Source organism: Lentzea miocenica, assembly GCF_033949945.1.
Taxonomy (GTDB): Bacteria; Actinomycetota; Actinomycetes; order Mycobacteriales; family Pseudonocardiaceae; genus Lentzea; species Lentzea miocenica.
Genome location: NZ_JAXAVW010000020.1, coordinates 1 through 57,671, shown reverse-complemented (window position 1 = coordinate 57,671; position 57,671 = coordinate 1). Strand labels below are relative to the sequence as shown.

Annotated in this window: 48 protein-coding genes and 1 pseudogene (1 of these 49 running past the window's edge); 23 read left to right on the top strand and 26 right to left on the bottom strand. The window is 69.5% G+C overall.

Annotation, left to right across the window (positions count from 1 at the left end; translation table 11 throughout):
- Nucleotides 1–5,988, top strand: the 3' portion of a protein-coding gene (locus SK803_RS24200) for a DNA/RNA non-specific endonuclease (RefSeq protein WP_319968363.1). 3,720 nt of this gene lie to the left of the window's left edge; only the last 5,988 of its 9,708 coding nucleotides appear in the window; the start codon falls outside the window, past its left edge; its stop codon occupies nucleotides 5,986–5,988.
- On the top strand, nucleotides 5,985–6,572 hold the full coding sequence (locus tag SK803_RS24195; RefSeq protein ID WP_319968362.1) for a hypothetical protein: 588 nt from the start codon (nucleotides 5,985–5,987) through the stop codon (nucleotides 6,570–6,572). Before SK803_RS24200 ends, SK803_RS24195 begins: the two co-directional genes overlap by 4 nt.
- A gap of 95 nt (nucleotides 6,573–6,667) precedes the next feature.
- On the opposite strand, the gene SK803_RS24190 is transcribed toward SK803_RS24195, so the two are convergent.
- The 5 genes from SK803_RS24190 to SK803_RS24170 all read right to left on the bottom strand — a co-directional run bounded on the left by SK803_RS24190 (nucleotide 6,668) and on the right by SK803_RS24170 (nucleotide 10,937).
- Entirely contained in the window at nucleotides 6,668–7,528 is an 861-nt protein-coding gene (locus SK803_RS24190) for an NYN domain-containing protein (RefSeq protein ID WP_319968361.1), read from the bottom strand.
- A 63-nt stretch (nucleotides 7,529–7,591) separates the two neighbouring features.
- Nucleotides 7,592–8,107: a hypothetical protein gene (locus SK803_RS24185; RefSeq protein ID WP_319968360.1), complete on the bottom strand. Its 516-nt coding sequence runs from the start codon at nucleotides 8,105–8,107 to the stop codon at nucleotides 7,592–7,594.
- Nucleotides 8,100–9,197 carry a hypothetical protein gene (locus SK803_RS24180; protein ID WP_319968359.1) on the bottom strand — a complete coding sequence of 366 codons (1,098 nt, stop codon included), beginning with the start codon at nucleotides 9,195–9,197 and terminating at the stop codon, nucleotides 8,100–8,102. Before SK803_RS24180 ends, SK803_RS24185 begins: the two co-directional genes overlap by 8 nt.
- 13 nt (nucleotides 9,198–9,210) lie before the next feature.
- Nucleotides 9,211–9,594, bottom strand: a complete 384-nt coding sequence (locus SK803_RS24175) for a FixH family protein (protein WP_319968358.1) — start codon at nucleotides 9,592–9,594, stop codon at nucleotides 9,211–9,213.
- Nucleotides 9,591–10,937 carry a hypothetical protein gene (locus tag SK803_RS24170; protein WP_319968357.1) on the bottom strand — a complete coding sequence of 449 codons (1,347 nt, stop codon included), beginning with the start codon at nucleotides 10,935–10,937 and terminating at the stop codon, nucleotides 9,591–9,593. The genes SK803_RS24175 and SK803_RS24170 overlap by 4 nt, the downstream gene beginning before the upstream one ends.
- 136 nt (nucleotides 10,938–11,073) lie before the next feature.
- Between SK803_RS24170 and SK803_RS24165 the strand changes: the two genes are divergently transcribed.
- Together SK803_RS24165 and SK803_RS24160 are read left to right on the top strand one after the other, a co-directional pair.
- The gene (locus SK803_RS24165; RefSeq protein ID WP_319968356.1) at nucleotides 11,074–12,210 is read left to right on the top strand and encodes a sensor histidine kinase; all 1,137 of its coding nucleotides are present in this window, start codon (nucleotides 11,074–11,076) and stop codon (nucleotides 12,208–12,210) included.
- Nucleotides 12,207–12,869, top strand: a complete 663-nt coding sequence (locus SK803_RS24160; RefSeq protein ID WP_319968355.1) for a response regulator transcription factor — start codon at nucleotides 12,207–12,209, stop codon at nucleotides 12,867–12,869. The genes SK803_RS24165 and SK803_RS24160 overlap by 4 nt, the downstream gene beginning before the upstream one ends.
- A gap of 296 nt (nucleotides 12,870–13,165) precedes the next feature.
- Here SK803_RS24160 and SK803_RS24155 read toward each other — a convergent pair whose 3' ends face one another.
- On the bottom strand, nucleotides 13,166–15,277 hold the full coding sequence (locus tag SK803_RS24155; RefSeq protein ID WP_319968354.1) for a discoidin domain-containing protein: 2,112 nt from the start codon (nucleotides 15,275–15,277) through the stop codon (nucleotides 13,166–13,168).
- Nucleotides 15,278–15,462: 185 nt separating this feature from the next.
- Here SK803_RS24155 and SK803_RS24150 point away from each other — a divergent pair, with 185 nt between their 5' ends.
- Complete coding sequence (locus SK803_RS24150; RefSeq protein WP_319968353.1) at nucleotides 15,463–16,371, top strand: DUF1996 domain-containing protein; 909 nt, start codon at nucleotides 15,463–15,465, stop codon at nucleotides 16,369–16,371.
- 61 nt (nucleotides 16,372–16,432) lie between these two features.
- Here SK803_RS24150 and SK803_RS24145 read toward each other — a convergent pair whose 3' ends face one another.
- The 6 genes from SK803_RS24145 to SK803_RS24120 form a co-directional block, all read right to left on the bottom strand.
- The gene (locus SK803_RS24145; RefSeq protein ID WP_319968352.1) at nucleotides 16,433–18,631 is read right to left on the bottom strand and encodes a discoidin domain-containing protein; all 2,199 of its coding nucleotides are present in this window, start codon (nucleotides 18,629–18,631) and stop codon (nucleotides 16,433–16,435) included.
- 94 nt (nucleotides 18,632–18,725) lie between these two features.
- Nucleotides 18,726–19,739: a LacI family DNA-binding transcriptional regulator gene (locus tag SK803_RS24140; RefSeq protein WP_319968351.1), complete on the bottom strand. Its 1,014-nt coding sequence runs from the start codon at nucleotides 19,737–19,739 to the stop codon at nucleotides 18,726–18,728.
- Nucleotides 19,740–19,778: 39 nt separating this feature from the next.
- Nucleotides 19,779–22,877: a PA14 domain-containing protein gene (locus SK803_RS24135; protein WP_319968350.1), complete on the bottom strand. Its 3,099-nt coding sequence runs from the start codon at nucleotides 22,875–22,877 to the stop codon at nucleotides 19,779–19,781.
- A gap of 238 nt (nucleotides 22,878–23,115) precedes the next feature.
- On the bottom strand, nucleotides 23,116–23,382 hold the full coding sequence (locus SK803_RS24130) for a DUF6510 family protein (RefSeq protein ID WP_319968349.1): 267 nt from the start codon (nucleotides 23,380–23,382) through the stop codon (nucleotides 23,116–23,118).
- 14 nt (nucleotides 23,383–23,396) lie between these two features.
- Complete coding sequence (locus tag SK803_RS24125; RefSeq protein WP_319968348.1) at nucleotides 23,397–24,137, bottom strand: ferredoxin reductase; 741 nt, start codon at nucleotides 24,135–24,137, stop codon at nucleotides 23,397–23,399.
- A complete protein-coding gene (locus SK803_RS24120) occupies nucleotides 24,107–24,706 on the bottom strand; it encodes a sulfite oxidase-like oxidoreductase (RefSeq protein WP_319968347.1) in 600 nt (199 codons plus the stop codon). Before SK803_RS24120 ends, SK803_RS24125 begins: the two co-directional genes overlap by 31 nt.
- Nucleotides 24,707–24,758: 52 nt before the next feature.
- Here SK803_RS24120 and SK803_RS24115 point away from each other — a divergent pair, with 52 nt between their 5' ends.
- Nucleotides 24,759–25,541 carry a crotonase/enoyl-CoA hydratase family protein gene (locus tag SK803_RS24115; RefSeq protein WP_319968346.1) on the top strand — a complete coding sequence of 261 codons (783 nt, stop codon included), beginning with the start codon at nucleotides 24,759–24,761 and terminating at the stop codon, nucleotides 25,539–25,541.
- On the opposite strand, the gene SK803_RS24110 is transcribed toward SK803_RS24115, so the two are convergent.
- The gene (locus SK803_RS24110) at nucleotides 25,536–28,265 is read right to left on the bottom strand and encodes an ATP-binding protein (protein WP_319968345.1); all 2,730 of its coding nucleotides are present in this window, start codon (nucleotides 28,263–28,265) and stop codon (nucleotides 25,536–25,538) included. The two genes, SK803_RS24115 and SK803_RS24110, sit on opposite strands and share 6 nt — an antisense overlap.
- Before the next feature lie 109 nt (nucleotides 28,266–28,374).
- Between SK803_RS24110 and SK803_RS24105 the strand changes: the two genes are divergently transcribed.
- The 8 genes from SK803_RS24105 (at nucleotide 28,375) to SK803_RS24070 (ending at nucleotide 35,809) form a co-directional block, all read left to right on the top strand.
- Nucleotides 28,375–28,695, top strand: a complete 321-nt coding sequence (locus SK803_RS24105; RefSeq protein ID WP_319968344.1) for a hypothetical protein — start codon at nucleotides 28,375–28,377, stop codon at nucleotides 28,693–28,695.
- Nucleotides 28,692–29,198, top strand: coding sequence for a YceI family protein (locus SK803_RS24100; RefSeq protein WP_319968343.1), 507 nt, complete (start codon nucleotides 28,692–28,694; stop codon nucleotides 29,196–29,198). Before SK803_RS24105 ends, SK803_RS24100 begins: the two co-directional genes overlap by 4 nt.
- Before the next feature lie 507 nt (nucleotides 29,199–29,705).
- A complete protein-coding gene (locus tag SK803_RS24095; protein WP_319968342.1) occupies nucleotides 29,706–30,509 on the top strand; it encodes an IclR family transcriptional regulator domain-containing protein in 804 nt (267 codons plus the stop codon).
- A gap of 177 nt (nucleotides 30,510–30,686) precedes the next feature.
- Complete coding sequence (locus SK803_RS24090; RefSeq protein WP_319968341.1) at nucleotides 30,687–32,117, top strand: amidohydrolase family protein; 1,431 nt, start codon at nucleotides 30,687–30,689, stop codon at nucleotides 32,115–32,117.
- Nucleotides 32,117–33,253 carry a CaiB/BaiF CoA transferase family protein gene (locus tag SK803_RS24085; protein WP_319968340.1) on the top strand — a complete coding sequence of 379 codons (1,137 nt, stop codon included), beginning with the start codon at nucleotides 32,117–32,119 and terminating at the stop codon, nucleotides 33,251–33,253. The genes SK803_RS24090 and SK803_RS24085 overlap by 1 nt, the downstream gene beginning before the upstream one ends.
- Nucleotides 33,250–34,029 (top strand): citryl-CoA lyase, encoded by a 780-nt coding sequence (locus SK803_RS24080; RefSeq protein ID WP_319968339.1) that lies wholly within the window; start codon nucleotides 33,250–33,252, stop codon nucleotides 34,027–34,029. The genes SK803_RS24085 and SK803_RS24080 overlap by 4 nt, the downstream gene beginning before the upstream one ends.
- 2 nt (nucleotides 34,030–34,031) lie before the next feature.
- Nucleotides 34,032–34,898, top strand: coding sequence for a dioxygenase family protein (locus SK803_RS24075; RefSeq protein ID WP_319968338.1), 867 nt, complete (start codon nucleotides 34,032–34,034; stop codon nucleotides 34,896–34,898).
- A complete protein-coding gene (locus SK803_RS24070) occupies nucleotides 34,883–35,809 on the top strand; it encodes a quinone oxidoreductase family protein (protein WP_319968337.1) in 927 nt (308 codons plus the stop codon). The genes SK803_RS24075 and SK803_RS24070 overlap by 16 nt, the downstream gene beginning before the upstream one ends.
- Here the strand turns inward: SK803_RS24070 and SK803_RS24065 are convergent.
- Complete coding sequence (locus tag SK803_RS24065) at nucleotides 35,799–36,803, bottom strand: penicillin acylase family protein (RefSeq protein WP_319968336.1); 1,005 nt, start codon at nucleotides 36,801–36,803, stop codon at nucleotides 35,799–35,801. The two genes, SK803_RS24070 and SK803_RS24065, sit on opposite strands and share 11 nt — an antisense overlap.
- Before the next feature lie 37 nt (nucleotides 36,804–36,840).
- Nucleotides 36,841–37,004: pseudogene (locus SK803_RS24060) on the bottom strand (SAM-dependent methyltransferase); the annotation flags it as partial.
- Here SK803_RS24060 and SK803_RS46565 point away from each other — a divergent pair.
- The gene (locus SK803_RS46565) at nucleotides 36,988–37,152 is read left to right on the top strand and encodes a glycoside hydrolase family 2 protein (RefSeq protein ID WP_406601573.1); all 165 of its coding nucleotides are present in this window, start codon (nucleotides 36,988–36,990) and stop codon (nucleotides 37,150–37,152) included. The pseudogene SK803_RS24060 and the gene SK803_RS46565 sit on opposite strands and share 17 nt — an antisense overlap.
- Here the strand turns inward: SK803_RS46565 and lgt are convergent.
- From lgt to SK803_RS24040, 4 genes are all read right to left on the bottom strand, one after another.
- Entirely contained in the window at nucleotides 37,073–38,002 is a 930-nt protein-coding gene (gene lgt / locus SK803_RS24055; RefSeq protein WP_319968335.1) for a prolipoprotein diacylglyceryl transferase, read from the bottom strand. The two genes, SK803_RS46565 and lgt, sit on opposite strands and share 80 nt — an antisense overlap.
- A gap of 67 nt (nucleotides 38,003–38,069) precedes the next feature.
- Nucleotides 38,070–39,845 carry a CocE/NonD family hydrolase gene (locus tag SK803_RS24050; protein WP_319968334.1) on the bottom strand — a complete coding sequence of 592 codons (1,776 nt, stop codon included), beginning with the start codon at nucleotides 39,843–39,845 and terminating at the stop codon, nucleotides 38,070–38,072.
- 120 nt (nucleotides 39,846–39,965) lie between these two features.
- Entirely contained in the window at nucleotides 39,966–41,078 is a 1,113-nt protein-coding gene (locus tag SK803_RS24045) for a fatty acid desaturase family protein (protein WP_319968333.1), read from the bottom strand.
- 74 nt (nucleotides 41,079–41,152) lie between these two features.
- Nucleotides 41,153–42,208, bottom strand: a complete 1,056-nt coding sequence (locus SK803_RS24040; RefSeq protein ID WP_319968332.1) for a ferredoxin reductase — start codon at nucleotides 42,206–42,208, stop codon at nucleotides 41,153–41,155.
- Between the two features lie 86 nt (nucleotides 42,209–42,294).
- On the opposite strand from SK803_RS24040, the gene SK803_RS24035 reads away from it, so the two are divergent.
- Entirely contained in the window at nucleotides 42,295–43,434 is a 1,140-nt protein-coding gene (locus SK803_RS24035) for a PucR family transcriptional regulator (RefSeq protein ID WP_319968331.1), read from the top strand.
- A gap of 118 nt (nucleotides 43,435–43,552) precedes the next feature.
- Here the strand turns inward: SK803_RS24035 and SK803_RS24030 are convergent, their stop codons facing one another.
- Entirely contained in the window at nucleotides 43,553–44,230 is a 678-nt protein-coding gene (locus SK803_RS24030) for a hypothetical protein (RefSeq protein ID WP_319968330.1), read from the bottom strand.
- Between the two features lie 88 nt (nucleotides 44,231–44,318).
- Here SK803_RS24030 and SK803_RS24025 point away from each other — a divergent pair, with 88 nt between their 5' ends.
- Both SK803_RS24025 and SK803_RS24020 read left to right on the top strand, forming a co-directional pair.
- Entirely contained in the window at nucleotides 44,319–45,755 is a 1,437-nt protein-coding gene (locus SK803_RS24025) for an FAD-dependent oxidoreductase (RefSeq protein ID WP_319968329.1), read from the top strand.
- A gap of 32 nt (nucleotides 45,756–45,787) precedes the next feature.
- Nucleotides 45,788–47,083 carry a cation:proton antiporter gene (locus SK803_RS24020; RefSeq protein ID WP_319968328.1) on the top strand — a complete coding sequence of 432 codons (1,296 nt, stop codon included), beginning with the start codon at nucleotides 45,788–45,790 and terminating at the stop codon, nucleotides 47,081–47,083.
- Here SK803_RS24020 and SK803_RS24015 read toward each other — a convergent pair.
- Nucleotides 47,027–47,461 (bottom strand): GNAT family N-acetyltransferase, encoded by a 435-nt coding sequence (locus SK803_RS24015; RefSeq protein ID WP_319968327.1) that lies wholly within the window; start codon nucleotides 47,459–47,461, stop codon nucleotides 47,027–47,029. The two genes, SK803_RS24020 and SK803_RS24015, sit on opposite strands and share 57 nt — an antisense overlap.
- 82 nt (nucleotides 47,462–47,543) lie before the next feature.
- Entirely contained in the window at nucleotides 47,544–49,814 is a 2,271-nt protein-coding gene (locus tag SK803_RS24010; RefSeq protein WP_319968325.1) for a proprotein convertase P-domain-containing protein, read from the bottom strand.
- A gap of 127 nt (nucleotides 49,815–49,941) precedes the next feature.
- On the opposite strand from SK803_RS24010, the gene SK803_RS24005 reads away from it, so the two are divergent.
- Together SK803_RS24005 and SK803_RS24000 are read left to right on the top strand one after the other, a co-directional pair.
- Complete coding sequence (locus SK803_RS24005; RefSeq protein ID WP_319968324.1) at nucleotides 49,942–50,664, top strand: arsenate reductase/protein-tyrosine-phosphatase family protein; 723 nt, start codon at nucleotides 49,942–49,944, stop codon at nucleotides 50,662–50,664.
- A gap of 3 nt (nucleotides 50,665–50,667) precedes the next feature.
- Nucleotides 50,668–51,042 carry a VOC family protein gene (locus tag SK803_RS24000; protein WP_319968323.1) on the top strand — a complete coding sequence of 125 codons (375 nt, stop codon included), beginning with the start codon at nucleotides 50,668–50,670 and terminating at the stop codon, nucleotides 51,040–51,042.
- Nucleotides 51,043–51,045: 3 nt separating this feature from the next.
- Here the strand turns inward: SK803_RS24000 and SK803_RS23995 are convergent, their stop codons facing one another.
- Entirely contained in the window at nucleotides 51,046–52,362 is a 1,317-nt protein-coding gene (locus SK803_RS23995) for an MFS transporter (RefSeq protein ID WP_319968322.1), read from the bottom strand.
- Between the two features lie 276 nt (nucleotides 52,363–52,638).
- Between SK803_RS23995 and SK803_RS23990 the strand changes: the two genes are divergently transcribed.
- Genes SK803_RS23990 through SK803_RS23980 form a run of 3 tightly spaced genes read left to right on the top strand, consistent with a single transcriptional unit; the run spans nucleotide 52,639 to nucleotide 53,889 of the window.
- Nucleotides 52,639–53,019 carry a hypothetical protein gene (locus SK803_RS23990; RefSeq protein ID WP_319968321.1) on the top strand — a complete coding sequence of 127 codons (381 nt, stop codon included), beginning with the start codon at nucleotides 52,639–52,641 and terminating at the stop codon, nucleotides 53,017–53,019.
- Nucleotides 53,012–53,392, top strand: coding sequence for a hypothetical protein (locus SK803_RS23985; RefSeq protein WP_319968320.1), 381 nt, complete (start codon nucleotides 53,012–53,014; stop codon nucleotides 53,390–53,392). The genes SK803_RS23990 and SK803_RS23985 overlap by 8 nt, the downstream gene beginning before the upstream one ends.
- Nucleotides 53,389–53,889: a GNAT family N-acetyltransferase gene (locus SK803_RS23980; protein WP_319968319.1), complete on the top strand. Its 501-nt coding sequence runs from the start codon at nucleotides 53,389–53,391 to the stop codon at nucleotides 53,887–53,889. Before SK803_RS23985 ends, SK803_RS23980 begins: the two co-directional genes overlap by 4 nt.
- A gap of 122 nt (nucleotides 53,890–54,011) precedes the next feature.
- On the opposite strand, the gene SK803_RS23975 is transcribed toward SK803_RS23980, so the two are convergent.
- The 3 genes from SK803_RS23975 to SK803_RS23965 form a co-directional block, all read right to left on the bottom strand.
- Nucleotides 54,012–55,742, bottom strand: coding sequence for a glycoside hydrolase family 6 protein (locus SK803_RS23975; protein ID WP_319968318.1), 1,731 nt, complete (start codon nucleotides 55,740–55,742; stop codon nucleotides 54,012–54,014).
- A 119-nt stretch (nucleotides 55,743–55,861) separates the two neighbouring features.
- A complete protein-coding gene (locus SK803_RS23970; RefSeq protein ID WP_319968317.1) occupies nucleotides 55,862–57,118 on the bottom strand; it encodes a lytic polysaccharide monooxygenase in 1,257 nt (418 codons plus the stop codon).
- 12 nt (nucleotides 57,119–57,130) lie between these two features.
- Nucleotides 57,131–57,671 (bottom strand): glycoside hydrolase family 48 protein (locus tag SK803_RS23965; protein ID WP_319968316.1); only part of this gene is annotated, 541 nt, incomplete at its 5' end.

The following is a 57,671-nucleotide window of genomic DNA, read 5'->3' as shown; positions in this document are numbered from 1 at the left end:
AGCGACGGTGGTCGTTGGCAGCTCGGTGTGCCCACGGTCGGCGGCGACGAGCGCAACATCATCCGCTCGGTCCGGATCGTCGATCCCGGCGGCCGTCCGCAGTACTTCGACTTCGACGGCCTCAAGGGCAGGCTCCTGCGCCAGGTCACGCCGATCGGCGCGGCCGCCAGGCCGGAGGACGTCATCGGCCGCGACTGCACGACGAACGCCGACGGGTTCGTCACCTGCTCCGGTCTCGTGGTGGCACTCGGCGTCCGGCTGTTCGGCTACGACGAGTCGGGCTTCCAGCAGACGATCATCGACGAGAACGGCGAGACGGCCACCCTCGTCCACGACGACCGCGGCAACCTCTCCCGCAAGATCAGCTGCCGGGAGGAGAACAACTGCCAGACGACCTACTACACCTACCAGGCTCCGACGGCGGACCCGACCGACCCGAAGACCGACAAGCTGATCGAGAGCCGGGACGCGCGGTCGTCCGGGCCGACCGACGACACCTACCTGACCCGGTCCGTCTACACCGACTTCGGTGATCTCCAGCAGGAGACGAACCCCGACGGCGGGTCGACGTTCCACACCTACACCGACGGCAGCACGTTCGCGTACGGCAGCACCACGGCGAAGGAGCCCGCGCGGCTGTTGAAGTCGACGTCCGACCCGCGCGGTTCGGCGACGATCAACAAGTACTACGCCAACGGTGACCTCGCGGAGACGACGTCCCCGTCAGGTCTGCGCACGGTCTTCACCTACGACGTGCTGGGCCGCAAGAAGACCGCGACCGAGTTCTCGGACGCGCAGCCGCAGGGCGTTCAGACGTCGTACAAGTACGACAAGCTCGGCCGCGTCACCGAGGTGACCTACCCGTCGACGAAGAACGCGGTCTCGGGCGCCACGCACACCGAGACGGCGAAGACCACGTACGACGACGACGGCAACACCACGGCCGCCGAACTGGTCGACTCGGCCGACCCCGGCAACTCGCGCGCGTCGACGTTCGAGTTCGACGACTTCGGCCGGATGATCAAGACCGTCGGCCCGGTGGGCAACGAGGCCTCATTCGGTTACGACAACTTCGGCAACCGCACGTGGGCGGTCGACGCGAACGGCGTGAAGACCGTCTACACCTACACCGCCCGCAACAAGGTGGCGCAGGTGCGGATGGTCGGCTGGCACGGCAAGGCGATCACGCCGGGCGCCACCGGGTTCGAGCCGCTCGACCCGGACGATCCGCTGCCGGACCTGGTGCTGGAGTCCAACCAGTACGACCACAACGGCAGGCTGCTCATCCAGTCCGACGCGATGGGCAGGCGCACCGAGTACGACTACTACCGCGACGGCCTGGTCAAGGAGATCAAGGCCAGGGCCGACGGCGGGATCGAGACCGACCCGGTCACGATCCAGCAGAACACCTACGACGCCGCGGGCAACCTGGTCCGTCAGGTCGGGCTGGGCGGCAAGGTCGTCACGCACGAGGTCGACGCGACCGGCCGGCTGAAGTCGACCACGCAGGAACCGGACACCCTGCGCAGACGTACCGACTACGCCTACGACCTGAGCGGCAACATCACCCAGGTCACCCGGACCGGCAAGCACTCCAACACCGGGCCGTTCGGCGCGGCGTTCGGCGAGACCGTCGAGTTCGAGTACGACGCGTACGGCAGGCAGGTCAAGGAGACCCTGCGCGGGCCCAACGGCCCGGTCGTCACGCGCAAGACCTACGACCAGCGCGACCTGGTGACGACCGTGACCGCGCCGCGCGGCAACGTGAGCGGCGCGACCGTGGCCGACCACACCACGGACTACCGCTACGACGAGCGCGGGCGGGTCATCTCCGTCATCTCGCCGCCGGTGACGGCGGAGGAGCACGGTTCGGCGCCGTCGGTGCGGAGGCCGACGACCATCACCGGCTACAACGCGTTCGGTGACGTGACGGAGGTGCGCAACCCGGCCGGTGGCGTCATGAAGATGGCGTACGACAAGGCGGGCCGCGCGGTCCGCACCGAGTCGCCCGGTTACAAGGCACCGGGTTCCACCCAGACGACGGTCGCGACAGTGCTCGCCGAGTACGACTCGATGGGTCGCCCCGTCAAGACGACCGACCCGTCCGGTGCGGCCATCTGGATGTACTACGACCAGCGCGGCCGACTGGTGGAGAAGCGCGACCCGAACCCGGACGCGCCGGGCGAGGCCGGTGGCAGCTGGCGTTACAGCTACACCCACAACGGCGAGCTGCTGTCCACAACGGACCCGACGGGTGGCGAGAACCGCCGCACGTACGACCAGTTCAGCAGGCCGATCACCCAGACCGTGCTCGAACTGCGCCCGCAGCCGGCGGCGCACGAGACGAAGCTGGGCTACGACGCGGCGGGCAACCTGTCGACCGTCACGTCACCGAAGAACGAGATCACCCGGATCGGGTACGACCAGCTGGGGCAGAAGACCAGCGTCACCGACCCGGCCGGCGTGACGACGCAGTTCGGCTACGACAGCTTCGGCAACCAGGTGTACACGAAGGACGGCCAGGGCCGTGCCTCGTACCAGATGCTCGACCAGGCGGGCAACAAGACGCTGGACGCCAGCCTGAGCCCGGCCGGTCAGGTTCTCCGCACCGGCAGGTACACCTACGACATCGCCGGAAACCTGCTCACGTCAACGGACGCGCTGGGCAAGGTCACCAAGTTCGCCTACGACGCGCTCGGCCAGCTCACCTCGCTGGAGGAGCCGGTCTCGGCGTCCGAGTCGATCACCACGTCGTACGGCTACGACACGAGCGGCCGACGCACCCGCGTCACCGACGGCCGGGGCAACCCGACGTTCTACACCTACAACTCCCTGGGCAAGCCGGAGTCGGTGATCGAGCCGTCGACCACCGCGCACCCGAACCCGGCCGACCGCACGTGGACCACCGCGTACGACGGCACGGGCAGGCCGACGGTGCTCACCGCACCAGGAGGCGTGACCAGGACCCGGACGTACGACGGTCTCGGCAGGCTGACCAAGGAGGCCGGCGCCGGCGCATCGGTGTCCACAACGGACCGTGAGATCGGGTACGACCTCGTCGGCCGTCCGACGTCGGTCAGCGCGCCGGGTGGGACCAACACCTACGAGTACAACAACCGGGGTCTGATGACCTCGGCGACCGGCCCGTCCGGTGACGCGTCGTTCGGCTACGACGAGGTGGGCAGGCTGACGTCCCGCACGGACGCCGCGGGCACCACGTCGTTCGGCTACGCCCAGGGGCGCCTGGCGTCCGTGGCGGACGGCGTCACCGGTGGCGGGATCGCGTTCGGCTACAACGCTTCCGGCCGCGTCGAGACGATGAACTACGGCGCCGGCCGGGTGCGCACGTTCGGGTACGACGACCTGGGCCGCGAGACCTCGGACGTCACGAAGGACTCCACCGGTGGCGTGCTCGCGTCGGTCGGCTACGAGTACGACCTGGCCGACCGCCTGAAGAAGAAGGTCTCGGCGGGCACCGCGGGTGCCGGCGAGCAGACCTACGGCTACGACGACCTGGGCCGCATGACGTCGTGGACGTCCGGCGGCACCACGACGGCGTACGCGTGGGACAAGTCCGGCAACCGGATTGTCAACGGTGCCAAGACGTCCACGTTCGACGAGCGCAACCGCGTGCTGTCGGACGGCGACTACACCTACAAGTACTCCGCACGCGGCACGCGTGACTCGCGCACCAGCTCTGGCCACGAGGAGAAGTTCGACTTCGACGCGTTCGACCGCCTGACGAAGGTCGGCGCGGCCACCTACGCGTACGACGCGCTGGACCGCCCGGTGACCCGCGGCAGCCAGCAGTTCAAGTACGCGGGCATCGAGATGGACGCCGTCAAGGACTCGGACGCGACCTACGGCCGCGGCGTGTTCGGCGAGCTGCTGTCGCTGGCGTCCGGTGCGGACAAGCGAGTGCTGCTGTCCGACAAGCACGGCGACGTCATCGGTGGCCTGGACGGCGCCCAGGTCAAGGACTCCGCGTCCTACGACCCGTGGGGCAAGGTCACCGCTTCCGCCGGTACCAAGCGGAACGTCGGTTTCCAGGGCGACTGGACGGATCCCGACAGCGGCCACGTGAACATGGGCGCCCGCTGGTACGAGCCGTCGTCCGGTTCGTTCGTGTCCCGTGACTCGGTGGATCAGGGCGGCCCGGGCTCCGGCGGCTTCAACCGCTACGCCTACGGCGTCGGCTCCCCGGTGAACGGTTTCGACCCGGACGGCCACGGCTGGTTCAGCGACGCGGTCTCGTGGGTCGGCGACAACATCTCGACGATCGGCCACACCGCGTTGGACGTGGCGGGCCTGGTGCCCGGCCTGGGTGAGATCGCGGACGGCATCAACGCCGTCTGGTACCTCGCCGAGGGCAACTACACCGACGCGGCCCTGTCGGCGGCGGGCATGATCCCGTTCGGCGGCTGGGGAGCCACCGCGGCGAAGTGGGGCAACCGCGGCTACGACGCCATGCGCGGAGCCGACAACGTCCCGACCCCGCGCACGCCCGACGCCCCGCACCCTCGTCGCCCCGACGGCCCCAACGCCGGCAAGGGCCCGGACGGCATGCCGCTGAAGAAGGGCGACGTCCCCTCCGCCGGCAAGTCACTACCTGACCCGCGCAAACTGGCAGCCGAAGCGGCAGCACGCCAAGCCGCCGCGGCAGCAGCGGCGCTGCAAGCGGCGATCCGCCGGACAGCAGCGGCCAAGGCGGCCGTCGCCAAGGCGGTCAAGTCCAACCCGATCCCGACCCTGAAGGCGGCCCTGAAGCCGCGCATCGCCAACGCCAAGAACATCATCTCGGCGATGCCCAACGCGCCTGCCCGCATCGTGCAGACGGTCGTCACCAACGTGCAGGACCTCAACAAGGTCTACGAGACGATCAAGACCGCGATGCTCGGCGTGGGCAAGGAGGTCGTGAAGGAGGCCGCGCAGGCCCAGGTGTCGGAGACCCTGACCATGATGGGGGCGCCGTATCTCGGCGACATCCTGGATCTGACGGGTGGCGGCAAGAAGAAGAAACGCACCCAGGATCGCGGCAAGAACGCGAAACAGGAGGCGTCAGGCGGCGCGTCGTGCCCCATCTCGTGGGACTCGAACAGCTTCGACCCGTCCACGCCGGTCCTGATGGCCGACGGCACCCGCAAGCCGATCGCGTCCGTCGAGGTCGGCGACGAGGTGAAGGCGACCGATCCGAAGACGGATCAGACCGCCACGAAGAAGGTCACCGACGTCCGGTCACACGTCGCGGACCGGAAGCTGTACAAGATCGTCATCCTGACGGACTCCGGGGTGGGCCAGCTCGTCGCCACCGACGAGCACCCGTTCTGGGTCGAGAGCGTGCAGAAGTGGGTGCACGCCGAGGATCTGAAGCCCGGTTATCGGTTCACCACCGCGGACAACCGTCCGGCGATGGTGCTGGGCACGCGGTCCTTCTCGAAGGTCCAGCTGGTCTACAACCTCACGGTTGACGGGCTGCACACCTACTACGTCGGTGCAGTCGGTGGTGGGAGGAACGCCGCTGCTGACGTACTCACCCACAACAGCGCCGCAGCCTGTGATGACGATGACGAACCCAGCATCTACGGCGAGCCGGACAGCCGTGGGCGGCCGACGGGGATCGACACCGTGCTGACCAAGGACAACATCGGAGGAAACACCGATCCCAAGGTCGATCCGGTGGGCTGGATCCCCGGCGGTGACTACCACCGCTCCCACCTGCTCGGTGCCCAGCTCGGCGGCTCCAACAGCGACCCGCTCAACTTCATCACCCTGCACGCCAGGGCCAACACGCCGGGGATGCGCAAGTTCGAGGGGCAGGTGCGCAAGGTGGTGGAGGACGGTGAGAACGTTCGCTACCGGGTCACACCGATCTACAAGGGATCCAGGTTGATACCCATTGGTGTGACCATGGAGGCCGAGGGCGATCGCGGGTACCACCTATCCTTGAGCATTCGAAACATCAAGGGCTGGAAGAAGAAGAGGCGATGAGCCACACAGTTGATCGTCTGACTGAGATCGTCACACCGCCGCCGTCCACCGGGATCGAGGTGGACTGGGAGGAAACCGCCGGCGCGGTCGGCACGGCCCTGCCCGCCGACTACGTCGAACTGGTCGAGCGGTACGGCGGAGGCCGGTTCGACGAGTACCTCTGGTTGCTGGAGCCCGACGCTCGCAGCTACTACGACCTGATCGAGAAGGTCGACGATCGGGAAGGTGACCTCGAGGACCTGTGGGACGGGGGCGAGGCCAAGCCGGCTCAGCTGGAGGTTCCCGGCGCTCGGGCGATCGCGTGGGCTGCGACGGACAACGGCGAGTACCTCTACTGGCTGGCCCACGAGGGGCGCAGTCCGGAGGAGTGGACCGTGCTCGTCAACGAGGCTCGTGGCGAGAGGTGGGAGCACTTCGAAATGGGGTGTGCGGAGTTCCTGCTCAAATCGCTGATCGGCGAGGTGCGCTCGGAACTGCTCTGGTCGCGGTATCCGGCGGATCCGCACAAGTTCGAGTCGAGCGGCCTGTACCCGCGTCGTGATGACGATGATGACGAATTTGATGAGGACGAAGACGACGAATAGAACGTCCTCAGAGCTTCTGAAAGCGCGTTGAACGACGTGAGGGCCACGTTCCGTTGGAACGTGGCCCTCACTCATGTCCGGCGATCGCGGCTAGGTCAGACCGGCCTCGACGAGTCGTCGAGCCGAACGAGCTGTGCCCGCGGATACTTCCGGCCGGCCATCGGCATCGGCGACCCGGTGAACGACACCGGCGTCCCCGCCAGCAACAACGTCAACCCCTCCGGCAGATCGTCGCGGGAAACGAACCACGACCCACCACGCGTATCCGTGATGAACCCGTGCGACTGCCCCGACTTCCACGTGGTCACGGTCCCCCGCCGACGCCCACGCGGCGCCCCCACCGGCGAAGCGACCGCCTCGGAAGACCGCACGAACGCCCGCCGCAACGGGTAGTCGGCCGCATCGGCCGGAGCGAACAACGAGTCGAACCCCGGCGTGAACGGCGTCGCGGCCCGCAACGGTGCGGCGGTGCGCGGCGTCCACGCAGGTGGCTTGTCGACCGTCCGCACGTCCACAACGGGCACGACCACGTGCACGCCCCGCGCGGTCAGCCGCGTCACGAGCGGGGCGAAGTCGGCGTCACCGGTGAGCAGGACGACCCAGTCCAGCGGCACCGAGATCGCGCGGTCCCAAGCCTCCAGGGCGAGGTGGACGTCGACGCCCTTCTCCTTGCCGCCGACCAGCGGCAGGTCGTGGCGGACGATCCCGGTGGCGGCCAGCACCGCGTCGAAGGAGGCGGCCGGGGTTTCGATGCGGCCACGGGCGTAGTGGGCTTCGGCGATCACGCAGTCGTCGAGCGGGCGGCCCGTTTCGGTGTGGACGTACCAGCGCAGCGCGTCGTGCAGGCCGTCCAGCGAGATCCGGGCCGCGCGCTGGTGTGCGGTGGCGTAGAAGTCGCTGAGGTAGGCGAACCACGTGCCGTCGTAGAACACGCCGATGCGGACGATCTTGCTCACCGAATGGACACTACCTCCGAGGCCAGGAGGGCCACACCTGGAGTGTGGCCCCCGAGAGCCTGCTCACACGGTCGACCGGGTCCGCCTCCACGCGATCACGATGAGCCCGATCAGGCCGAACAACGGGATGGTGCTGATCGCCCACGACAGCCCCATCGGCGGCCCCGGCTGCTCCATCACCTGCAGGTTCTTCAGCTCACCGGTCGCGGGCCCGGCCGGCCCGTCGATGTCGAACCGCAACGTCCACGTCCCCGGCGCCGGCATCGCGTGGATGTCCAGGCCCCACACCTCCCGCTTGCGGGGATGGCGCGCCAGCGGGCCGTCCTCCATCAGCTCGCTGCCCCAGACCATCGTCAGGGTGCCCTGCTTGCCTGTGATGCCGTCCTCGGGCGCGAACGTGAAGTCCAGCGACTGCATGGCTTTCACGGGCCACGTGCTGAACCCGACGGTCAGGTTGTAGGGCCCCGCCTGCACCTTCTCGGTGTGCACGACGTTCACCGGCTCGAAGGCGAGCGCCGGGGACGCCAGGCCGAGCAGCAGGCCCACCGTGCCAAGCAGACCCAGCAGTGTCTTACGCATGGCGAGCTTCCTTTGCTGGTGCGAGGTGGCGCAGCATCTGACCGAACCGCCGGCCTAGCGTCGCGGCTCCGGCAGCGAACGCCGCGGCGAGCACGATGGTGGCGAAGTACCGGGCGTTGACCGGGAAGGGGGCGCCGTACACGAGGACGCGCTGGAGCGGCACGCAGGCCGCGATGATCGCGCCGCCGAGCGCGCCGGGGATCCACGCGGGCACCCTGTGCAGCAGTTCCACCGCGACCGCGACGATCACCAGGCACATCGGGATCATGTTGGGCAGCCCTGGGATGCCGTCGGTGTAGTCACGCAGCGGCAGGCCGGAGGCGTCCGCGTAGACCCTGGCCGCCCACGGCGAGAACCACCAGAACACCGCTTGCAGCACCGCGACCGACACACCGACGGCCAGAGCGCCGCCTCGTCGGTTGAGCGCTCCAGCGGCCATGAACAGGATCATCACCGAGAAGAACGCCGTGCCCACGGAGACCGGGTTGACGAGCCCGCCGGGCAGCGCGCGCAGGCCCAGCACGGTCACCATGCTGAACACGAGCAGCACGGCCGCGGTCCCGATCACGCCGTAGGTTCCCCAACGCTGGTCGCGCGCCACGGCGAAGATCATGACCGCGCCGACCATCGTGATCGAGATCGACAGCAGCAGGCCGATGTGCGGAGGTGAGTCGATCACGGCGTCGAAGCCGTACAGGCCGTGCCACCACTGGTCCCACAGGCCGTACACCAGGAACAGGGCCGCGCCGGTGCCGGAGATCAGGTAGCCGACGGGCGCGGCGAACGTGCGGCCGAAGACGCCCACCGCGCGGCCGCCGACGATCGGGTCGACCGTCCGGGAACGTTTGGCGTTCGCCGTCGTCATCAGCACGACGACGAGGCTCGCGATGCCCGAGAACGCGCTGCCCGCGTACAGGAACAGGTGCGGCATCGTGAAGAACGTGTCCGGTCCGACGTCGGAATGCCATTGGATGTCCCACGTCAGGCCGATGAGCGAGAGCAGCGTTCCGCCGAGCACGAAGCTCGCCGGGGCCAACCCCCGCGGGACAACAAACCGGGCCGACGTCGTAGTCGTCGCCGTGATGTCCACTGATCCTCCCCCTTCAGGTGAGCAGCAACGGGATGACAACCCGTTCCGCACTGAGTGACACGGTGATTTCCCATTGACCGGCCATCGGCAGGCCGACGCCGATCTCGTAGTGGCCGGGTTCCCGCGGCCCCGCGGTGATCGGCGCGATCGCGTGCCCCATCTGCGGCATCGCCGGTTCGACCGTCACCTCGCCCGCCGCGGGGTTGCCGGAGCGGTCGGTGACCCGCAGGTCGAACGAGTTGTCGCCGGACTTCGTGCTCGCGGGTGTGAGCACGAACCGGAGTTGCGCGGTTTCCGCTAGATGTGGCTGTGCCTCAACGCTGCGCGGCCACAACACCACCAGCGCGCCGACCATCGCGATGACCGCCGCCAAGCCGCCCAGCACGTAGCGCTTCACTTCCCCGAAACCCCCTTGGGCACGTCGACGACCGTCGGCACCGTGACGATCGAGTAGTCCCGTTCGACCTGAATCCACACGAGGTACTTGCCCGGCAACGGGAACGAGTAGGTGAACGGCACATCAGGCCCGTATGCGGCGACGCTCTCGTCCGGCTTGTCGGGCATGCCCGGCGTCGGCGGGATCATCGAGTGCACGTGCGCCCAGATCGGTGCCTCCACAGGGCTTTCCGTCACAGGACTTTCTGGCACAGGCCCGACGACGATCATGTGCCCGAGCATCCCCAGCCACGGCTGCAGGTCGCGCTTCCCGAAACCGGCGGTGATCGTGCTCGGCCGGCCCGCTTCCCGGATTTCCGTTGCCAGATCGGCTTTTCCGTCGTTCACCGCAGCAGCGGTCGTGCCGGACACGTCGACGCTCGACCGCAGCAGCTGCACTCCCCCGCCGCGCCGGGCGATCTCCGCGGCGATGGCGTGCGTGCCCTGTTCCGAAGCCTGCAGCCGGGCGCGGTACTCGCCCGGTGCCGTGCGGATCGGGTGCAGGTGACGGAGGTTCCCCGACGGCGACACCACCACGAGGTGGATGAACGCGCTGTCGTGCACCAGCAGATCGTCCACCGGCCGGCCCGACGACCCGTCGGTCAGGCTGAGCACGAGGTCCTTGCCCTCCATTCTGGGCAACAGATTCACCGGCGGTCGCGAGAAGTCCACTATGGACGTTCGCTGGTACGGATCGTTGATGTTGTCGTAGGTCGGATCCAGCTGCGTGCCCGGCGCCGCGATCGGCGGAATGCTCGGCGACAGCAACGCAGCCGTAGCTGCGACAGCGACCGCCGCGACCACACCCGCAGTCGGAACCAGAGCGAGACCGGGACTGCCGAACACCGCGACCAGCAGCGCCACGAACAACAGGACGCCGGCCGCGATGAACCCGCCGTAGGTCGCGTTCTCCCACGGCGACGGCACCAGCGCCGGCACGACGAACGGGATGGTCGCCTCGTCGACCGCCAGCTCCCACGGGCCGGGCCGGTCGACCTGCACGACGCCCGAGTGGAAACCGGGCTTGTCGCCGAGAACGACCTTGGTCGTGCTGGTCGCGGCTCCAGCGGCGCGCGCGGTCAGCGTGAGCTCGCCCGGCGCCGAACCGGCGTGCGTGACCACGTCGACGTGCACCGGACCCGGCACCTCCGCGACCCGCCGGATGATCACCGTGAGATCGCGGTCGCCGAGCGTCTGCGCGACGTGGACGTCCGCACCCGACTGGGCACCGTCGGCGAGCGCGGGGCCCGCGATCCCCAGGATCGCCCCCAGCGTGAGCAGCAAGATCGAGACGCTTCGCTTCATCGTGGCCGAACGTATCGATCATGACGGGTCCGAAGCGTCACTGCAGGGGCTGAAATCGGGTCCCCCGCACGGGGGACGTCCGACCCCTGCGAAGGAGGACGTGCTCAGGGTCGGTATACGGCAGGATTCCTCAGCGATGTACCCGATCAAGCTGTCCCTGAAGTCCCAGTCCTGGCTGGTCGCGGCCACCTGCATGGTCGCCGACGGCGGCTTCGTGCTGCTCTCCCCCGGCTCACCGTGGCAGAAGGCGGGAGCGCTCACCGTGACCCTCGCGGTGAACGCCATGCTCGCCGGCCCCGCCAAGTACTCCGGCTGGGTCGCCGCCGCACAGGCTGCCGTCCCGCTGATCATCCTGTTCACCATCGGCGACCGCGTCCACGCCAACGAGGCCGGCCTGCTGATCGCCGGCTACCGCGCAGGCGCCTGGCTGCGCGGCAAACCGGCGTACGCGTCCCTCGGCGTGCTCGCGGCAAGCGCGTTCATCTGCTCGTTCGCGATGGGCACGGACCTCGTGCGTTCGTTGCTCGTGGTGGCCAAGATCGCCGTCCTGCCGTGGCTGGTCGGCCGCTACACCACGGCCCGCCGCGCCTACCTGGCCGAACTCGAGAAGCGCTCCGCGATGGAGAAGGCCGACGCCCAGGCCGCCGTCGCCAAGGCGGTCACCGAGGAACGCAGCGCGATCGCCCGCGACCTGCACGACGTGATCGTGCACCACGTGAGCGCGATCGGCCTGCACGCCGGCGCCGCCCGCCTGGGACTGCCCAACGGCAACGCCACGCTGGAGAAGTCGCTGCGTTCCGTCGAGACCTCCAGCCGCGCGGCCATGGTCGACCTGCGGCACCTGCTCGACCTGCTGCACGGCGACAAACCGCCAGGCGCACGACAACCCGGCCTCGGCAACGTCGACGAACTGCTCGACAACGTCCGTGCGGCAGGCACTCCCGCGCGCCTGGAGGTCCGCGGACCTTCCCGCGACGTGCCGGAGTCGTTGGACATCACGGTCTACCGGATCATTCAGGAGATGCTGACGAACGCCCTGCGCCACGGCGACGAGTCCGGCGTGACGGTGACACTGGACTACACGCCTGACTCGCTGGTCATCGCCGCCTCCAACAAATCGGGTCCCGGCAACGGCCACTCCGGTTCGGTGCGCCGGGGCCTGGTGGGCATCCGCAACCGCGCGGGCATGTTCGCCGGCACCACCCGGTCCGGTCTGGAACCGGACGGCAGGACCTGGCGCACCACCGTCACCTTCCCGCTGGAGACCTCATGACCCTGACGGTGCTGCTGGCCGACGACCACGCGATGCTCCGCTCGGGCATGCGCGCCATCTTCGACACCCAGCCCGACCTCGACTGCGTGGCGGAGGTGGCCGACGGCAGGGCCGCGGTGACCGAGGTCGCGCGGCTGCGGCCGGACGTGGCGGTGCTGGACATCCGGATGCCGAAGCTGGACGGGCTCGGCGCCACCGAGATGATCCTGGCCGATCCCGCGAACCGCACGAAGGTTCTGTTGCTGACCACCTACGACACCGATGAGTACGTGTATCGGGCGCTCAAGGCCGGGGCCAGCGGGTTTCTGTTGAAGTCGCTGCCGCCCGAGGAGCTGATCTCCGCGGTTCGGGTGGCTGCCCGCGGCGATGCGTTGATCGACCCGTCCGTGACTCAGCGGTTGATCGCACGGTTCGCGGTCAGCCTCGCGCCGCCGCCCACGCCCCCGGAGCTCGCCTCGCTGACGGCTCGGGAGCGGGAGGTTCTGCAGCTGGTGGCGGCGGCCTACAGCAATGCCGAAATCGCCGCCCAGCTCCACGTCGGCGACGAGACCGTGAAGACGCACGTTTCCCGGGTGCTGGCGAAGCTGGGATTGCGGGATCGTGTGCATGCCGTCGCTTACGCGCACATCAACGGGCTTGTGCAGGCGCGACCGCTTTAGCCGACATTTCTGATCTTCGCCACCGCGCAGGCAAAACTCACGCGAGCTCCGAAAGCAGGCCCCCAGGCCTTGTCTATTCCAAGCTGGACCGCAGCGCCCAGGAGATCACCTGCGGCGATGGGGAAACGAAGATCAGTCGTGCTCGCGACGCTGGGCGAGATGCTGCACACGTCGTTGATCACCGTCAGCTGAGAACCGTCACTCCCTTGCAGAAACGAGTGACACGGCTGTTGGGCACGGCGTGCGGGACACCCTCGAACACCCGCACGCCGTCGCAAGCGCAGAGACACTGTTCGTCAGCGGCGGTACACCCCGAACTCGTACAACGAGTAGCCCCAACCGGTTCCGCGCTGGGTGGCATGCATCCGGACATACCGGCCACTCGCCGTCACATCGATCGAATCCACCCCTCCGTTGCCGGAAGTCGTGCCGTACACCGGCCTCCAGCCATTCCCGTCGTCGGACACCTGGATCTCATAGGCACGACCGAACGCGCCCTCCCACACCAGCTGCACGTGCTGGAACGTGGTCACCGCGCCCAAATCCACGCTGATCCACTGCGGATCGGCCCAGTCACCGGCCCAGCGCGAAGAGACGTTGCCGTCCACGGCATGCGAGGGCGGGAACGGTGCTCCGTCGCCGACCTGCTGGTACGACGACGCCGTGGCGGGCTTGCCCAAGGCCACGTTCACCCCGGACGGTTGCGGTGCCACGACCCGCACGGACCGGGTTTCGATGCCGATGTTGCCGCGGCCGTCCTCGGCCATGACATAGACCTTCCACACGCCCAGGCGATCCGGCGCGGTGACGGTGAGCCGGTTGCCGTTGATCTGCACAGGAGTGCTCGCGAGGCCGCCGCTGTTGTCGATGTACTTGGAGTTCCACGCGGCCGACCACGCCAGCGGATCACCATCGGGATCCGACGCGGCCGCGTCGATGGTCAGCGGAGCGCCGGCCGCGACGGAGGTGGGCAGGTTCATCGACGAGATCACCGGCGGGGTGTTGGCGGGCGTGGAGCCGCCGAACGCGCGTTGCACCGAGTAGAACGACAGGCGTTTCTTGCCCGCCGGGGTCAGGTTGAACCACACCGCGCCGAAGTCGTACTCGGTGCCGTAGTGGAACAACGTGCCGCCGAAGGAAACGCCGGTGTGGCTGACGATGCAGTTCCAGGCCTGGGTGTAGCCGTCGCGTTTCTGCGCGTCGGTGGGCTCGGCCGGCACGCCGTTCACGTCGTTCGGCACCTCCCACTCACCCGCCGGGCCGGCCTCGGTCAGGATGTACGGCTTGGTGTAGCCGCCGGAGATCCAGTCCTGGCGCACCTTGCAGACGTTGCCGTAGGAGTTGACCGCGTACAGGTCGAGGTCGGGCGTGTGCGCCTTGAGGTAGACCCACGCGCCGGTCCATGCGTCCGTGTTCGTGACGGGGTGGTTGGTGTCGATGGTGTGGATCGCCCGTGCGGCCTCGTTCAGGTAACGGGCGTAGGCGACGCGCTGGTTCTCCAGTTCGGCGCCGGAGTAGCAGTTCTGCAGGCCGAGGATGGACTCGTTGCCGACGTTCCACATGAGCACGCCGGGGTGGTCCTTGTAGGCGGTCACCCACTGCCGGATCGTGTTCAGCATGTCCGTCTTGTACTGGGCATCGGTGACGTAGTTGACGCAACCGCCGGAACCGGGACCGCCGCCGGGTTGCAGCCAGAACCCGCTGATCACGCGCAGGCCGCTGGCAGCGGCCGCGTCGAGCAGCGGGCGCGTTGAAGCGTCTGTGCCCCAGGTGCGCAAAGTGTTGGTGCCCATGGACTTCAGCTCCGGCATGTACCGCGCGGCGTCGGCGGCGGGCGGACCCCAGGTCAGCCCCTTCACCGTCCACGGCCGACCGTCGACGGTGAGCTGCCAGTTGCCCTGAGAGCCGGTGACGTGCACGCCGGTGGGCGCCACCGAGCCCTGGGTGCCGAACACCCGGAACTCCCACAGCGAGATGCCGTAACCGTTGGCGCGCTGGGTGGCGTGCACCCGGACGTACCGGCCGGTGCCGCTGACGTCGTACGCCTGCCTGCCGCCGGCGGCACCGGTGACCGCGCGGACGGGCTGCCACGCGTCGCCGTCGGCCGAGACCTGGATCTCGAACGCCGTGGCGTACGCGCCCTCCCAGTCCAGCTCGACCCTGGTCACCGCGGACGACGTCCCGAGGTCGACGCTGAGCCACTGCGGGGCGCTCCACTCGCTGGACCAGCGGGTGTCGCCGTTGCCGTCGACCGCGGCCGAGGCGGGCGTACCGGCGCCCTCGGTCGACGAGGCCGCGGCGGGCTTGCCTTGGGAGAGCAGGGCCGGGGCGGCGTTCACCGTTCCCGGTACAAGGAGAAGTCCTGCGAGCACGGCGGCCACCGTGCCGATGATGCGGACGCGAACCATCGCGCCTCCTGCCACAGGTAGGGGGTGAAATGCGAGGAGAGCGCTCTCACAACCCTGCCGGCGAACGTTACGACCAGACGTCGGTCGTGTCAAAAGAACCGGTCTTGACTCTCTCGGACTCCAGCGGGAACCTGGTTGGGAGAGCGCTCTCCGAGCCGGTTCCCCACTTCGGCAGGAGGACAAAGTTGTCCCGAAAGCTCAGCGCGCTGGCGGTCTCGGCCGCCCTCGTCGCGTCCGTCACTGCGGTGGCGAGTCAGTCGGCCCAGGCCGACGACCTGGTCACCCACCACGAGTTCCAGGCGAACTGCTCCGTCACGCACCACCTCCCGGACGACCCGATCGTCCTGCCGGGACTGGCGGGCGCGTCGCACCTCCACACGTTCCTCGGCAATCCGTCCACCAACGCACGCACCACCAACGACTCGCTCATGGCTGCGCAGACCAACTGCAAAACGCCGGACGACAAGTCGGCGTACTGGTTCCCGTCGGTCTACAACGGCGACCAGATCGTGCCGCCGAACTTCCCCCAGGTGATCTACTACAAGTCCGGGATCCTGCGGTACCAGGACGTCGTGCCGTTCCCGCCGGGGATCCGGTTCGTGGTCGGCAGTCCCAGCGCGTCGCAGGAGGAGTTCCGCACCGCGCCGGGCGCGGTCGAGGGCTGGGAGTGCGGCGACAGCTTCCACAACTGGGACATCCCTGCGTGGTGCGTGCCCGGCAGCCAGCTCAACATCCGTTACCAGGCCCCGAGCTGCTGGAACGGGCATGACCTCGACTCGGCGGACCACAAGTCGCACATGGCCTACCCGGACCGCGCGACGCTGGTCTGCCCCGCCACGCACCCGGTCGCGGTGCCGATGATCGAGTTCAAGATGGCGTTCCCGGTCTCCGGGGACATGTCGCGCGTCCGGCTCTCCAGCGGGCGCGGGTACAGCTGGCACTACGACTTCATGAACGCCTGGGACGCGCCCACACAGGCCGCTCTCGTCCGCCACTGCGTCAACGGCGGCCTGCAGTGCGACCCGCGCGGGTTCGACCTGTACAAGCCAAATCGAGGAGCGGCGCTCGGGCCGGATTACCGGTTGCCCAGGTAGGGCGCGCGCCGCATGAAGAGGGGACTTCCCGAATTCGGGAAGCCCCCTCTTCGCTTGCTGTCTACGGGTAGCTGACCAGGTACCGGACCTGGTTCGCCGTGTTCGCCACGCCGCCGGTGTTGTTGATGACGTTGGCGATCGTGCCGACACCACCGAGCGACACCGTGACGAGGTGCCGGAACCGCACACCGGACCGGTTCGGTGCCTCGAACCCGTTGTCCGTCACGATGCTGGGGTCCGCCTGGTTGAAGGCGTAGACACCGACGCCGTGCGCCTCGTGCGTGGTCACCGAATCAGCGACCTTGTAGGCGGCCCAGCCCCGCTTGGACCCGTTCATCCACGCGGCCTGGTTCGGCGGGTCGTACGGCAGCTCGTTCTGGAACATGTAGGTCCGGCCGCCGTTGCCGTTCCAGATCACGTTGTGCTGCTGGTAGTGCTCGACGAACAACCCGTACGCGATCACGTTGTCGCCGTTGACGACCACGCCGTTCTGACCGGGGTTCGCGGTCCAGCTGACGCCCTCGCCGTGGTCGGCACGCCAGACCCAGGTGTGGTCGATGATCGTGTTGCGGCTGTTGACCCGCATGCTGACCGTCGCCTTGCCCGCCTGCGATCCACCGACGCGCAGGTACACGTCGTGCAACGAGGTCGGGTTCGCCGCGTGGTCTGCCGCGCTCGAGTCACCGATCTCCAGCAGCACCGGCGAGTTCCGCACGCCGGCGTCCACCAGGAAACCGGCCAGCCTGACACCGTCCACATCGGACGTGGTCAGCGCGGCCTTGCCGGTGGTCGGCGTCAGGGTCGCCAGGCCGAGGCCCAGCACCACCGTGTTGGGCCGGGTGACGCGGATCGTGTCGTCGACCTGGTGGATGCCCGGTGTGAGCAGCAGGTGCTTGCCCTGTGCCAAAGCAGCGTTGATCGTCGCGGTCGGCGTGCCCGGCTTGACGATGAAGAAGTCCGCGAGCGACACCGACGTGCCGGCGTTGCCGTTCTCCCAGCTGGTGCCACGAGAGTTCGTGCGCACCGAGGGCAGGAAGACGCGGTACTCACCGGACGGCGTGAAGTACAGGAACGGCTTCTCGCGTGTCACCGGCGAGTTGTCGACGACGGTGTGCGACGGGTCCGGGAAGTGGTCGGCCGGCGCGCCCTGGGTACCGGCGAACACCATGTTCCACACCGATCCCGCCCAGCCGTTGACGAGGTTGCTGTTGCGGGTCAGGAACTGCTGCTGCGAACCGGACACCACCACGTCGTCGATCCTGCTGTCCACGATCAGGCCACCACTGGCCCAGCCGTCGTAGCCGTTCCACAGATGAGCCTGGCCACGCAGGTGCATCCGCCGGTACGCGGTGGCCTGCGAGACCGCCCAGCGCTCGATCTGGTTCGGGGGCAGCGTCACCGACAGGTTCTCCGCGCCACGCCAGAAGTTCTGCGTCGCGTTGCCGAGGTTGTTCGGATCGTTGCCCTGTTGCAGCCAGTCGGCTTCGACGCGGATGTGGCCGTTGATGTTCACGTCGTCCGGGAGCAGCCCGAGACCGGCGATCTGGGTGTAGAACCGCAGGTTCACGTCGGCGTTGTACGTTCCCGGCTTGAACAGCACGGCGTGGCGCTGCGGCCCGAACTGGTTGGTCTTCATCTGCGCGGAGATCGAGTCGAGCCGCGACTGCGTCTCCGCCTGCGACGATCCCGGTCCGTAGACGTGCACGTTAGGCCCGAAGTCGGGGTTGCGCGGGTCCGTCGGAGGCACGGTGGTCGGGTCGGTCGCGGTGTTGACTCCCAGTTCCCACAACGAATAGCCCCAGCCGGTGCCGCGCTGGGTGCCCAGCACACGCAGGTGGCGGCCGGAACCGGTGACGTCGAGCGACTGCGCGCCGCCGGTGCTGGTGGTCGTCGAGTAGATGTCGCGCCACGAGTTCGGATCAGCGGCGTTGCCGGTGACCTGGACCTGGAAAGCCTTGCCGTACGCGCCTTCCCAGTTCAGGGAGACCCGGCAGACCTGTTGCGTGGAGCCGAGATCCACCTGGAGCCATTGGGGGTCGGAGAACTGCGACGACCACCGGGTGCCCGCGTTGCCGTCGACGGCCGCGGACGCTGGTGTGCCGCCGTTCTCCGTGGAGGACGCGGTCGCGGGGCGGTTCAACGCGACGTTCGTGGTGCCGCACGCGGCGGCACCTGCCGGCGATGATGTCGCGCTGATCGTGGTCACTAGACACAGGGCGGCGGCGGAGAGCGCGGCAGCCCTGAACAGGGTTGAGCCCATGATCCTGCCTGACGGGAGAAGGGCGAAAAGCCTTGGACAGGGGTGTGAGAGCGCTCTCCCGAACGACGTTAACTTCCGGTGACGGGCAGGTCAATCAGGCAGACGCCCGGACGACGAGTTCCGGTTCGAAGATGACGGATTTCGGCCGTTGTCCCGGTTTTTCCAGGCTTTCCAGCAGGAGGTAGGCCATCGCCGCCGCCATGTCCTCCACCGGTTGCCGCACGGTGGTGAGCTGCGGACGGCACGCGAGAGCGGGCGAGCTGTCGTCGAACCCGATGACAGCCACGTCGTCGGGAATGCGCAGCCCGTGCGCCTGCAACAGGTAGACCGCCGCCTGCGCCATCAGGTCGTTCGCGGCGAACACCGCGTCGACGTCCGGGTACTCGGCGAGCAGCCGTTCCATGGCCGCCCCGCCGCTTTCGGCGGTGAACCCGCCCTCCGCGGTCGGCACGTACGGGAAACCGTGCCGGGCCATGGCATCGCGGAACCCGGCGAGCCGGTCCTGGCTCGCCGGCACGTCCAGCGGGCCCGAGATCGTGGCGATGTTCGTCCGGCCGGCCGCCACCAGGTGATCGGCGGCCATCCTGCCGCCCGCGCGATGGTCCATGTCGACGTAGCTGACCGGCATCGGTCTGCCAGGACGCGCGTAAAGCACCGCCGGGACACCCGCCTCGACCAGCCTTGCGGGCAACGGGTCGGCGGAGTGCGTGGTCACCAGCAGGGCGCCGTCGGCACTGCCCTGCCGCAGGAACTCGACCACCTCGGTCCGCGCGTGGTCGGAGTCGGCCAGCATGAGCACCGGATGCACGCGCTGCGCCCGCAGGAAGTCGACGACACCGGCGGTCACCCGGCCGAAGAACGGGTCGGTGAACACGTCCGATCCCCCGCCGGCGCCGGAAATCACCAGCGCCACGGTCCCGGTGCGGCGGGTGACGAGAGACCGGGCCACGCGGTTGGGCGTGTACCCGGTCTGCTCGATCGCGCTGCGAACCGTTTCCTGCAGCTCAGGGTCGACGTTGCGAGTGCCGTTGACGACCCGGGAGACCGTCGCGCGGGACACGCCCGCGACTCTCGCGACGTCCTCCAGCGTGGGTGCGCCCTTGCTCATGCACCGGTTGTACCACGACCGGAGAGCGTTCTCCCAACATCAAGAGGTCACCCGGACGTCCTTGATCGCACCGGGCCAGAAGTCGACGTTCTGGCCGTTGTACTTGGCGCGTCCCACCGCGAGCGCGCCGGTGCTCACGATCGCCGGTCCCGCCGCGGCGGTGGCGACCAGCACGCCGTCCACGTACAGCCGGATCTCGCCGCCCTTCCTCTCTCCCCTGATCTCGTACCAGCGGCCGATCTCCGGCGTGATCTCGAACCGGGCGCGGTTGCCTCCCGGCGTGCTGAACGCGAACGCGCCCTGCCCGTACTGCAGGTAGAAGGGGTTCTCCCGCTCCCTGCCGTCCTGGCTCACCGCGGTCGCGTAGTTGCCGGGCACCTCGTTCAGCCGCACCTTCGCGGACACGCTGTAGTCGCCGGTCGTGTCGATCACCGGTCCGTACGTCTCCGCCGAGCCGTTCCTGACCTCGAGAGCGCCGTCCTTCCAGGTGGCGCCGGTCGGGCTGAGCGTCAGCGGGTTGCCGCCGCCGCTGGAGTCCTTCGCCGTCGTTCCCCTGCTCTCGTTCAGCTTCCACTCGCCCTTGGCCGCGTAGGGGTACGGATTGCCCGCGTTCGCACCGGCCTCGATCACCCGCCGGTTGATCTCACGAACCGGGCCGGGGTCGACCTTGATCCGCTTGCGGTCGTAGGTCCACAGGCCGTTGAGCTCGCCTTCCAGGTCGGTGACCTGCGTGTAGACCGACGCGGACATCTCCTGGCGCGCCTGACCCAGGTAGAACGTGCGGGTGTTGTCGACGTACTTCGCCGTCAGCGCCGCCTTGTCCGCCACGCCGCTGTAGATCGCGATCGGCGTGCCGGGCCACTGGTGTCCCGGCGTGCGCAGGGTGAAGCCGCCGTGCTCGCCGTCCATCACGACGCGCTTGCCGTCCGGACGCGCCGGGTCGGTGTTGTTGTAGTCGTGGTGGTCGATGACGTCGCCTCTGCCGCTGTCCCCCTTGGAGGCGCAGCAGTTCACGCCGCTGTGGGCGTTGACGATCCGGCTCGGGTCAGCGGCCTTCACCTGGTCGGTGATCTGGCCGGTGACCGTGCGGTCCCACTCGCCCCAGCCCTCGTTGAACACGATCCAGGCGTAGATGGACGGGTAGTTGTGCAGCTGGTCCATCAGCTCGCGGCCCTGGCTGAGCCACGCCTGCTGCGCCGCGGGGTCGCTGCCGTCCTCGACGGACACGAAGTCCTGCCACACCAGCAGTCCCAGCCGGTCCGCGTGGTAGTACCAGCGGGCGGGCTCCGCCTTGATGTGCTTGCGGACCGCGTTGAAGCCGAGGTCCTTCTGCGCCTTCAGGTCGAACACGAGCGCGTCGTCGCTGGGCGCGGTGTTCAGGCCGTCCGGGTAGAAGCCCTGGTCCAGCTGCATGAGGTTGAAGATCGGCTGGCCGTTGAGCGTCAGCTTGGGCGTGCCACCGACCATGGCGACGCCGGTGGAGCGCATGCCGAAGTAGCTCTTGACCTCGTCGCTGCCCAGCCTGATCTCCAGCTGGTACAGGTACGGGTCGTCCGGCGTCCACAGGTGCGGGTTCGGCACCGCGAGCGTGAGGTTCGAGTTCGCCGGTCCGGTGACCGTGCCGACCTGCCTGCCGCGCGCGTCCTTGGCGACCGCCGTGACGGTGCCGTTGCCCGCGGACTTGACGTTGACCGCCAGCGAGTTGGTGGTGAGGTCCGGCGTCGTCTTGATCTCGTCGATGCCCTTGTCCGCCACCGGCTCCATCCACACCGTCTGCCAGATGCCCGACGACGGCGTGTAGAAGATGCCGCTGGGGTTGGGCGACTGCTTGCCCTTGGGCTGGTGCGGGCCGGTCGTGTCGGTGACGGCGACGACGATCTCCTGCTCGTGGCCGCGCTTCAGCGCGTCGGTGATGTCCGCGCTGAACGCCGTGTAACCGCCGGTGTGCTCGGCGACGAGCTTGCCGTTCACCCAGACCTTGGCCTCGTAGTCGACCGCGCCGAAGTTGAGCTTGAGACGCTGCCCGTTGCCGATCTTCCAGTCGTGCGGGACGGACACCGTGCGGCGGTAGAACATGTGGTCCTCGTGCCGTTCGAGTCCGGACAGCTGCGACTCGATCGGGTAAGGCACGATGACTTTCTCGGGGAGCTTCTTGCCGAACGTCGGCTGCTGCCCGGCCTTGGCCGCGGCGAACTCCCACGGCCCGTTGAGGTTCACCCACCTGTCGCGTTCCAGCTGCGGCCTCGGGTACTCCGGCAACGGGTGGCGCGTGTCGACCTTCTCACCCCATGGCGTCCTGAGCCGCTGCGTCGACACGTTCTTGACCGTACGCGCGGTCTTCTCGACCTTCTTGCCGCCGACCGCGAGCTGCCCGGCGCCGTCGTAGAACAGCCGGACCCGCTGGCTCTTCAGCACCCTCTCGCTCAGCCTGATGGTGATCCTGTTGCGGCTGGCCGTGATCAGGTCGATCGGCATCGGCGTCGCGTCGACGTCGATGCGGAGGTGCTGCTTGAGATCCGAGACGTTCGTGACCCGACCGTCGAACTCCGCCGTCAGGACCCTGCCGTCGTCCGAGACTCCGGCGCTGCGCGGCACCACCTGGAAGTCCGCGGGCGGCGTGAACGCCGACTCCGGCACGATCTGCTTGGGCGTTCCCGGGCTGGACCAGCGCAGGAACATGTTGGCGCCACCGACGTCCTGGAACATCTCCAGCCGGAAGTCGTACTGACGTCCCGCGGTCAGCGTGACCGGCGCGCTGGTCTGCTCGCGGTCCCAGTCGCCGACCCAGTGGTCGATCACCGGCTGCCCGTCGATCAGCAACCGGAACCCGTTGTCCCCGATGGCGTAGAACGTGTAGTCACCGGTCTGCGGCACCGCGAGGCTGCCGGTCCAACGCGCCGTGGTGTGCTCGGTCCTCCCCGCCAGGAAACCGAACACCCCGGTCAGGTCCTGGTGGTTCACCTCGGCGTCCAGCACGGTGCCGGCCAGGTTCGCGAAGTCTCTCGCACCCGGCGCCGACATGCTGAAGTACTCGCCCTTCAGGCCGTGCACGGGCTCGGCGGCACCCGCCGGCGGCGTGCCGGGCGCGACGCCCAGCGCCATCAGCAGAGCGACGAGTACGGGGGCGGCTTTTCTCATCGGCGAGATCCCCTTCGTTTTTACAACGTTGTAAGAGCGCTCCCATACATCCACGCACAGGGTCCGGACAGCGGGCTACGGCCGATCGGAGGTATCCGGCATGTCAAACAGGACAAAATTCGGTGTTACGTGGGAGCGCGCCCACAGACCGGCAGGGCGCCGTCGCACGTCTCGTGCCGGTTGGGTGCGGTTGTGTGCGGTTCGATCAAGAGTTGGTGGTACTTGCAGACGACCGGTATCAGGACGGCAGCGGGATCTCCAGGCTCACCGTTCCCCGCAGATCCAGCCAAGCTCGCCCCGGCCCCCGAACCAGCCGCAGCACGACTTCCTCGCAGTGCGGACACCGAGCCACCACCCCTGGCGCGTTCCGGTACACGCGCAAACTGGCCACCGACCCGCGGTACCCGCACCCGGCGCACTGCCCGGTCGCCACGGTCAGGTCCACCGCGAAGATCTCCCGCAGATCGCCCGCGAGCGCGTTCCCGTCGACGTGGTCGTCGCTCATCGATGGTCTCCCTGTCAGCCGAAGCGTTCGGTGCGAACGCGGCGCGGGTCGTGGCCCAGCGCCACGAGGATGTCGGACACGGTCTCGACGAAGCCGGTCGGTCCGCACACGAAGCAGTTCGGGGTGAACTCGGCGGGCCAGGCGTACGTGTTCAGGGTGGCCACACCCAGCCGGCCCGGCGGCTCCGGAGAACCCTCCGGGGCCTGCCGGGTGTACACCAGCCGCACGTCCAGGCCGGCGTCCTCCCGAGCGCGCACACGCAACTCGTCGGCGAACATCACGTCCGCGGGCGTCCGCACCGAGTAGATCAGCCGGAACGGCACGCGGCTCCCCAACGCGGCCCGCGTCCGGATCATCGCCATCAGCGGCGCGATGCCGGACCCGCCCGCGACCAGCGTCACCGGCGCGGTATCCGAATCGCGCCACACGAACCAGCCGCCCACCGGTCCGCGCAGTTCGATCTGGTCGCCCGCGGACAGCACGTCGCACAGGTAGGGCGACACCTCGCCGTCGGCCACGCGCTGGATCGCGAGCTCGACGCGGGAGCCGTCGGAGGCCGACGAGATCGAGTAGCTGCGCTGCACCGAGTAGCCGTCCTCGGCGGTCAGCCGCACGTCGACGTGCTGGCCCGGCAGGTGGCCCGGCCAGCCGGGTACGTCGAACACGAGCGAACGTGCGCTACCGGTCAGGTCGGAGGACGCGGCCAGCGAGGCCACCCGCCACGTCAGTCGCCCTGATACCGCTGCTCGCGCCATGGGTCTCCGTAGTCGTGGTAGCCGGCGGTTTCCCAGAAACCGGGTTCGTCCTCGAGCAGCAACTGGATCCCGCGGACCCACTTCGCCGACTTCCAGAAGTACAGGTGCGGCACCAGCAACCGCGCCGGGCCGCCGTGTTCGGGCGTGAGTTCATCGTCGTCGTAGCGGTAGGCGACCCACGCCTGGCCGTCGAGCAGGTCCTCCAACGGCAGGTTGGTGGTGTAGCCGCCGTACGAGTGGACCAGCGCGAAGTCCGCCGCCGTCTCCACGTCCTCCAGCAGGACGTCCAGCGAGACGCCCTTCCACCGGGTGTGCAGCTTGGACCACTTGGTGACGCAGTGGATGTCCGTCGTGATCTTCTCCGCCGGCAGCTCGATCAGCTGCTGCCACGACCACGTGTGCTTCTGGCCGACCTCGGTGCTGACGGTGAACTCCCACCGGTCGGTCGGCACCCGCGGGGTCGGGCCCGCCGTGAGCACCGGGAAGTCCTCCGTGAGGTACTGGCCGGGCGGCAGCTGCACGTCTGGTGACTGGCGTCGCCCGGTGAAGCCGGGAGAGACGATCGGCATGGCGCTAGTACACAGCAACACGTTCCGCTGTGCACGCCCTAGCCTCAGCAACATGGACGACGTGCGGGTACAGACCTCGGGGGCCACCACCGTCATCTGGATGAACCGCCCCGACCGGCGCAACGCGGTCGACCGCCGGATGGCGTCAGATCTGCGCGAAGCCTTCCTGGCGTTCGAGAACGACCCCGGCCAACGCGTGGCGGTGCTCGCCGGGGCGGGCGGGACGTTCTGCGCGGGCGCCGACCTCACGGCCGTCGGCGATCCCGAGCGCCGCAACGAACTCGACCCCGACGGCGGCGGATCAGGCCCGATGGGGCCGACGCGGTTGCGGCTGAGCAAGCCGTTGATCGCGGCCGTCAGCGGTCACGCGGTCGCGGGCGGGCTGGAGCTGGCACTGCTCGCCGACCTGCGGGTGGTCGAGAGCGACGCGGTGTTCGGGGTGTTCTGCCGGCGGTGGGGTGTGCCGCTGATCGACGGCGGCACGGTGAGGCTGCCCCGGATCGTCGGGCTCGGGCGGGCGCTGGACCTCATCCTCACCGGACGCCCGGTCAAAGCGGACGAGGCGCTCGCGATCGGGCTGGCGAACCGGGTCGTGGAGCCCGGTCAGGCGGTGGCGGCCGCGCTGGAGCTGGCCGAGCAGATCGCCGCGTTCCCGTTCGAGTGCGTGCTGGCGGATCGGGCGTCGACCTACGCGGGGCTCGACCTGTCGGTGGAGGAGGCGTTGCGGGCGGAAGGGGTGGCCGGGGTGCCGATCGTGGCGCGGGAAGGAGCGTCCGGGGCGGCGCGGTTCACGGCGGGAGCGGGGAGGCACGGCGAGTTCGAGAGCCGGTCATGAGCCTCGCAACGACCAGGCGGCGATCTCGGTCCGGCTGCGCAGGCCCAGCTTGGCCAGCACGCTGCGGACGTGCGTCTCGACGGTCCGTTCGGACAGCACGAGCCTGGTCGCGATCTGCCGGTTGGTGAGCGCCTGCGCGATCAGTTCGACGACCTCGGACTCGCGCGGTGACAAGGGATCCGCGGCGCGTTCTTCGGCACCGATCCGCTGCAGCAGGCGGTCGGCGGCGGCCAGGCGCAGCGGGAGGTTCAGCGCGCGGAACTCGGCGGCTGCCTGGCCTGCCAGCGTCCGGGCCTCGGTGAACTCGCCAGAGGCCACGAGAGCCTGGGCGAGGCCGAGTCTGCTCAGCGCGACGAACGGGCGGGCGCCGATGCGGGCGTTCATCTCGACGGCCAGGCGGTAGTGGGCGGCGGCCACGTCGGCACGGCCGCAGGTCATCGACAGGTCGCCGAGCAGCTGGGGTGAGGCGGCGCTGCAGAACACCGCGCCGGAGCCGTCCGCGGAGTAGTCCGGTTCCAACGTGGACAGACCGCGGTAGACGAGATCCGCGGTCTCGGCGTCGTCGAGCTGGCACGCGACCACGCCGATCTGGCTGAGCAGCGGCGCCCACATCGGACCGACCTCGACGGTGGCCGGCATCGTGCGGAACTCCTCGAACGTCGAACGCGCCCGCTCGGTGTCGCCGCGCAGGGCGTGCAGGAACGGAACGTAGACGCGGGCCAGCGGCATGTCGGCGATGTGGTCGAGCACCTCCAGCGCCTCGTCCGCCGACGCGGCGTCGATGGTGCCGTCGAGGTGGGCCAGCCAGTGCAGGAACGCGTAGTACATGCCCTTCGCCGCGCTGGCGCCGATGCGTTCGGCCAGCGCGCGGGCGGCTTCGTTGTGTTCCCTGGCGGCGTCGAGCCTGCCGACCAGCGCGGCACGCGTGGCCTTGAGACGGTTCAGGTGCCACCACGCCACGGAGTGCTGCCGTGCCCGCGCGAACTGTTCGATCAGGGCCAGCTCGTGGTCGACCGCAGCCAGGTCACCCACCTGGAACGCCGCGTCGACGAGCCACACGTGTCCCCACAACGACGCGTGCGGTTGCCGGGCGGTCTCGGCCAGTGCCACGGCGCGGTGCGCCAGCTCGACCCGTTCGGCGCGGAACTGCGGGGCGGACAGCGTGACGTGGCGGGCGTGGATGCCGTCCAGTTCGGCGTCCGGGTCACCGCTGCGGGTGGCGAGCTCCAGTGCGGCGGCGGACAGTTCGCGGGCCAGCACGCAGGAACCCGTCGCGGTCGCGGCCATCGCCCGGCGGGCCAGCAGCCGGGAGCGCAACGCGGTGGCTTCCGGCGGCAGGTGCTGCAACGCGGCCGTGCACAGGTGGTCCACCGCGATGAGCAGGTCGGGGCCGCCCAGTCCGGTGATCACGAGGGCGGCGTCGGCCATCAGCTCGGGCGCGCTCGCGTCCTGGGCCAGCCGGGACGCCGTGCGGCAGTGGTCGAGGCTGCTGTCGAGTTCGCCGGACAGGAACTCGGCTCTGGCCAGGTCGAGGGTGAGCTCGGCGCGGTCTCGCGCGGGCGCGTGCTCGGCGGAGGAGAGGGCGAGTGCGGCGAACCGGAGTGCGTCGTCGTAGGCGAGGTCGGCGGTGGCGGCGTGCGCGGCGGCGGTGGCCCATCGCGTGCGTTCGGCGATGGCGTCCGGTCCGTCCGCGCGGCTCCAGTGGCTCGCGACGCGGCCGGGAGCGCCCCCGGCCGACGCCAGCGCGAGCGCGCAACGCCGGTGCAGGTCGGCGCGGGTGGACGGCGCCAGGTCCTGGTAGATCGCGTCACGGACGAGGGCGTGCGTGAACGCCATGACGTCGTGGTCCTGGAGCACCCGCGCGGCAACGGCTTCGTCGAGCGAGGCGCCGGGTTCCGCACCGGTGACGGCGGCGAGCAGCGCGGGTTCGATCCGCTCCCCCAGCACGCTGGCCGCGCCCAGCACGTCGCGCGTGCGCGCGCTCAGTCCGTCCAATCGCGACAGCACCAGCCGGTGCAGCTCCGGGTTGCCGGTGATCTCGCCGCTGTCGGTGAGGCGGTCGAGCAGCATCCGGACGTACAGCGGGTTGCCCCCGGTCGCGTCGATGAGCCGCGCCGCCAGCGCCTCCGGGTCGGCCGCGGTCGTGACGCGACGGACCCAGCCCGCGACGTCCTCCCGGCTCAGGCCACCGAGCCGGACCGCCCGGGCTGCCGGGGAACGCAGCAGGTCAGGCAGCACACCGGTGTCCCGGTAGGTGGCGACGACGAGGATCCGCGCGGTGGCCAGCTCACCGGCGAGGTGGGTCAGCAGCCGCAACGAAGCGCTGTCCGCCCAGTGGATGTCCTCCAGGACGACGAGCAGGCCCTCGGACCCGGCTTCGGCGACCAGCGCGTCGGTGGCGTCGGCCATCATCACGAACCGGGCCGTCGCGTCAGCCGGGTCGACGTGCGCGGTGGTGAGAACGCGGTGCAACGCCGGGAGGTCACGGGCGAGCCGACGCCACGGCCACAGCGGTGGCATACCGGGATCGTCGACGGCCTGACCGCGCACCACCGGCACGCCGTACTCACCGGCCATCGCCACCGCGGCCGCCGCCAGCCGCGTCTTGCCGATGCCCGCGTCACCACCGACCAGCACCAGCCTGCCCGCGCCACCCGCCGCCGCCACGAGCCCCGCGCGCAGTTCGGCGAGCTCGCGGTCACGTCCGAGGATCGGTACCTCCACGCCAGGAGTATCGCCGCCCGGTGCCGGTTCAGTACCGCATTACGTACTGGCACGGATCCGCGCCGCCCTTCTCCGGCCAAGACTCCGACCAGAGCAAAGGAGGCAGACCATGTACGCACAGCTCACCTACTTCGACCGGCCGCGCAACCCGGAACAGCTGGCCGCGGCGGACTTCGCGACCGAGGAACGGATCAAGCCCGCGGTGGCGGCGGTGCGGGGCACCATCAAGACCTACGTGCTGCGCAGGCCCGACGGCTCGGAGGTCGTCGTGACGATCGCCGAGACCGAGCAGGCGCTCATCGACACCCAGAAGGCGATCATGAGCAGCGCGTTGCTCCCCGGCGAGGACGTGGCGCTGCTGCCGGGTGCCGACCGGGTCGAGATCTACCCCGTGCTCGAGGTCTTCGACCACGACGGAGCCCGGTCATGACGACGACGTCGAGAACGCTGACCGCCGGTGTCTGGCGCGCCGACCTCACGCGGTCCACCGCGTCGTTCAAGGTCAGCAACCTGGGACGCACCGCCACCGGGACGGTCCCGGTCACCGGCGGGACCGTCGAGATTGGCCCGGACGGCGCCCTGCTGGCCGTGCACGGCACGCTGGACCTGGGCGCGATCGACACCGGGATCGCCAAGCGCGACCTGGACCTGCGCAAACCCGGCCTGCTCGACCTCGACCGGCACCCCACGATGACGTTCACCGCCACGACGGCGTTCCGCGTCGAAGGTGGCTGGCAGGTCACCGGCACCCTCACGGCGCGCGGCACCTCCACCGAACTGAGCGGCGTCGCCGAACTGTCCACTGTGGACGGCGACACCGTGATGACCGCGACCGCACGGCTGGATCGCAGGACGCTGGGCGTCCGCGCACCGCGGTTCATGATCGGCCGCTACGTCGACATCACGGTCACCGCGGTGGTCCGGCCGACGTAGTGGACAGCGTGGATCAGCCCCCGACCGGCTTGTGCAGCTCGGCGACCTTCGCGGCACCGCACTTCGCGACCATCGCCTGCTCGAACAGCTGGCCGGGGTCAGGTTCCGCTTCGCGGCGAGGTCGGCCATCGCGGTGTCGGAGAGGTCGAACATCGCCCGCGGGTCGACCTTCCAGGCGCCTTCCTCGCGGACGAGGCTGTACCGGTACGGCGCCGGGTCGCGGCGTCCACGTCCTCCCTGCGCAGGGCGTACACGAAGGCCCGCCTGCTCAGCGGCACGGCGGCGACCTGCTGTTCGGTACCGGTGAGCGCCGGCTTCCTCGCGTCGTCGTAGATGGCGAGGTACGAGCTCGCCATCACCGTCACCGCGGTGGCGCCGTCCTTGGCCGCCCCGGCTTTGTGTAGGTCTCGAAGGCGGCGCGGGCCTGCGACTCGTCGGCCAGGGCCGGGATGCCGCACGCGGCCGTCAGAACCAAATGAGCGGACAACTGTCCGCTACCGTGATGTCATGCCCGCACGCCCCGACACCGGCCCCGACTTCATCGAGGCGCTCGCCCGCGGGCTGGACGTGATCCGCACGTTCCAGCCCCGGCGCCCGGTGATGCCGCTCAGCGAGGTCGCCGCCGCCACCGGCCTGGCCCGCCCGACCGCGCGGCGCATCCTGCTCACCCTCGTCGAGCTCGGGTACGTGCGGCAGAGCGAGAGCGGGTTCGCCCTCACGCCCAAGGTGCTCGAACTCGGCGTCGCCTACGTGCGGTCGACCGGGTTGTGGGAGGTCGCCCGCCCGCACATGGAACGCCTGGTCGAGCGCACCAACGAGTCCTGCTCGATCGCGCAGCTCGACGGGTCCGACATCGTCTACGTCGCACGGGTGGCGGTGCCGAAGATCGTCACGTTGTCCGTGCAGATCGGCACGAAGTTCCCCGCGCTGCCGACGTCGCTGGGCAAGGTCCAGCTCGCCGCGCTGCCGCCGGCCGAGCTGGAAGCCGTGCTCGCCCAGCCGACGCGCTCGGGGCTGACCCCGCGGTGGCAGCCGGACCAGGCCGAACGTGACGCGGAACTGCGGGACGTGCGGGCGCGCGGGTGGGCGTTGACCGACGAGCAGCTCGCGCCGGGCATCCGGTCGATCGCGGCACCGCTGCGAGACGGCAACGGCACGGTCGTCGCCGGGCTCAACGTCAACTGCCACGCGGCCGAGACGTCGCTGGAGTTCATGATCGAGCACCACCTGCCGCTGCTCTTGCAAGCCGCGGGCGACATCAGCGCCGACTACGCGCGCCTCGACTCGGTGCCGCACATCGTCGTCGCTTGAGCAGTTCGTCAGGCGCTGTTCCGCGTCGACGACATGACCCACAGCCGGTCGCCCCTGTGGTGGTACGCCTGGCACCAGTCGATCGCCAGCTGGCGATGAGCCGAGGGTTGACGCACGACCGGCCAAGGTTGACGATTCAACGGACACTTGTCCGCATGCCGGTCGAGGAGGCCCCCGATGGTCGCCGAACGACGTCCTGTTGTCCTGCGAAACGGCACCGTCCTGACGATGGACGGTCAGCGAAGGGTTCTGCCGGACCACGACGTGCTGGTCGTCGACGACCGGATCGCCGCGATCGGGCCGGGGCTGGAGGTGCCCACGGGTACCGAGGAGATCGACGCCGCGAACGGCATCGTCATGCCGGGCATGGTCGACACCCACCGGCACCTGTGGCAGACCGCGATGCGCGGCTACGGCGCCGACTGGACGCTCACGCAGTACTTCGTCTGGTACTACCTGGAGTGGGGCAAGGTCTTCCGGCCGGAGGACATCCACGCCGGCAACCTGCTCGGTGCCGCCGAAGCGCTCGACGCCGGTGTCACCACGACCGTCGACTGGTCGCACGGCCTGCGGACGACCGATCACGCCGACGCCGCGGTCGACGCGTTGCGGGCGGTGCCCGGCCGGTTCGTGCTGGCGTACGGCAACATCCAGGACTCCCCCGCGTCCTGGACCGCGAAGCCCGAGTTCCGCGACTTCGTGCACCGTCGCATCACCGGCGACGACATGCTGGGCTTCCAGCTCGCGTTCGACGTCACCGGCGATCCGGAGTTCCCGGAGAAGCCCGCGTTCGAGGTGGCGCGTGAGCTGGGCGTGCCGGTGACGACGCATGCGGGCGTGTGGGGCGCGACCAACGACGACGGCATCCGGCTGATGTACGACAACGGGTTCATGACGCCGCAGTCGATCTACGTGCACGCCGCCACGCTGTCCGCCGACTCCTACCACCGGATCGCGGCCACCGGCGGATCGATCTCCGTGTCGACCGAGAGCGAGCAGAGCGCGGGCCAGGGCTACCCGCCCACCTGGGCGATCCGCGAGCACGGCATCCCGGTGTCGCTGTCGATGGACACCTCGGTGTGGTGGAGCGGTGACCTGTTTTCCGCGATGCGCTCCACTCTCGGCGCCGACCGGGCGCGCGAGCACATGGCGGCGCACGCCAAGAACGACACCGTCACGCACTCATCGCTGCGGGCCGAGCACGTCGTCGACTGGGCGACGATGGGTGGAGCACGCGCGTTGGGACGCACCGACATCGGCAGCGTCGAGGTCGGCAAGAAGGCCGACCTCGTCTTGCTGCGCAACGAGAACTCACCGGCCATGTTCCCGATCCTCAACCCGTACGGGCATGTCGCGTTCCAGGCGCAACGGTCCGATGTGGAGGCTGTGATCGTCGACGGGCGGATCGTCAAACGCGACCACAAGCTCGTCGAAGTTGATCTGCGAGCGATCCGCGGGAAGGTCGAGCGGACCGTCGAGCACCTGCGTGCGCAACTCGGTGACGAGGCGTGGGAGAAGGGCATGAACCCGGACGTCCCCGAATCGAAGGTGCTGGACAACCCCTACACCTACACCGAGTACCGCGGCGACACGAGGACGTCCGTCTGATGCCGGGCGGACCACTCGAAGGCCTGCTCGTCGCCGACTTCTCCCGCGTGCTCGCGGGCCCGTACGCGACCATGCTGCTGGCCGACATGGGCGCGTCGGTCGTCAAGGTCGAAGGCCCGCAAGGAGATGAGACCCGCACGTGGATGCCTCCCGTGCGGGAGGACGTCTCGACCTACTACCTCGGGATCAACCGCGGCAAGCGTTCCATCGCGCTGGACCTCCGTGACGAGACCGACGCGGAGCTGGGCCGCGAGCTCGCCCGGCGCGCGGACGTCGTGATCGAGAACTTCAAACCGGGCGGCCTGGCCAAGTACGGCCTCGACTACCCCAGCGTCAGCGCCGCGAACGGCAAGGTGATCTACGCGTCGATCACCGGTTTCGGCTCCGGCGACGGCAGCCACGTGCCGGGCTACGACCTGATGGTGCAGGCGATCTCGGGCCTGATGAGCCTCACCGGCGATCCGGACGGCCCGCCGTACCGCGCGGGCATCTCGGTGTTCGACGTCATGGCGGGCAACCACGCCGTGATCGGGATCCTCGCGGCGCTGCGGCATCGGGACGCCACCGGGCAGGGACAGCTCGTCGAGGTGAACCTGCTGTCGTCGGCGTTGACCGGGCTGGTGAACCACAGTTCGGCGTTCGTCGCCGGTGGGGTCGTGCCTTTCCGGATGGGCAACGCACACCCCAGCGTCTTCCCCTACGAGCCACTGCCGACCGCCGACAACGACCTCATCGTCGCGGCGGCCAACGACGGCCAGTTCCGCAAGCTGTGCGATGTGCTCGGACTGTCCGGCGTTCCCGACGATCCGAGGTTCGCGCGCAACGCCGACCGCACCCGCAACCGCGAGGAGTTGCGGCCGATCCTGCTGGAACGACTCAGGACGCGGGGCGCGGTCGAGTGGTTCGACCTGCTCGTGGCGGCGGGAGTGCCGTGCGGGCCGATCAACACGATCGACGGCGGGTTCGCGATGGCCGAACGGTTCGGGCTCGATCCTGTTGTGGTGGTGGGAGATGTGCCGACAACGCGGCATCCGATCCGGTTCTCGGAGACGCCGGCGGTGTACGAGCTGCCGCCGCCGGGATTGAACGAGCACGGCGAGGAGTTGCGCGCGTGGCTGAAGGAGGAGTCTCCGTGACCAAGGCTTACGAGACCGCCCTCGGGGCGTCGACACCCGAGACGATCACGTTGCTGGGCCACGACCTCGCCAAGGACGTGATGGGCAACGTCGGGTTCGGCGAGCTGGCGTTCTGGCTGGCCACCCAGCGCAGGCCCGGTCCCGGTGAGACGCGGGTGTTCGAGGCGGTGCTGGCCGCGCTCGCCGACCACGGGTTCACCCCGACCGCGATCGTCAGCCGCCTCACGTTCCTCTCCGCCCCCGACTCCGTGCAGGGCGCGCTCGCCGCCGGGCTGCTCGGCGGCGGCTCCCGTTTCCTCGGCGTCACCGAGGACGCGGGCCGGTTCCTGAACGCCGTGGTCAGCGCCGCGGAACTGCCGACCGATGACGACGGTTGGGACGCACTGGCGCTGGAAACCCTGGAAGCTCAGGGCAAAGCGCGCATCCCCGGCCTGGGTCACCACGTGCACAAGAACGGCGACCCGCGCACCGCCCGGCTGTTCGAGATCGCCGCCGAGGAGAACGTGCTGGGGCCGCACATGAAGCTCTTCGCCGCTATCGGCCGGGTCCATCCGCGGGTGCTCGGCAGGACGTTGCCGCTCAACGGCGCCGGTACGTGCGGTGCGGCGCTGGCCGACCTCGGGTTGCCGCTGGAGTTGTTGCGGGGCTTCGCCTTGCTGGCCCGCACGGCCGGGCTGATCGGGCAGCTCGCCGAGGAACTGCGCAATCCCGTCGCCAACGACATCTTCCTTTCCGTGGACTCGAACACGCGGTCCGTCGCGCCTCCAGAGGAGTAGGCATGCAGCTGGTCACCGAAGACAACATCACGGATCTCGCGGTGCGGCGCTGGGCCACCGCGAAGGACCCGCGGACCGCTCAGCTGATGACCGCGCTCGTCCGCCACCTGCACGACTTCGCCCGCGAGGTGCGGCTCACCGAGGCCGAGTGGATGGCGGCGATCCAGTGGCTCACCGCGACCGGGCAGATCAGCGACGAGAAGCGTGAGGAGTTCATCCTCGCCTCGGACGTGCTCGGGCTGAGCATGCTGGTGGTGCAGATGAACCACCGTTTCTCCCCCGCCGCGACGCCGGCCACCGTGCTCGGGCCGTTCCACATCGACGGCTCCCCCGAACTCGGTTTCGGCGGCGACATGTCCGACGACGTGCCGGGAACTCCGCTCTACCTCACCGGAACCGTGCGAGCGCTGGACGGAACGCCGGTGGCGGGTGCCGTGCTCGACGTCTGGCAGGCCGACGCGGACGGCGCGTACGAGGCGCAGCTCGACGTCGACGAGGCGCGGTTGCGGGCGAAGTACCGGGCGGAGGCGGACGGCACCTACTGCGTTCGCACGATCACGCCGAAGGGCTACTCGATCCCGATGGACGGCCCGGTCGGCGACCTGATCGGGCAGACCGAGATCAGCCACTTCCGGCCCGCGCACGTGCACTTCCTGGTCACCGCAGACGGCTTCGAGCCGCTGATCACGCACCTGTTCGAGGAGGGTGCCGAGTACCTCGACAGCGACGTCGTGTTCGGCACCAAGCAGGAGCTGGTGGTCAGTTTCGAACCGCGCGAGCCCGGTCCAGCGCCGGACGGCAGCACGTGCGCCGTGCCGTGGGTGGAGGCCCGGTTCGACTTCGTGCTCCAGCCGTGCACGCCGCACTGATCACTCGTCCCGGTCAGCCGCCGTCGCCCGTTGACCGGGACGAGCCCGTTCCGCAGCCCGACCAGGTCGTCGTCGACGTGCTCGCGGCCCCGATCACGCCGCTCGACCTGTTGTGCGCCACCGGAACCTCGTACTTCGGCGTGCCCGCGACGCCCTATGTGCCCGGCGTGCAGGGCATCGGGACGGTCGACGGGCGCGCGGTGTGGTTCCCCACCAGGGCGGGAATGGCCGCGGGTGACGGGAGCATGGCCGCGAAGGCGGTGGTGCGCAAGGAAGATCTGGTGTTCCTGCCGGACGGCGTGAAACCGGTCGCGATCGCCGCGCTCGGGCTGTCCGCCGTCGCCGCGCACATGGCGTTGACGTGGCGCGGAGAGCTCACACCCGGCGAGTGCGTGATCGTGCTCGGAGTCGGCGCGGTCGGGCAGGCCGCGATCCAGCTCGCCCGCCTCGCCGGAGCCGGCCGCGTGGTGGCCGCCGCCCGTTCGGAAACCGGCAGGCAACGGGCCGTGCGCGCCGGCGCCGACGCGGTGGTCTCGCTGGAGACCGATCACCTGGCCATGCAGTTCCTGGAGACCGCTCCAGGTGCGGACCTCCTGCTCGACCCGCTCTTCGGTGCGCCCGCCGCCGCGGCCGCCCAGGCGCTGCGTCCCGGTGGACGGTGGGTGAACCTCGGCGGCTCGGCGGGCGAGACGTGTTCGATCACCTCGTCCACGTTGCGCAGCCGGTCGTTGCGGCTTTCCGGCTACACCAACAACGAGCTCACCGCGCAGCAGCGGGCGGAGGCCATCTCGACCGTCGCCAGACATGCGGCGCGCGGTGAGCTCGTCGTCGATCACGAGGTCGTACCGCTGTGCGACGTCACCGATGCCTGGCACCGCACCAGGCACGGCCGGGTCGTGCTCATCCCCTGACCACGCGAGTCTTGAGGTCCGGGTTGCGGGCGATCTCCCGTTCGGTGAACACGCCGGTGACCCACTTCTTCTGGGCGTGGAGACGCGCCTGGTCGGTGTGGTGCGGCGACGAACGATCAGCGGATTCGCCGTAGATCAGCAGTGAGCTCATGCGCGGGCCGTTCTTCGTCAGCTCCACGGCCATGACGAAGCTGGATCCGTGCGGAATCCGGTCCGTCGGTTGCGGTGCGCCTGGAACCGAGATGACGTTGAAGCATCCTTCCGGGCCCCGGCAGCCGTGGATCGGGATGCCCTCGTACTGCTGGACGTCGTCCAACCGGACGTCGACCGCGAGGCCCGCCACCTCGAACGCCCTGACCGCGTCCGCGAAAGCCTTCCGCACGCCGGGATCCGCGGCGTTGAGGTCACGCGGGGTGTGCGCCGGGTCGGCCGGGTCGAACGGCACCAGCCACTTGTCGACGCCGGGCCGTCCGGCGAACTGGATGAACGTGCGCCAGAAGTAGGCGCCTCGGCTGCTCTCGCCGGTGTCCCCGGTTCCTGGCCAGGCCGACAGCGCCGCACAGGCAGCGCGGACGTCGACGGGCCTGCCGTCACTCGCCGGAAGCGTCGGGTTGGCCCGGCACATCGCCACGACGGCGGCGAGGCCCTGTTCTGCGGTGAGGTTGCGGTTGCCGAGCGTCGCGGCCTCCAAAGAGGACAGTGTGAACGGCCGGCCGCCGGCGATCATGTCCAGGCCCATGCGGGTGCGCGGCGAACGTTCGGTGCCGACGTCGCCGACGATCGACGGGTAACCCGTCAGCGGTGCGGCCGGGTTCGCCAGCCACGGGCTGTCGTTCATGTTGCTGACGTGGTCGTTCCTGACCAGGCTGGGCAGACTGCCCGGGCTGAGCTTGCCTTCCCAGCGGCACGATCCGCGGCTGCCGTCGAGGATCACGATGCCGATGTCCGGTTCGGTGCCACAACGCGCGCGCAGTTCGTCGCTGATGTTCGGCACGACCTGGACATCGCCGTAGTAGGCCGTGCCGGTGGCGTCGGCGGCCGGGCCGCAGCACGCGCCGCACCTCGGTGAGCGTCGGCCCCCAGTCCTCCAGGTAGTGCAGCACCAGAGACCGCTCACGGTCGCGCCTCGGTCACGCAGCGCGGCGAACAACGGGCCCGCGCCACAGCCGACGTCCAGGATCCGCCGCCCGGCAACCGACCGCGTCCTGCCGACCCTGTACAGCGACAACTACTTCTGGTTGCTGCCAGGTGAAAGCCGGACGGTCACGATCGACCCGCGGCGCTCGGTCCGGACGCCGCGTCTGCTGGCGGAGGCGTACAACTCGGCGCCGAAGCTGACCTGAGGTCCTCGCGGCCGGGGTGCCGTCGCGCTGACCACAGGGTGAGCGCGACGGCCACCAGCCCCACGATCAGCGAGGTCCAGATGTTCAGCCGCAGACCGAGGATCGTGTTCGCCGAATCGATCCGCAGTGCCTCGATCCACAGCCTGCCCAAGGTGTAGAGCGCCACGTACAGCCCGAACGCGCGGCCGTGCCCGAGCCGGAAGCGGCGGTCCGCCCAGATCACCGCGGCCGCCACCGCGAAGGTCCACAGCAGTTCGTAGAGGAACGCGGGGTGGAAGGTGCCCAGCACGACGGGCTGACCGTCGGGTCCGACGACGGCTCGGCCGGCGTCCTGGTCCCATTCGTAGATCCGCAGCGCCCACGGCAGGTCGGTCGGGCCGCCGTACACCTCGTTGTTGAACCAGTTGCCGAGGCGGCCGATCCCTTGTGCCAGCGCGATTCCCGGCGCGGCGGCGTCCGCCAGCGGCGGGAGCTTCACCCCGGCCCGCCGCGCGCCGATCCAGCCGCCGAGCGCACCGAGCGCGATCGCGCCCCACACCCCCATGCCGCCTTCCCAGATGTACAGGGCGCGGATCGGGTCGCCGCCGGGACCGAAGTACGGCTGCCAGGACGTGGCCACGTGGTAAAGGCGGGCGCCGACGATGCCGAACGGCACGCCCCACGTCGCGATCTGGTTGATCACGCCGGGCCTGCCGCCGCGCCGCACGTAGCGGCGTTCGGTGAGCCACATCGCGACGAGCACACCGGCGATGATGCAGAACGCGTAAGCACGGATCGGCACCGGACCGAGGTGCCAGACGCCCTGCGTCGGGCTCGGCAGGACAGCCAGGACCGCTTCCCCCATGACCATCGCGCCAGGCTAGCCAGGCTGAGGCCCGCGCACTGTGAAGTTCCGGCGCGCAGGCCTCAGCTCACGGTCAGGTGAGCACCACTCCCCCGACGATCGGCAGCACCACCTTGCTCACGCCGAGGGAGACGTTCAGCGCGATGCCGCTCGCCCCGGTGTCCTTGGCGATGTAGCCGTTGTGGTTGGTGACGAGCACGATGCCGATGCGGTGCCCCGCCGGGATCAGCGCGTCCCTGGCGTGCAGCTTCCAGGTCACGTCCGCGGTCCCGTTGGTGGGCAACGGGGTCGCGGACTCCAGCGACAGCCTGTTCTTGGTGTCGATGGCGCCCTTGGTCAGCATCGTCGCCGTGACCGCCTGGATGGAGACCTGCGGCGGACGGGCGCATCCGGTGCGGAAGCGCAGATCGGTCTTCGAGCACTTCTCGGTCGAGAGCTGCAGCGGGCTGCGTTCGGTGAGCACGGCTTGAGTGCTCGGGCCGTAGTCGACGAGCACCGCCGTCAACGGGGTCGACGTGCGGTTCGAGGCGATCCTGGCCGTCACGCTGACCTCGCCGGACAGCCGGGCGGCCTGGGTGAGCGGCGGCGTCACGTAGGCGAGCCTGCGCGGGTCGGCCGTCTCCGGGTTGGCCATCATGAGCGACTCGCTGAGGTTCGCGTTGTCTCCCAGGCGTTGCGTGCCGCTGGAGACCGGCGTGGTGGTCAGCGAGCCGGACATGCCACCGGCCGCGGGGCCGAAGTACAGCGTGGTGGCCCTGGTGTCCGGCCGCGGCCAGGCGGCGGACTGCTCCCAGCTGCCGTCCGGTTTCTGCACGTCGGCCATCGGCTCGCTCATGATCCCGTTGTCCGCGCCCTTGAGCCAGTGGTCCATCCAGAGACCCATGACGCGCTGCCACTCGGCCTGGCGGAACGAGATCGGGTCGAGGTGCCCACCGCGGTGCAGCCAGATCTTGCGAGGCACGTTCCGGTCCGCGAGTTCCTTCCACCAGCGGCCGAACTGCGACGGCTTGACGTTCCAGTCCGCCTGGCCGTGCACGACGAACACCGACGCGGACACGTTCTGCGCGCCCGGCCGGTAGTCGCGGGCCTTCCAGAACGACGTGTAGTCGAAGGACTCGTCGCCGTCCTCGGCGGAGAGCTTGTCGAACACCGGCTTGCACTTCGCCTTCTGCGCCGAGCTGACGACGTAGTTGGCCAGGGCCGTCGGGTAGTTGGAGTCCCAGCCCTTGTAGGCGATGCCCTGGTCACGGGCGTACTCGTACCAGCTGGAGATCGCGGCGATCGGCACGATCGTCTTCACGCCGGGGATGTTCGCCGCGGCCGCCGCGTTGGGCAGCGTGCCGTTGTAGGACACGCCGAGCATGCCGACGTTGCCGGTGCTCCAGCTCGCGACCGCCGCTCGTCCGTCGGCGTAGAACGCCTTCGCGCGGCCGTTGAGCCAGTCCACGACCGCGCGGACGCTCGCGGTGTCCTCGGGACCGCCGGTGGTCGGGCAGCCGGTCGAGCGGGAGGTGCCTTGCATCTCCATCTCGACGACGGCGTACCCGCGGGGCACGAAGTACTCGTCGTACCAGCGCCCGAAACCGCGCGGCACGTTCATCGCCGTCGCCGACGCGCCCAGCCCGTAGTAGGGGCTGGCCTCCATCACGATCGGCACTTTCCCTGCCGTGTCCGGCCGCATGACGTCGGCGGCGATCCGGTCGAGCTTGCCGTCCGCGTCACTGTCGATCGTGGACTCGACGTACACCGTCTCGGTGATCGCCGCGGCGGCAGGGGCCGCGGTCGAGACAGGCGTGTAGATCGTCGCGGCCGTGAGCAGGGTGGCCGCGACGAGATAGACCCTTCGCATGAGTTCCTCCGTCGGAGGGCCCGATGAAGCAGCAGGGGTGGAACTCGGGCCCTACGAAGGAATCTCACCGAATCCGGCGGTGTCGCCGGTACGGCCGAAAGATCTGAACCATTACCGGTTTCAGGCGGCGACGAGTTCCTTCTCGCGCTCGGGGGTCTTGACCTTCTTGTTCGGCAGCGACAGGCGGAAGACCTTGTGCCACGCGGAGAAGACCTGCTTGGGCAGCGGGCCGGTGACGTACTCCAGCTCGTACTTGTCGAACAGCGCGCGCACCTTGACCGCGACCTCGGCGTACCGGTTGCTCGGCAGGTCGGGGAACAGGTGGTGCTCGATCTGGTGCGACAGGTTGCCGGACATGAAGTGCATGGCCTTGCTGCCGCTGATGTTCGCGGAGCCCATCATCTGGCGCAGGTACCACTGGCCGCGCGTCTCGCCCTTGATGGACCGGCGCTCGAAGGTCTGCACGCCCTCGGGGAAGTGACCACACATGATCACCGAGTGCGACCAGAGGTTGCGGACCAGGTTCGCGGTGAACGTCGCGGCGAGCGTGGTCAGGAACGACGGGCCCGACAGCAGCGGGTGGATCACGTAGTCCTTGAGCACCTGCTTGCGGATCTTGCGGCCGACCGCCCTGGCCCGCGCGCGGAACTCGGGGTTGTTGCGGCGGCGCTTGTGCAGGTTCTTGCCGAGCTCCAGGTCGTACGCGGCGATGCCGTACTCGAAGAAGCAGGCGTTGATGAAGTTCCAGAACGGCTGCGCGAGGTAGATCGGGTGCCACTTCTGGTCCTCGTCGACGCGCATGATGCCGTACCCGAGGTCGTTGTCCTTGCCGATCACGTTGGTGTACGTGTGGTGCAGCTCGTTGTGCGAGTGCTTCCACTGGTCGGCGGGCGAGACGTGGTCCCACTCCCAGGTGGTGGAGTGGATCTTCGGGTCGCGCATCCAGTCCCACTGGCCGTGCAGGACGTTGTGGCCGATCTCCATGTTGTCCATGATCTTGGCCACGGACAGGCCGGCGGTGCCGATGATCCACGCCGGCGGGAAGAGCGAGAACAGCAGGATGCCGCGGCTGGCCAGCTCGAGCTTGCGCTGCGCCGAAATGACCTTGCGGATGTAGGCGGCGTCCTTCTCACCACGGCTGGCGATGACCTCGTCGCGGATCGCGTCGAGCTCGCGGCCGAGCTCCTCGATCTGGTCGGCGGTCAGGTGGGCGGTGGGGTCGATGGCGGTCATGAAGCTCGCTTTCCAAAGCAGTGGCTGGGGGTCGGGCCACTTCACGGGGGGAGAGAAAGTCTTTGGTGGCGCGGTCAGCGTTCGAGGTCGCAGGGGCCCGCCGCGGCGGACACACAGGTCTGGATCAGCACGCCCTTGTCGCCCTCGGTGATCTCACCGGTGCGCAGGTCGCGGACGGCACCCGACTTGAGCGGCGTGACGCAGCCGAAGCAGATGCCCATGCGGCAGCCCGACTTCATCAGGACGCCGGCTTCCTCGCCGACGTTCAGCAGCGGCGTGGCACCGTCGGCGGCGACGGTCTTGCCGGTCGTGCTGAACGTGACCTCGCCACCCTCACCGGCGACGACGACGCTGGGGCGGAACCGTTCGGTGTGCAGGCTCTCGGGCTTCGCGTGCTGGGCCCAGTGCGCCTCGGCGGCGTCGAGCAGGCCGGCCGGGCCACAGGCCCAGGTCTCGCGCTCGGCCCAGTCGGGCACGAGCTCGTCGAGACGGGCGAGGTCGAGCATGCCGTCGGTGTCGGTGTGCAGTTCGACCAGGCGCAGTTTCTCGTCCGCGACCAGGTCGTGCAGGTCGTTGCGGAAGATCACGTCCTGCTTGCGCGGCGCGGAGTGCACCATCACGACGTCGGCGAACTCGGTGTCGCGGAGCATGCCCATCGCGGGTGTGATGCCACTGCCGGCGGTCAGGTACAGCACCTTCGCGGGCCTGGCCTTCGGCAGCACGAACTCGCCGCAGGCCTGGTCGAGGTGCACCAGCGTGCCCGGCTTCACCCGGCGGACCAGGTGGTTGCTGACCTTGCCGTCCGGGATGGCCTTCACGGTGATCGTGATGCGGCCGTCCGTCCGGCTGGTCGGCGATGTCACCGAGTACGCACGCCACAGGCGCACGCCGTCGACGTCCACGCCGATCCGGATGTACTGGCCGGCGACGTGGCCGCGCCAGCCCCGGCCGGGCCGGATCACGATGGTGGCGGCGTCCTCTGTCTCGGGGTGCACGGCCTCGATGCGACCGCGCAGGTCGGCGCCCGCACGCAGCGGGCTGACCAGGTCGAGGTAGTCGGACGGCAGCAGTGGCGTCGTGACCAGCTCAAGCAGTTTCCACGCCCTGCTGCGGAGGGCGGTACTCGTCATGACTCCAGCTTGATGCGCCTCAGGGCGTAAAGTCCTGTCCGTAGGACGTGAATCTGGCCAACTGAATTGTTCGCAGGGAACAAATCGTGAGTCATGCAATACGGCGGGCCACCGAACTGGGCCTGGATGAGACAACAGTCACCGCGTTGCGCGCGGCCCTGAAGACAACCGCGGACGAAGTCGTCGAAGCCATCATCGACGAAGTGCCGAGCTACGCGGGCGCACTTTCCGGCCGCATGGGTGGCACTATCCGCCGTGCGGTTCGCACGGCGCTCGGACACTACTTGGATTTGGCCGGCGGCACAGCCACCAGCGGCGACGCGGGCGACGCCGCCTACGAACTGGGCCGCGGCGAGGTCCGCGACGGCCGATCGATGGACGCGCTGCTCAGCGCCTACCGCGTAGGCGCACGCGTGGCCTGGCGCGGCCTGGCCGAAGGCGCGGTCTCCGCAGGCCTGCCCGCCGAGGAAGTAGCGAAGTTCGCCGAACTGACCTTCGCCTACATCGACGAACTGTCCGCCGCCAGCGCCGCCGGTCACGCCGACGAACTGGCCGCCCGCGGCCTCGCACACGAGCGTCACCTGGAACAACTGGCCCGCGACCTGCTCGCCGGCGCGGGCGCCGAGGTGCTGCTCGCCTCCGCCCAGCGCGCCGGCTGGACCCCGCCGGACTCCCTGACCGCCGTCCTGCTGCCCGCCGCCCAGACCCGCCCGGCCTACCGGATGCTCGACTCCTCCACCCTCGTGCTGGACGACCTGCCGGACTCGACCGGGATGCTGCTGGTGCCCGACGCCGACCGCGGGCATCTCTTGAGGCTGCTGACCGTCCGCACGGCCGTTGTCGGCCCAGCGCGCCCATGGATGCGTGCAGCCGCCTCGTACGCACGGGCCGTACGCGCACGTTCCGCGTCCCCCGACATCCGCGACACCGAGGAACACCTGGTCGAGCTGGTCCTGACCGCCGACGCCGACGCATACGCAGACCTCCGTGCGCGCGCGCTCGCACCGTTGCGGACGTTGCCCGCCACCTCGGCCCGACGGCTGGAGGAGACGCTCCGGGCGTGGTTGCTGCACCACGGGCGGCGGGAGGAGGTGGCGACGGCGTTGTTCGTGCACCCGCAGACCGTGCGGTACCGGATGGGGCAGCTGCGCGACCTGTTCCCGGACCTCAACTCGCCGCAACGCGTGCTCGAGCTGACGCTCGCGCTGGGGCTGCGCGAGCGTTGAGGGGCGGTGCCGCGGGACAGCTCCGCGACCACTGCCCCGCACTCACCACAGGTTCGTGAACCGATCCTCAGCGCTCGGCCAGCCCGAGCGCTGAGCCAGGCGCCGGCCGAGCGCCGGGTCAGGCGCCGAGCGGCTTGCGGACCTCGGCGGCCTTCGCGGGGCCGTACATCTGGTTCAGCACCCCGTCCAGGAACTGCTCGGGGGTCAGGTTCTGCTGCTTCGCCACCTCCGCGTAGGCGGAGTCGGCGAGGTCGAGCAGCGGCTGCAGGTCGAGCTTCCACGTGCCGTCCTCGCGGACGAAGCGGAACTTGTACGGGGCCACCTGGCCGCGGGCGAGCACCTCGGCGGAGGCCGTGTCGCCGCTGGCCGTGATCTTGCCGAGTTCGAGGTTGTTGATGCCCTTCTCCCCCACCAGGCCCCTGTCGATCGAGACCTTCACCAGTTCCTTCGGCGACGCGGTGCGCAGGATCGCGGGGTCCACCGAGCCGCGCAGGGTGTACACGGCGGCCCGCTTGCCCAGCGGTGCGGTGGAGAGGTCCTGTTCGGTGGCGGTGAGCGCGAGCTTCCGGAAGTCGTCGTAGGTGTCGAAGATGGGCTTCGCCAGCACCGACACGCCAGTGGTGCCGTCCTTGGCCAGCGCGGCCTTCGTGTAGGTCTCGAAGGCCGCGCGGACGGCCGGCGACTCGTCGGCCGACGGGGTCGGGCTCGGCGTCGAGGTCTGGGTGGGCGTGGTGGTCGGTGCCTGTGCGCAGGCGGTCGCGAGCAGGCAGAGGGCTACCACGATGAGTCGCTTCACGCACTGAAGCGTAGGGGTCCTTGGGAAGCTATTTGCCGAAACGCGACAGGGTCGTCCTCAGGACTGGTTGCGGCGATCTTGTGCCACGATGGCCTGCGTGGACCGCCGCAGGTTTCTCCGAGTCGCGGGACTGGCGAGCGCGGGTGTGGCGCTCACCGCCTGCACCACCTCCGGAGGGCCATCGGCGCCTCCGTCCAGTTCGTCCGTTTCAAGTGGACCGCCGGACTGGTCCGCCTTGCGCGCCAAGCTGTCCGGCAGGCTGGTGCTGCCCGGCGACGACGGCTTCACCTACCAGGGCTTCAACCCCGTGTGGGACGCGCGAAAACCCGCCGCCGTCGCCCGTTGCACCTCCGCGGCCGACGTACGAGCTTGTGTGGAAGCAGCCAGACTCCGTGCGCCGATCGCCGCCCGCAGCGGTGGCCACAGCTACGCCGGCTACTCCTCGCCGGAGAACGGCCTGCAGATCGACCTGCGCGGCCTCGCCGGCGTCGAGGTGCTGCCCGGTGACCAGGTCCGCGTCGGCGCCGGCGCTCAGCTCGGCGAGGTGGCCCGCGTGCTCGCGGAAGCCGGCCGCTGCCTGCCCACCGGCACGTGCCCGTCCGTCGGCGTCGCCGGCCTCACGCTCGGCGGCGGCATCGGCGTGCTGTCCCGCAAGTACGGCCTGACCTGCGATCACCTCGTCTCGGCGACCGCGGTCACCGCGGACGGCCGGCTGGTCACCACGTCCGCGCAGCAGGAGCCCGACCTGTTCTGGGCGCTGCGAGGCGGTGGCGGCGGCAACTTCGCGATCGTGACCGAGTTCGTGTTCTCGACCGCGCCCGCCCCGGACGTCACGGTGTTCTCGCTGCAGTACCCCGCCGGAGTCGCCGCGGACGTGCTCGGCGCGTGGCAGGGCTGGATCGCGCAGACACCGAACGAACTGTGGTCCAACGTCGTCGTGCGCGGCGGCCCCCAGCCGACCTGCCGGGTCGGCGGCTGCTTCATCGGGTCCGCCGGCGACCTCGCCGGGCTGCTGACCGCGTTGCCCGCCGCTCCCGAGCGGTTCATCCAACCGAAGAGCTACCCGGAGGCCACCCGCTACTTCGTGGGCGGCCCGATCGACCGCGAGTCGTTCGTGGCGTCGTCCCGCATCGTGCGCTCGCCGATCAGCGACCCCGGCCGCGCGGTGAACCTGATGGCGGGCCAGTCCGACGAGTCGTACCTGATCTTCGACAGCCTGGGTGGCGCGGTGTCGGACGTCGCGGCGAACGCCACCGCGTTCCCCCACCGGGACGCCCTCGCCTGCGCCCAGCTCTACTTCAAGACACCGCCCGAGGCCGCGGCGGAGGCGGCCAGGGCGATGGGGCAGGCGCGCGACGGGCTCGGTGCGCTGGTCGGCGACACCGGGTACGTCAACTACATCGACCCGCGGCTGCCGCGCTGGGCCGAGGCCTGCTACGGGGCCAACCTGGGGCGGTTGCGGGAGATTGTGGCGAAGTACGACCCGGACAAGGTGTTCGCTTTCGCCCAGTCCGTGCCGCGCTGAGTCCTGTTAGGACCCTGAGCGAAGATGGTCGCATGAACTCGTTGCTGCTCGCCGCCGCGCTCGCCATGGTCTTGCGCTCACTCGCGGCGTCCCGGCTCGACAGGTGGAGCCTCGGCGCGCCCATCGTGATGGTGCTGGCCGGCGTCGCGGTCGGGCTGCTCAACGAGAACTCCATCGCCGAGGGCCTGAACACCGAGTCGATGCAGCACGCGGCGGAGATCATCCTCGCGGTGCTGCTGTTCGTCGACGCCACCGAGGTGCGCGCGGGCCGGTTGTGGGGCGCCTACCCCGGCCTCGTGGCCAGGGTGCTGCTGGTGGCCATGCCGATCAGCCTCGCGCTGGCCGCGTTGCTGGGCTGGCTGTTGTTCCCGGGCCTGCCGTGGGCGGTGTTGCTGCTGGTCGCGTGCGTGACGGTGCCGACGGACTTCGCCCCGGCGGAACGGGTGGTGCGCGATCCGGCGTTGTCGGTGCGGGTGCGCAGCACGTTGAACGTCGAGAGCGGCTACAACGACGGCATCGTCTCGCCGTTGTTCCTCTTCGCGTTGATCCTGGCGGGCGACGACTCGCAGGAACGCACACCGCTCGAAGCCCTGGGAACGGTCCTGCCGTTCGCGGTCAAGGCGATCGTCGCCGGTGTCGTGATCGGCGCGGTGCTCGGGTGGCTGATGGACCGGGCGCACCAGGCAGGCTGGGTCACCGACCAGTCCGCACGGGTCGCTGTGCTGCTCGCGCCGCTGCTGACCTTCACCGCGACCGTGGCCATCGACGGCAACGGGTTCGTCGCGTCGTTCGTCTGCGGCATCGCGTTCCGGTACGTGCACCGGCTGCTCAAGGCCCGGCGAGTCCACAACGGACGCGCCGAGGCCAGGACCGACGTGTTGAACACCGATCTGCACCTGCTGGAGGACGTCACCGGGCTGCTGACGATGACCATGTGGTTCGTGGTGGGCATCGCCTCCGTGCTCATCTTCTCCCTGGGCGTCTCGTGGCAGGAGCTGCTGTTCTGCGCCGCTGTCCTCACCGTGATCCGCCTCGTCCCCGTGCTCCTCGCCTTCTCGCGCTCACGGTTGTCCGGGCGTGAACGGGTGCTGGTCGGCGCGCTGGGGCCGCGCGGCACGACGACGATCGTGTTCGGCTTGCTGGCGTTCAACAAGCTGCCGGAGGGATCGGCGGCCGACACGATCCTGACCATCACGGTGATCTGCGTGCTGGGCAGCGTCGTGCTGCACGGCATCGGCGCAGGGCCGGTGGCGCTGCTGCTGGCCAAGCGCTCAAAGACTCCGGCTGAAGTGGAACGCCGGGATGACGTACCCGGAGTTGAGGTATAGCCGGTGCGCGTCGTGGCGGTGCGTTGCGGAGTCGAGCTGGACCGACGTGCAGCCGAGGCGGCGGGCTTCTTCGTCCACCCACTTCAGCAGGGCACCCGCGTGCCCCTGCTTGCGCGCCGACGGCAGCGTTGTCATGTCGTCGATGTAGATGTGCGAGCCCGCGTAGAGGTTCGTCATGTGGCGGAATCCCGCTGCCGCGACCACCTGGCCGCTCGCGTCGAAGGAGGCCACGATCCGGTAGCCCTCCTTGCGCTGCGCGCGAACCACGTCGACGTACTGGTCGACGGAGGTGAGGTGCGGGCGGAGTGCGCGAATCGCGTCGTAGGCCAGTGCGGTGTCCGCGTCGTCCAGCTCGGCGATGGTGTGTTCGGTGGTCACACCGATCATGCTCGCCGAGGAAGTGGCATCTCAGTAGACCCATTCAGGACGTTTACTGAGATGCCACTTCAGGCGTGATCGGTTACGGGGTCAGGTTGAGGGTCCAGGTGTCGATCGTGCCGGTGTCCTGCGCCGCCAGGTCGCGCACGCGAAGCTTCCACGTGCCGTTGGCGGCCTCACCGGACAGATTGACCGGGTACGTCTGGTTGATGTTGTCCGCCGAACCACCGGTGCGGTTGTGCAGCGTGTACGACGAGCCGTCCGGCGCGATCAGGGCGACCGTCAGGTCACCGATGTAGGTGTGCCGGATGTTCACCGCCACCGTGGCCGCGGTGGACGGCGTGGAGGAGCACCCGGAGATCACGACGTCGCTGTCGACCGCGGCACCCGCGTCCGGAACGGCGACGTCGTTCGGGTTGGTGCCGTTGCAGCTGCCGCCACCACCGCCGGTGACGGTCAGGGTGTAGGTCGCGGTGCGGGACACCGAACCGGCCGCGGTGATCGTGACCGGGTAGGTGCCCGCCGGGGTCGACGCCGTGGTGCTGATCGTCAGCGTCGAGCTCGCGCCGGTGCTGACCGAGGCCGGGTTGAACGAAGCCGTTGCGCCAGAAGGCAGACCGGAGGCGGACAGCTGCACGGTCTGCGCGTCACCGCTCACGGTCTGGGTCGCGACGGTGGCCGTGGCCGAAGAACCCGCCGCCACCGAACCCGAGGAGGGCGACACGGCCACGGAGAAGTCCGCACCCGGCGTGCTGCTGCCGACCGCCGACTTCCACAGGGTGTAGGCGATGCCGTCGACCGCGCGGTTGAGGTGGGTGTCGCTGATGTTGGCCGTGGTGTCGCAGGCCCGGTGGTAGCACGGGTCGAACGCGCCGCCCGCGGTGCCGCCCCACTTCGTCGCCTGGGCCGACGTCTTGGTGGCGCTGGCGCCCATGGCGTAGCCGGACGCGGGGATGCCCGCGTTGGTGAAGGACGCGTCGTCGGAACGGTTGCGGCCCTCGGTGTTCTCCTCCGGCGACAGGCTCAGGGAGTCCCAGTAGGCCTTCATGTGCACCGACTGGGTGGAGTTGATGTTGTTGATGAAGTAGCCGCCGTTGACCGAGCCCACCATGTCGAAGTTGTGGTAGGTCTTGATCTTTGCGCGCTCCGTGCTCGGCAGCTGGGAGACGTAGAAGCGCGAGCCGTTCAGGCCCTGCTCCTCGTCGGTCCACCAGCCGAACCGGACCTTGTTCAGCATGGTCGGGTTCGTGCGGGAGAGCACGAGCGCGGTCTCGAGCAGCGCGGAGGAGCCGGAGGCGTTGTCGTTGATGCCGGGGCCCGCGGAGACGGAGTCCAGGTGGGCGCCGAACATGTAGACGTTGTTCGCGTTGCCGCCCGGCCACTCGGCGATCACGTTCGGGCCGGCGCCGGTGGTGCAGCCGGAGGTGCACGGCTGTTCGGTCACGGCGAACCCGGCCGCGGTGAGCTTGTCCTTCACGTACGTCACCGACGCGCGGTAGCCGGCCGTGGTCGAACGCCGGTTGCCGCCGTTCTGCGTGGCGATGGTGCTGAACTGGGTCAGGTGCTGCTTGACCGCCGCGATGTCGATGTCGGGGATCTGCGGCGCGGTGCCGCCGGTGACGGTCAGCGAGTAGGTCGCGGTCCTGGTCGTGCTGCCCGCGGCCCGCACGGTCACCGGGTAGGTGCCCGACGGCGTGGACGCGCTGGTCGCGATCGTCAGCGTCGAGTTCGTGCCGGTGGTGACGGACGCCGGGTTGAACGACGCGGTGGCGCCGGAGGGCAGGCCACTCGCGGTGAGCTGGACGGTTTGCGCCTGACCGCTGGTGGTCTGCGTCTGCACGGTCGTCGTGGCCGACGAGCCCGCCGCGACCGAACCGGAGGCAGGCGACGTGGCGACGGAGAAGTCGTTGGCCGGGGTGGAGCCGAGGTTCAGCGACCAGGAGTCGATCCGGCCGGTGTCGTTGGCCGCGTTGTCGTTGACCCGCAGCTTCCACGTGCCGTTCGAGGTCTCACCCGACAGGTTGACGGTGTAGGTCTGGTCGATGTTGTCCGCCGAACCGCCGGTGCGGTTGTGCAGGACGTAGGCGGAACCGTCCGGTGCGATCAGGGACACCTGGAGGTCGCCGATGTAGGTGTGCACGATCTTCACCGGCACGGTGCTGGTCGCCGACGGGACCGACGGGCAGTCGGTGATGGTGAGCGGCGACTCCACGGTGGTGTTGTCGCCGATCGCCACGTCACCGTCGTTGGTGCCGGAGCAACCGGCCAGTGGCGCGGCGGCCGCAGGGACGACCATCGCTGCCGCGACCACCACGGTTGCCAGCGTGGTGGACAGCACGGATCTTCTTCGCACTGTGGGGCTCCTTCGCAGGGATTGCAGGGTCAGGCGAACGTAACCTCGCCGACCCGCCCCGACATCAGGCCGTTCGGATGGTTGTCACCGCCATTTACATCAAGCTGGTTTGATGTATCGTGGCGGCATGGCCGCGCCGGAGTTCCTGCGGATGGCCGCCCATCCGCTCAGGTGGCAGCTGCTGACCGAGTTGGCCGGCAGCGACCACCGCGTGCGCGAACTGACCGAACGCGTGCGTGAGCCGCAGAACCTGGTCTCCTACCACCTGCGGCTGCTGCGCGACGGCGGCCTGGTCACCTCGCGGCGCAGCACGTTCGACGGCCGCGACACGTACTACCACCTCGACCTCGACCGCTGCGGCACCCTGCTCACCGGCACGGGTGCCGCGCTGCACCCGGCGCTGGAGCTCCAGGCGAGCCCGGCACCGTTGTCCCTCAACGGAGTCCGGGTGCTCTTCGCCTGCACCGGCAACAGCGCGCGTTCGCCGATCGCCGAGGCTCTGCTGCGGCAGCGCGCGCCCGGGATCAAGGTCACCAGTGCGGGCAGCCGTCCCCGGCAGCAACCGCATCCGCACGCCGTCCGGGTGCTGCGCGAGGAGTTCGGCATCGACGTGTCCGGCAGGAGCCCTCGCTCGCTCGACGCCGTCCGCGCGAGCTTCGACCACGTGATCACCTTGTGCGACAAGGTGCGCGAGGTCTGCCCGGAGTTCGAGGGCACGCACCGGCCGGTCCACTGGAGCATCCCGGAGCCGACCGGCTACCCGGAGTTCGTCAGCACCGCCGCGGAGATCGACACCCGCGTCCGCCATCTGCTGCCCGTCCTCGCCGCGGCAGCGCGTCAGAAGGGGTGAACGATGACCGACCAACTCGCCAGTGTCCGTTACCTCGTCGACGACGTCCAAGCCGCCGTCGACTTCTACACCGTCCACTTCGGATTCGCCGTGCGCACCGACGCCGCGCCCGCGTTCGCCGACGTGGTGCGCGGGCCGCTGCGCCTGCTGCTGTCCGGACCGGCCAGCTCCGGCGCCCGTGCCACCCCGGCGGACTCGCTCGCCGCCGGCCGCAACCGCGTCCACCTCGTCGTGGACGACCTCGACGCCGAGATCACCCGGCTGCGCGCGGCGGGCGTGTCCTTCGCGAGCGACCTGGTCAGCGGGCCCGGCGGGCGGCAGATCCTGCTCACCGACCCCGCGGGCAACCTCGTCGAGCTCTTCCAGCCCGCCGGCTGAGGCTCAGCGCGGCCAGCGCAGGTGGTGGTCGTCGATCCGGAATTCGTGCGAATGCCTCCACACCCCGCCGGCGAGCACCGCGTCGTGCAGATGTTCGTGCTGCGGTTCGAGGTCGTGGTGGTCGTGTTCGACGACTTCCGGATCGCGTGCGGGCCAGAGCCTCCACGCGACGACCGCGCCCGTCGCGGTGAGCACGCCGAGCACGAGGAAGGCGGCGGTCATGTTCACCGCCGTGGCGACCCAGCCCGCCAGCGGGTAGCAGAGCAGCCAGCACGCGTGGGACAGCGCGAAGTCGGCGGCGAACAACGCCGGCCGGTCCGCCGGATCGGCCGACCGGCGCAGCAGACGCGCGCCGGGCGTGAGGGCCAGTGAGCACCCGGCACCGATCAACGCCCACACGAGCAGCAACACCTGCCAGTCCGCGGCGAACAGCGCGCCGGCGAACAACAAGGCGAACAACGCCGCCGCGGCCCGCAGCACCACTGCGCGGTCGGTGAAGCGTTCGAGCAGTCGGGGCAGGGCGAACGCCGCCACGAGCGAACCGGCGCCGTTGACCGCGAGAGCGATGGCAACGTCGGACGCGTCGCGCCCGAGCCCGTCCCGCACGTACGCGACGGTGTTCACGAACACCATCGATCCGGCGGCCGCGGCGGCGAGGTGCACGGCCAGCAGCCCGCGCAGCCGTGGCGTGGCGAGGTAGATGCGGATGCCGCGGGTCGTGGTGTCGTACCACTTGCGGGGCAACGGTTCCGGCTGCGGCACGAGCGTGGACAGCACCAGCAGGGCCGACGCCGCGAACCCGATCGCGGTGCCGAGGAAGAGCTGGTGGAAGCTCACCAGTGCCAGCGCCAGCGCGGCCAGCGCGGGACTGAGCAGGCTCTCCAGGTCGTAGGTCATCCGGGACAACGTGATGGCGCGGGTGTAGTCGCGTTCGTCGGGCAGCACGTCCGGAATGGTCGACTGGAACAACGGCGTGAAAGCCGCGGATGCCGCCTGGAGCAGGAAGATGAGGACGTAGACCTGCCAGACCTCGTCGACCCACGGCAGCGCCACCGCCACGCCGGCCCTGACCACGTCGAGCGCGACCAGCACCGCCCGGCGGGGCAACGCGCCGAGCAGGGCCGCCGCGATCGGCGCCACCCCGACGTAGGCGATCATCTTGATCGCCAGCGCGGTTCCGAGCACCGCTCCCGCGTCGGCTCCGGCGATGTCGTACGCCAGCAGGCCCAGCGCGACGGTCGCCAGTCCCGTCCCGGTCAGCGCCACGACCTGGGCGCCGAACAGGTTCCGGTACGTGCGGTTGCGCAGGACGGAAATCACGGCGGAACTATAAGCACGCCAACAGGTTTGCGTCGACGGTGCAACAGCCGAAGCATGGCAACAACCAGACTCTGGCCGTATCGACGCCGAGCACGATCCGTCCACCACGGACGGTGTTGCCCAGGAGCTGTTGGTAGTGGCAAAGTGCTTGTTGATGTTGAGTTGGCGGTACTTGCAGACGCCATCAGGGCCAGGCGACGGTCCCTTGCCGCGTAACTACCTCGCCAACGCTCCGCTAGATTCCGTGTCGATCCCGCCTCCCCGGAAACGAGCCCCATGATCGACCTGCTGCCGACGGTGCTGACCGTCCTCGCGCTGGCCGGCGCCGCCTGGTCGGTCGCGCTGATCGTGCTGAACAAACCGCTGCTGCCGGTGACCAAGCCGAAGCTCGGCCTGGCGGCGGTGCTCGCCCTGCTCGAGGTCGGGCTGCTGGTCCAGGCGGTGGCCGGGATCGTGAAGATGGCCGGGCTGGACCGCGAGATCGACAAGTTCTCGTTCGTCGGCTACCTCGTCGGCCCCGTGGTGATCCTCCCGCTCGCCCTGATGTGGTCGGCGGCCGAACGCACCCGCTGGAGCGGCGGCGTGCTGGCGGTCGCCTGCCTGAGCGTGCCGGTGATGATCGTGCGGCTGGGACAGATCTGGGCCGGACATGCGTGACGCGGCCACCCGTCAGGGCCCCGGCCGCATGTTGATCGCGGTCTACGGCATCTTCGCCATCGCCGCGACCTCCCGGTCCGCCGTGCAGCTCATCACGCGGTTCGACCAGGCACCGGTCGCGTACCTGCTGTCGGCGTTCGCCGCCGTCGTGTACGTGCTGGCCACCATCACGCTCGCGCTCAACGCACGCCGGGTGGCGCTCGTGGCGTGCGCGATCGAACTCATCGGCGTGGTCACGGTCGGGTTCGTCAGTCTTTTCGTGCCGCGGGCGTTCCCGGACGCGACGGTGTGGTCGACGTTCGGCATCGGCTACGGCTTCATCCCGCTCGTGCTGCCCGTGCTCGGCCTGCTCTGGTTGCGGAAGACGGCGTGAGCGTCGACTACGACATCAGGGTGGCCGCGATCGACGACCTCGGTGGCGCGCGGGCGGTGATGCTCGACGCTCTCTACCGCGACTTCGGCACCGGATACGTGCCGCGGTGGCACGAGGACGTGATCGACCTCGCCGGGCACTACCTCACGCCGGCCCGCCACACCCTGCTGGTCGCCGTCGACGAGCAGAGCGTGATCGTCGCGACCGCGGCACTGGACTCACGCGGCCCGCGACAGCCCGAGTGGCTCGCCGAGCGCTATCCCCGCGGGGAAACGGCCCAGCTGCGGCGCGTGTACGTGCGCCCGGAGCACCGCAGGCGCGGTCTCGCCCGTTCACTGGTGACCGAACTGCTGGAGTTCGCACGGGCGGACGCCGGCTACCGCTCGGTCTACCTGCACGCCTACCGCCACTCCCCCGGCGCGCTGGATCTGTGGCGCACGCTGGGGAAGGTGGTGTGGGAGGACGAGGACGGCGTGGTGCACTTCGAGATCGCCTGAGCACCGGTCATGCGCGCCGTCGCCGGCCGCCGTCGCCTCGGGGGTGGCGACGACGGCCGGCGACAACAGGACCAGCGCACGGAGAAGGCTTTCATCGTGCGCGTCTGTCCTTTCCGGATGGTCTACAGAGCCGGGTACGCGTTGCGCATGAGCTCCTGGAACTGCGAGGAGAACCAGTGACCGGACAGCGGCGCGTCGCCCAGCGAACCGGACATGCTGTTGCCGTTGCGCGGGTTGCCGGTGTACGTCGGGTCGCACATCCGGTCGAAGCCCTTGCCCTCGTTGTTCGGGATCTCCTTGCTCGCGCCGTCCGACTCACCCGGCGGCTTGATCCACACGTAGGCGTCGACACCGGCCTCCGGCGCCGCCTTGGGCCGCTCGCCCAGACCGGCACCGGACTGGTTGCACCAGTTGCCCAGGTGGATGCGGCGGTCGAGCCTGCCGCCGTTGACGAACGCGTCCGCCGTCGTGCGCGGGCCGGGTCCGGTGGGACGGGCCGCGCCGCCCCAGCCGTTGCGGCTGGTGTCGATCAGCATGCCGACGCCCGCGTCGAAACCGGCCTGCACCGCACGCTGCCGGAACGCCTGCGCGTAGCCGAGTTCGTCGATGTAGCGGTTCCAGTCGACCCACTTGGCCTTCTCGCGGACGACCTCGCCGTTGATGTTGTCGTCGACCTTGAAGTACGGCTCCTTCAGGATGCCGTAGTTGGCGGTGTTGGCGATGAAGCCGTGCACGTTCGCTTTGGTGCTGCCCTGGGCGTTCGCCGCCTGGAACAACAGCTCGGCCGTCGGGCCGAAGTTGTCGTCCCAGCCCAGCCAGCCGTGGTGGCCGACGTCGAGGTAGTTGTAGACGTTCGGGACCGCGCCGAGCTTCGCCAGCGCGTAACCGACACCGGTGACGTAGTTGCCGTTGGCCTTCATCGTGTCGCACTGCGGCGTGAACGTCGGCCGCGGCGTGACGTTGGTGATCAGGTTCGGCAGCGAGTCGATCTCGACCACGGTGACGATCCGCAGGTTCGCGTAGGCGGGCCTGGCGAGGATCGCCGCGATCGGGTCGATGTACTCCGTCTTGTACCTGTCGATCTCGGTGGCCTTGAGCTCACCGTTGGAGGCCAGCGCCGAGCAGTCCCTGCCGGGCAGGTTGTAGATCACCAGCTGGATCACGAGGGGTGAGCCCGCCGCCTGGCGCACCGCGTCGTCGAGGTGCGCGGCCAGGCCGCGCGCGCCGGTGGTGCCGGTGATCGCCGCGATCCGGTCCAGCCACACACCGGTGGGCTGGTTCGCCACGCGCGAGCCGCCCGGTTCGGCGTTCGCCTTGGCCGACCAGTCCGCGTTCACGTACACCTTGGCGTTCGCGTACGGGTTGTCGACGCGGTTGCCGGGGTTCGGGTTGCCGGAGGTGGTCGTCGTGGTGGTCGAGGTCGGCGGTTGCTGGCCGGTGCAGACGGTGCCGTTCAACGAGAAGGACGTGGGGTCCACGTTGCTGGAACCGGTGTAGCTGCCGTTGAAGCCGATCTCGGTCGCCCCGCCGACACCCAGGTTGCCGTTCCACGACATGCTCGTCGCGGTCACGTCGGCGCCCGACTGGGACCAGTTGGCGCTCCAGCCCTGCGTCACCTTCTGCGTGCCGGGGAACGAGAACCTCAGCGTCCACGAGGACAGCGAGTCGCCGAGGTTGGTGATCTTCACCTTGCCGCCGAAACCACCACCGCCCCAGTTGCTCGCGGTGTAGTCGACGCGACAGCCGGGTGCGGCTCCGGCGGAGGGCGCGCTCAGCGCGATCCCCGCGGTAGCGACGGCAGTCGCGACCACCACTCCCGCCGAGGCCCACCGCCTTCGTCCGATGAACGTCATTGTCCCGGATCTCCTTCTGTCATTGGTGTTCGATCTGGAAGGTCCGGGGCGGGTTCGGCGCGCGCGACGAGGAGGGCGCACGCGACCGAACCCGCCACCGGGAGGGCGTCAGTGCCCTCTCACCCTGTGGAACAGGCGGAACCGTTGAGCGTGAAGGACGTCGGGTCCGTCACCGCGCCGGTCGTGCCGGCGTTGAACCCGAAGTTCACCGAGCCACCGGCCGGCACGTCCGCGTTGTACGACGCGCCCTTCGCGGTCGCTTTCCCGTTCGTCACGGTGATCGTGGACGACCAGGCCTGGGTGAGGGTCTGCCCGGCCGGGAAGTCCCAGGCGAGCTGCCAGGCGGGGATCGCGGACGTACCACCGTTGGTGATCTTCACGTTCGCCGTGAAGCCGCCGTTCCACGTGCTCGGTTTGGTGTACGACACCGAACACGCCCCGAGGCTGCCCGTTCTGACCGCGACGCTCGCCGAGGCCGGTGAGGCGTTGCCCGCGGCGTCCAGCGCGACCACGTTCAGCGTGTAGTCGGTGTTCGCGGTGAGCCCGGTGACCGTCGCGGAGTTGCTGCCCGAGGTCGCCACGACCTGGCTGCCGTTGTACACGCGGTACTCCGACACCCCGATGTTGTCCGTGGCCGCCGTCCAGTCGAGCTTCACCGAGTTGCCGGTGATCGTGGACGCGACGGGCGTGCCGGGCGCGGTAGGTGCCTGCGTGTCCGGGGTACCGGTGCCGCCGCCGAACACGACGTCGGAGCAGCTGTAGAACGCCTCCGGGCTGTCGGAGCGCTGCCAGAGCGAGTAGATGACGTGCCTGCCGGACTTGTTGGGCAGCCGCGCCTGCCAGGAGTACTCGCCGCCGGCCAGCGGCGGGTTGGTGATCTTGTCGAATGGCACGGCCTCCAGATCGGACCACTTCAGCGGCTTGGTGACGTCGAAGCCGTCCTTGGTGACGTACTGCTCCCAGGTGCCGGGGTGCGGCGCCCACGCGTTGTAGCGGAAGGTGACGGTGCTGTTCGCGGTCACCCGCGTCGACGGCCAGTCAGCGCGAGGCAGGTTGTAGGCGCTGTACTTCGTGGTGGGGCCGCAGAGGCTGCCGTCCGGGACGATCTCCCGGTGCCGCCCGGCGGCGTTGCTGATCAGGTTGCCGAACCAGTCCCACAGCGGTTGCTTCCCGCCCTGGGCGACCGCCGCGACGCACGCCGGGTTGGTGGGCTGGAGATCGCCGCCACCACCACCGGCGCGGCCGTCCTCGTAGCAGAGGTAGGTGCGGCTGCCGGGCCACGTCATCGAACCGTGCGCCACCGCCGTGCCGCCGGTGTGCACCAGGACCGCGGCCGTGCAGGCGACCACGGTGAACAGCGCTAGTCGTTTCCTCATCTCGGGTACTCCTCAGCCGAAGAGTTCGGTGTGCAGGGAGAACGCGGTGGCTATCTCGGCTTGCGCCCAGAAGCGGTGGTAGGTGAACGTCGGTGCCGGTCCACCGTCCAGATAGGACTGCACCTTCGGCCACTGCGGGTCGTTGCGGAACATCGACCGGATCGACAGGAACGACGCGCCCTGGGCGATCTGGTCGCCGTTGGGCATCCGCCCGGTCCAGCCCGGCGGCACGTACGGACCCTCGCCGTTCGACGCGTTGTAGACGTCGTCGAAACGGTTGTAGTCCGCGCGCGTCTCCGGCGTCGCGATGCCCAGGTTGTCCTGGTGCGACAGCAACGACGTCAGAAGCGCTTCACCGGTGGCCTTCGCCTGGGCGTGCCCGGACTTGGCCGCGTAGTTCAGCAGCACCTTCGCGTACGACGCGGCGATGCCGACGTCCTGGTTCTTCGTCGCCACGCGGACTCGCAGGTTCGCGTTCGCGCCGGGGTTGGTGGCGTTCCACGTGTCCGGCGCGCCCGTCCACTCGAGGTCGGCGGGGATCTGGAAGTTGGTG

Bases quoted from the DNA above. Each gene is read 5' to 3' on its own strand.
- SK803_RS24075 (WP_319968338.1), top strand. From the start codon at position 34,032: ATGCAGCTGGTCACCGAAGACAACATCACGGATCTCGCGGTGCGGCGC.
- SK803_RS24195 (WP_319968362.1), top strand. From the start codon at position 5,985: ATGAGCCACACAGTTGATCGTCTGACTGAGATCGTCACACCGCCGCCG.
- SK803_RS24020 (WP_319968328.1), top strand. From the start codon at position 45,788: ATGAACTCGTTGCTGCTCGCCGCCGCGCTCGCCATGGTCTTGCGCTCA.
- SK803_RS24185 (WP_319968360.1), bottom strand. From the start codon at position 8,107: ATGCGTAAGACACTGCTGGGTCTGCTTGGCACGGTGGGCCTGCTGCTC.
- SK803_RS23975 (WP_319968318.1), bottom strand. From the start codon at position 55,742: ATGACGTTCATCGGACGAAGGCGGTGGGCCTCGGCGGGAGTGGTGGTC.
- SK803_RS24090 (WP_319968341.1), top strand. From the start codon at position 30,687: ATGGTCGCCGAACGACGTCCTGTTGTCCTGCGAAACGGCACCGTCCTG.
- SK803_RS24155 (WP_319968354.1), bottom strand. From the start codon at position 15,277: ATGGTTCGCGTCCGCATCATCGGCACGGTGGCCGCCGTGCTCGCAGGA.
- SK803_RS24040 (WP_319968332.1), bottom strand. From the start codon at position 42,208: ATGACGAGTACCGCCCTCCGCAGCAGGGCGTGGAAACTGCTTGAGCTG.
- SK803_RS24105 (WP_319968344.1), top strand. From the start codon at position 28,375: ATGTACGCACAGCTCACCTACTTCGACCGGCCGCGCAACCCGGAACAG.
- SK803_RS24000 (WP_319968323.1), top strand. From the start codon at position 50,668: ATGACCGACCAACTCGCCAGTGTCCGTTACCTCGTCGACGACGTCCAA.
- SK803_RS24095 (WP_319968342.1), top strand. From the start codon at position 29,706: ATGCCCGCACGCCCCGACACCGGCCCCGACTTCATCGAGGCGCTCGCC.
- SK803_RS23970 (WP_319968317.1), bottom strand. From the start codon at position 57,118: ATGAGGAAACGACTAGCGCTGTTCACCGTGGTCGCCTGCACGGCCGCG.
- SK803_RS24165 (WP_319968356.1), top strand. From the start codon at position 11,074: ATGTACCCGATCAAGCTGTCCCTGAAGTCCCAGTCCTGGCTGGTCGCG.
- SK803_RS24045 (WP_319968333.1), bottom strand. From the start codon at position 41,078: ATGACCGCCATCGACCCCACCGCCCACCTGACCGCCGACCAGATCGAG.
- SK803_RS24100 (WP_319968343.1), top strand. From the start codon at position 28,692: ATGACGACGACGTCGAGAACGCTGACCGCCGGTGTCTGGCGCGCCGAC.
- SK803_RS24125 (WP_319968348.1), bottom strand. From the start codon at position 24,137: ATGGCGCGAGCAGCGGTATCAGGGCGACTGACGTGGCGGGTGGCCTCG.
- SK803_RS24085 (WP_319968340.1), top strand. From the start codon at position 32,117: ATGCCGGGCGGACCACTCGAAGGCCTGCTCGTCGCCGACTTCTCCCGC.
- SK803_RS24130 (WP_319968349.1), bottom strand. From the start codon at position 23,382: ATGAGCGACGACCACGTCGACGGGAACGCGCTCGCGGGCGATCTGCGG.
- SK803_RS24050 (WP_319968334.1), bottom strand. From the start codon at position 39,845: ATGCGAAGGGTCTATCTCGTCGCGGCCACCCTGCTCACGGCCGCGACG.
- SK803_RS24025 (WP_319968329.1), top strand. From the start codon at position 44,319: ATGGCCTGCGTGGACCGCCGCAGGTTTCTCCGAGTCGCGGGACTGGCG.
- SK803_RS23985 (WP_319968320.1), top strand. From the start codon at position 53,012: ATGCGTGACGCGGCCACCCGTCAGGGCCCCGGCCGCATGTTGATCGCG.
- SK803_RS24160 (WP_319968355.1), top strand. From the start codon at position 12,207: ATGACCCTGACGGTGCTGCTGGCCGACGACCACGCGATGCTCCGCTCG.
- SK803_RS24115 (WP_319968346.1), top strand. From the start codon at position 24,759: ATGGACGACGTGCGGGTACAGACCTCGGGGGCCACCACCGTCATCTGG.
- SK803_RS24120 (WP_319968347.1), bottom strand. From the start codon at position 24,706: ATGCCGATCGTCTCTCCCGGCTTCACCGGGCGACGCCAGTCACCAGAC.
- SK803_RS24170 (WP_319968357.1), bottom strand. From the start codon at position 10,937: ATGAAGCGAAGCGTCTCGATCTTGCTGCTCACGCTGGGGGCGATCCTG.
- SK803_RS24135 (WP_319968350.1), bottom strand. From the start codon at position 22,877: ATGAGAAAAGCCGCCCCCGTACTCGTCGCTCTGCTGATGGCGCTGGGC.
- SK803_RS24005 (WP_319968324.1), top strand. From the start codon at position 49,942: ATGGCCGCGCCGGAGTTCCTGCGGATGGCCGCCCATCCGCTCAGGTGG.
- SK803_RS23990 (WP_319968321.1), top strand. From the start codon at position 52,639: ATGATCGACCTGCTGCCGACGGTGCTGACCGTCCTCGCGCTGGCCGGC.
- lgt (WP_319968335.1), bottom strand. From the start codon at position 38,002: ATGGTCATGGGGGAAGCGGTCCTGGCTGTCCTGCCGAGCCCGACGCAG.
- SK803_RS24140 (WP_319968351.1), bottom strand. From the start codon at position 19,739: ATGAGCAAGGGCGCACCCACGCTGGAGGACGTCGCGAGAGTCGCGGGC.
- SK803_RS24145 (WP_319968352.1), bottom strand. From the start codon at position 18,631: ATGGGCTCAACCCTGTTCAGGGCTGCCGCGCTCTCCGCCGCCGCCCTG.